59 protein-coding genes, 1 other RNA gene and 1 pseudogene (1 of these 61 cut by a window edge) are annotated in these 56,530 nt (G+C 42.6%); 25 read left to right on the forward strand and 36 right to left on the reverse strand.

The genetic code is table 11. The annotated features are described in order from the left end of the window. Positions 1 to 188 precede the first annotated feature (188 nt). A pseudogene (locus IQ246_RS01745) lies at positions 189 to 413 on the reverse strand (hypothetical protein); the annotation flags it as partial. 43 nt (positions 414 to 456) lie between these two features. Here IQ246_RS01745 and IQ246_RS01750 point away from each other — a divergent pair. Both IQ246_RS01750 and IQ246_RS01755 read left to right on the forward strand, forming a co-directional pair. Then, positions 457 to 750 carry a DUF433 domain-containing protein gene (locus IQ246_RS01750; RefSeq protein ID WP_193999536.1) on the forward strand — a complete coding sequence of 98 codons (294 nt, stop codon included), beginning with the start codon at positions 457 to 459 and terminating at the stop codon, positions 748 to 750. Beyond that, positions 747 to 1,091: a DUF5615 family PIN-like protein gene (locus tag IQ246_RS01755; protein WP_193999538.1), complete on the forward strand. Its 345-nt coding sequence runs from the start codon at positions 747 to 749 to the stop codon at positions 1,089 to 1,091. Before IQ246_RS01750 ends, IQ246_RS01755 begins: the two co-directional genes overlap by 4 nt. Before the next feature lie 85 nt (positions 1,092 to 1,176). Here IQ246_RS01755 and glgB read toward each other — a convergent pair whose 3' ends face one another. The 3 genes from glgB to IQ246_RS01770 all read right to left on the reverse strand — a co-directional run bounded on the left by glgB (position 1,177) and on the right by IQ246_RS01770 (position 5,008). Then, positions 1,177 to 3,465, reverse strand: coding sequence for a 1,4-alpha-glucan branching enzyme (glgB, locus tag IQ246_RS01760; RefSeq protein WP_193999540.1), 2,289 nt, complete (start codon positions 3,463 to 3,465; stop codon positions 1,177 to 1,179). 369 nt (positions 3,466 to 3,834) lie between these two features. Then, positions 3,835 to 4,149, reverse strand: coding sequence for a hypothetical protein (locus IQ246_RS01765; RefSeq protein ID WP_193999542.1), 315 nt, complete (start codon positions 4,147 to 4,149; stop codon positions 3,835 to 3,837). A gap of 649 nt (positions 4,150 to 4,798) precedes the next feature. Beyond that, a complete protein-coding gene (locus IQ246_RS01770; RefSeq protein ID WP_193999544.1) occupies positions 4,799 to 5,008 on the reverse strand; it encodes a hypothetical protein in 210 nt (69 codons plus the stop codon). 425 nt (positions 5,009 to 5,433) lie between these two features. Here IQ246_RS01770 and IQ246_RS01775 point away from each other — a divergent pair, with 425 nt between their 5' ends. The 5 genes from IQ246_RS01775 to IQ246_RS01795 all read left to right on the forward strand — a co-directional run bounded on the left by IQ246_RS01775 (position 5,434) and on the right by IQ246_RS01795 (position 10,358). After that, on the forward strand, positions 5,434 to 6,126 hold the full coding sequence (locus IQ246_RS01775; protein WP_193999546.1) for a hypothetical protein: 693 nt from the start codon (positions 5,434 to 5,436) through the stop codon (positions 6,124 to 6,126). A 55-nt stretch (positions 6,127 to 6,181) separates the two neighbouring features. Further along, positions 6,182 to 7,978, forward strand: a complete 1,797-nt coding sequence (locus IQ246_RS01780; RefSeq protein WP_193999547.1) for a penicillin-binding protein 2 — start codon at positions 6,182 to 6,184, stop codon at positions 7,976 to 7,978. 2 nt (positions 7,979 to 7,980) lie between these two features. Then, a complete protein-coding gene (locus IQ246_RS01785) occupies positions 7,981 to 8,145 on the forward strand; it encodes a hypothetical protein (protein ID WP_193999549.1) in 165 nt (54 codons plus the stop codon). A gap of 179 nt (positions 8,146 to 8,324) precedes the next feature. Then, positions 8,325 to 9,431, forward strand: coding sequence for an iron-containing redox enzyme family protein (locus tag IQ246_RS01790; RefSeq protein ID WP_193999551.1), 1,107 nt, complete (start codon positions 8,325 to 8,327; stop codon positions 9,429 to 9,431). A gap of 231 nt (positions 9,432 to 9,662) precedes the next feature. Further along, a complete protein-coding gene (locus IQ246_RS01795; RefSeq protein WP_193999553.1) occupies positions 9,663 to 10,358 on the forward strand; it encodes an SAM-dependent methyltransferase in 696 nt (231 codons plus the stop codon). Between the two features lie 139 nt (positions 10,359 to 10,497). On the opposite strand, the gene IQ246_RS01800 is transcribed toward IQ246_RS01795, so the two are convergent. Both IQ246_RS01800 and IQ246_RS01805 read right to left on the reverse strand, forming a co-directional pair. Next, the gene (locus tag IQ246_RS01800; RefSeq protein WP_193999555.1) at positions 10,498 to 10,644 is read right to left on the reverse strand and encodes a hypothetical protein; all 147 of its coding nucleotides are present in this window, start codon (positions 10,642 to 10,644) and stop codon (positions 10,498 to 10,500) included. Between the two features lie 13 nt (positions 10,645 to 10,657). Then, positions 10,658 to 11,758, reverse strand: a complete 1,101-nt coding sequence (locus IQ246_RS01805; protein WP_193999557.1) for a glutamate-cysteine ligase family protein — start codon at positions 11,756 to 11,758, stop codon at positions 10,658 to 10,660. 278 nt (positions 11,759 to 12,036) lie between these two features. Between IQ246_RS01805 and IQ246_RS01810 the strand changes: the two genes are divergently transcribed. Continuing rightward, positions 12,037 to 12,705 (forward strand): Mo-dependent nitrogenase C-terminal domain-containing protein, encoded by a 669-nt coding sequence (locus tag IQ246_RS01810; protein ID WP_193999559.1) that lies wholly within the window; start codon positions 12,037 to 12,039, stop codon positions 12,703 to 12,705. Between the two features lie 131 nt (positions 12,706 to 12,836). On the opposite strand, the gene IQ246_RS01815 is transcribed toward IQ246_RS01810, so the two are convergent. Further along, on the reverse strand, positions 12,837 to 13,025 hold the full coding sequence (locus tag IQ246_RS01815; RefSeq protein ID WP_193999561.1) for a hypothetical protein: 189 nt from the start codon (positions 13,023 to 13,025) through the stop codon (positions 12,837 to 12,839). Between the two features lie 24 nt (positions 13,026 to 13,049). Between IQ246_RS01815 and obgE the strand changes: the two genes are divergently transcribed. Further along, on the forward strand, positions 13,050 to 14,078 hold the full coding sequence (gene obgE / locus IQ246_RS01820) for a GTPase ObgE (RefSeq protein ID WP_193999563.1): 1,029 nt from the start codon (positions 13,050 to 13,052) through the stop codon (positions 14,076 to 14,078). A gap of 353 nt (positions 14,079 to 14,431) precedes the next feature. Here obgE and IQ246_RS01825 read toward each other — a convergent pair whose 3' ends face one another. Further along, positions 14,432 to 15,559 carry an acyltransferase family protein gene (locus IQ246_RS01825; protein WP_193999565.1) on the reverse strand — a complete coding sequence of 376 codons (1,128 nt, stop codon included), beginning with the start codon at positions 15,557 to 15,559 and terminating at the stop codon, positions 14,432 to 14,434. Positions 15,560 to 15,706: 147 nt separating this feature from the next. Between IQ246_RS01825 and IQ246_RS01830 the strand changes: the two genes are divergently transcribed. After that, complete coding sequence (locus IQ246_RS01830; RefSeq protein ID WP_193999567.1) at positions 15,707 to 15,913, forward strand: hypothetical protein; 207 nt, start codon at positions 15,707 to 15,709, stop codon at positions 15,911 to 15,913. 7 nt (positions 15,914 to 15,920) lie between these two features. Next, positions 15,921 to 16,739, forward strand: coding sequence for a Uma2 family endonuclease (locus tag IQ246_RS01835; RefSeq protein WP_193999569.1), 819 nt, complete (start codon positions 15,921 to 15,923; stop codon positions 16,737 to 16,739). Positions 16,740 to 16,749: 10 nt separating this feature from the next. Here IQ246_RS01835 and IQ246_RS01840 read toward each other — a convergent pair whose 3' ends face one another. Beyond that, a complete protein-coding gene (locus IQ246_RS01840; protein WP_193999571.1) occupies positions 16,750 to 17,637 on the reverse strand; it encodes an alpha/beta fold hydrolase in 888 nt (295 codons plus the stop codon). A 112-nt stretch (positions 17,638 to 17,749) separates the two neighbouring features. Continuing rightward, the gene (locus IQ246_RS01845) at positions 17,750 to 18,259 is read right to left on the reverse strand and encodes a HugZ family protein (protein ID WP_193999573.1); all 510 of its coding nucleotides are present in this window, start codon (positions 18,257 to 18,259) and stop codon (positions 17,750 to 17,752) included. Positions 18,260 to 18,702: 443 nt separating this feature from the next. Here IQ246_RS01845 and IQ246_RS01850 point away from each other — a divergent pair, with 443 nt between their 5' ends. From IQ246_RS01850 to IQ246_RS01860, 3 genes are all read left to right on the forward strand, one after another. Beyond that, positions 18,703 to 20,187, forward strand: coding sequence for a CIA30 family protein (locus IQ246_RS01850; protein ID WP_193999574.1), 1,485 nt, complete (start codon positions 18,703 to 18,705; stop codon positions 20,185 to 20,187). Between the two features lie 83 nt (positions 20,188 to 20,270). Continuing rightward, the gene (locus IQ246_RS01855; RefSeq protein ID WP_193999688.1) at positions 20,271 to 20,618 is read left to right on the forward strand and encodes a hypothetical protein; all 348 of its coding nucleotides are present in this window, start codon (positions 20,271 to 20,273) and stop codon (positions 20,616 to 20,618) included. 126 nt (positions 20,619 to 20,744) lie between these two features. Beyond that, the gene (locus tag IQ246_RS01860; RefSeq protein ID WP_193999576.1) at positions 20,745 to 21,137 is read left to right on the forward strand and encodes a GFA family protein; all 393 of its coding nucleotides are present in this window, start codon (positions 20,745 to 20,747) and stop codon (positions 21,135 to 21,137) included. 25 nt (positions 21,138 to 21,162) lie between these two features. Here IQ246_RS01860 and IQ246_RS01865 read toward each other — a convergent pair whose 3' ends face one another. Continuing rightward, positions 21,163 to 21,378 (reverse strand): hypothetical protein, encoded by a 216-nt coding sequence (locus IQ246_RS01865; RefSeq protein WP_193999578.1) that lies wholly within the window; start codon positions 21,376 to 21,378, stop codon positions 21,163 to 21,165. Between the two features lie 211 nt (positions 21,379 to 21,589). On the opposite strand from IQ246_RS01865, the gene IQ246_RS01870 reads away from it, so the two are divergent. After that, the gene (locus IQ246_RS01870) at positions 21,590 to 23,083 is read left to right on the forward strand and encodes a PLP-dependent aminotransferase family protein (RefSeq protein WP_193999581.1); all 1,494 of its coding nucleotides are present in this window, start codon (positions 21,590 to 21,592) and stop codon (positions 23,081 to 23,083) included. A 57-nt stretch (positions 23,084 to 23,140) separates the two neighbouring features. Here IQ246_RS01870 and IQ246_RS30100 read toward each other — a convergent pair whose 3' ends face one another. The 3 genes from IQ246_RS30100 to IQ246_RS01885 form a co-directional block, all read right to left on the reverse strand. After that, the gene (locus IQ246_RS30100) at positions 23,141 to 23,332 is read right to left on the reverse strand and encodes a type II toxin-antitoxin system mRNA interferase toxin, RelE/StbE family (RefSeq protein WP_339379274.1); all 192 of its coding nucleotides are present in this window, start codon (positions 23,330 to 23,332) and stop codon (positions 23,141 to 23,143) included. A gap of 88 nt (positions 23,333 to 23,420) precedes the next feature. Then, on the reverse strand, positions 23,421 to 23,642 hold the full coding sequence (locus IQ246_RS01880) for a hypothetical protein (RefSeq protein ID WP_193999583.1): 222 nt from the start codon (positions 23,640 to 23,642) through the stop codon (positions 23,421 to 23,423). A 280-nt stretch (positions 23,643 to 23,922) separates the two neighbouring features. Then, positions 23,923 to 24,579 carry a DUF3386 domain-containing protein gene (locus IQ246_RS01885; protein ID WP_193999584.1) on the reverse strand — a complete coding sequence of 219 codons (657 nt, stop codon included), beginning with the start codon at positions 24,577 to 24,579 and terminating at the stop codon, positions 23,923 to 23,925. Positions 24,580 to 24,678: 99 nt separating this feature from the next. On the opposite strand from IQ246_RS01885, the gene IQ246_RS01890 reads away from it, so the two are divergent. Further along, on the forward strand, positions 24,679 to 25,368 hold the full coding sequence (locus tag IQ246_RS01890) for a LuxR C-terminal-related transcriptional regulator (RefSeq protein WP_193999585.1): 690 nt from the start codon (positions 24,679 to 24,681) through the stop codon (positions 25,366 to 25,368). A gap of 188 nt (positions 25,369 to 25,556) precedes the next feature. Here the strand turns inward: IQ246_RS01890 and ssrS are convergent. The 5 genes from ssrS to ruvC form a co-directional block, all read right to left on the reverse strand. Then, positions 25,557 to 25,740, reverse strand: a non-coding RNA gene (gene ssrS, locus IQ246_RS01895) — 6S RNA. 60 nt (positions 25,741 to 25,800) lie between these two features. Continuing rightward, positions 25,801 to 27,003 carry a 5-(carboxyamino)imidazole ribonucleotide synthase gene (locus tag IQ246_RS01900; protein ID WP_193999587.1) on the reverse strand — a complete coding sequence of 401 codons (1,203 nt, stop codon included), beginning with the start codon at positions 27,001 to 27,003 and terminating at the stop codon, positions 25,801 to 25,803. Then, positions 27,000 to 27,491 carry a pentapeptide repeat-containing protein gene (locus tag IQ246_RS01905; protein ID WP_193999690.1) on the reverse strand — a complete coding sequence of 164 codons (492 nt, stop codon included), beginning with the start codon at positions 27,489 to 27,491 and terminating at the stop codon, positions 27,000 to 27,002. The genes IQ246_RS01900 and IQ246_RS01905 overlap by 4 nt, the downstream gene beginning before the upstream one ends. Before the next feature lie 400 nt (positions 27,492 to 27,891). Beyond that, positions 27,892 to 29,193, reverse strand: a complete 1,302-nt coding sequence (gene argJ, locus IQ246_RS01910; protein WP_193999589.1) for a bifunctional glutamate N-acetyltransferase/amino-acid acetyltransferase ArgJ — start codon at positions 29,191 to 29,193, stop codon at positions 27,892 to 27,894. Between the two features lie 104 nt (positions 29,194 to 29,297). Then, positions 29,298 to 29,789: a crossover junction endodeoxyribonuclease RuvC gene (ruvC, locus tag IQ246_RS01915; protein ID WP_193999591.1), complete on the reverse strand. Its 492-nt coding sequence runs from the start codon at positions 29,787 to 29,789 to the stop codon at positions 29,298 to 29,300. A 173-nt stretch (positions 29,790 to 29,962) separates the two neighbouring features. On the opposite strand from ruvC, the gene yvcK reads away from it, so the two are divergent. Together yvcK and tsaE are read left to right on the forward strand one after the other, a co-directional pair. Continuing rightward, positions 29,963 to 31,333 carry a gluconeogenesis factor YvcK family protein gene (yvcK, locus tag IQ246_RS01920; protein WP_193999593.1) on the forward strand — a complete coding sequence of 457 codons (1,371 nt, stop codon included), beginning with the start codon at positions 29,963 to 29,965 and terminating at the stop codon, positions 31,331 to 31,333. Between the two features lie 169 nt (positions 31,334 to 31,502). Next, positions 31,503 to 31,958, forward strand: coding sequence for a tRNA (adenosine(37)-N6)-threonylcarbamoyltransferase complex ATPase subunit type 1 TsaE (gene tsaE / locus IQ246_RS01925; RefSeq protein ID WP_193999595.1), 456 nt, complete (start codon positions 31,503 to 31,505; stop codon positions 31,956 to 31,958). A gap of 657 nt (positions 31,959 to 32,615) precedes the next feature. Here the strand turns inward: tsaE and IQ246_RS01930 are convergent. Continuing rightward, entirely contained in the window at positions 32,616 to 33,938 is a 1,323-nt protein-coding gene (locus tag IQ246_RS01930) for a dihydroorotase (protein WP_193999597.1), read from the reverse strand. Positions 33,939 to 34,187: 249 nt separating this feature from the next. Here IQ246_RS01930 and lepB point away from each other — a divergent pair, with 249 nt between their 5' ends. Then, positions 34,188 to 34,829, forward strand: a complete 642-nt coding sequence (gene lepB / locus IQ246_RS01935; protein ID WP_193999600.1) for a signal peptidase I — start codon at positions 34,188 to 34,190, stop codon at positions 34,827 to 34,829. A gap of 63 nt (positions 34,830 to 34,892) precedes the next feature. Beyond that, a complete protein-coding gene (locus IQ246_RS01940) occupies positions 34,893 to 35,171 on the forward strand; it encodes a hypothetical protein (protein WP_193999602.1) in 279 nt (92 codons plus the stop codon). Between the two features lie 47 nt (positions 35,172 to 35,218). On the opposite strand, the gene mnmE is transcribed toward IQ246_RS01940, so the two are convergent. Continuing rightward, positions 35,219 to 36,610, reverse strand: coding sequence for a tRNA uridine-5-carboxymethylaminomethyl(34) synthesis GTPase MnmE (gene mnmE, locus IQ246_RS01945; protein WP_193999604.1), 1,392 nt, complete (start codon positions 36,608 to 36,610; stop codon positions 35,219 to 35,221). A 369-nt stretch (positions 36,611 to 36,979) separates the two neighbouring features. On the opposite strand from mnmE, the gene IQ246_RS01950 reads away from it, so the two are divergent. After that, the gene (locus tag IQ246_RS01950) at positions 36,980 to 37,180 is read left to right on the forward strand and encodes a hypothetical protein (protein WP_193999606.1); all 201 of its coding nucleotides are present in this window, start codon (positions 36,980 to 36,982) and stop codon (positions 37,178 to 37,180) included. 39 nt (positions 37,181 to 37,219) lie between these two features. On the opposite strand, the gene IQ246_RS01955 is transcribed toward IQ246_RS01950, so the two are convergent. The 10 genes from IQ246_RS01955 to IQ246_RS02000 form a co-directional block, all read right to left on the reverse strand. Beyond that, entirely contained in the window at positions 37,220 to 37,930 is a 711-nt protein-coding gene (locus tag IQ246_RS01955; RefSeq protein WP_193999608.1) for a Uma2 family endonuclease, read from the reverse strand. A 58-nt stretch (positions 37,931 to 37,988) separates the two neighbouring features. Then, complete coding sequence (locus IQ246_RS01960) at positions 37,989 to 38,489, reverse strand: GNAT family N-acetyltransferase (protein ID WP_193999610.1); 501 nt, start codon at positions 38,487 to 38,489, stop codon at positions 37,989 to 37,991. Positions 38,490 to 38,589: 100 nt separating this feature from the next. Beyond that, entirely contained in the window at positions 38,590 to 40,212 is a 1,623-nt protein-coding gene (locus tag IQ246_RS01965) for a mucoidy inhibitor MuiA family protein (protein WP_193999612.1), read from the reverse strand. Positions 40,213 to 40,383: 171 nt separating this feature from the next. Then, positions 40,384 to 41,331: a LysR family transcriptional regulator gene (locus IQ246_RS01970; protein ID WP_193999614.1), complete on the reverse strand. Its 948-nt coding sequence runs from the start codon at positions 41,329 to 41,331 to the stop codon at positions 40,384 to 40,386. A gap of 268 nt (positions 41,332 to 41,599) precedes the next feature. Next, positions 41,600 to 42,388, reverse strand: a complete 789-nt coding sequence (locus IQ246_RS01975; protein ID WP_193999616.1) for a BMC domain-containing protein — start codon at positions 42,386 to 42,388, stop codon at positions 41,600 to 41,602. A 47-nt stretch (positions 42,389 to 42,435) separates the two neighbouring features. Continuing rightward, positions 42,436 to 43,257: a transferase gene (locus IQ246_RS01980; protein WP_193999618.1), complete on the reverse strand. Its 822-nt coding sequence runs from the start codon at positions 43,255 to 43,257 to the stop codon at positions 42,436 to 42,438. Positions 43,258 to 43,444: 187 nt separating this feature from the next. Beyond that, the gene (locus tag IQ246_RS01985) at positions 43,445 to 45,103 is read right to left on the reverse strand and encodes a ribulose bisphosphate carboxylase small subunit (RefSeq protein ID WP_193999620.1); all 1,659 of its coding nucleotides are present in this window, start codon (positions 45,101 to 45,103) and stop codon (positions 43,445 to 43,447) included. Between the two features lie 152 nt (positions 45,104 to 45,255). Next, entirely contained in the window at positions 45,256 to 45,558 is a 303-nt protein-coding gene (locus IQ246_RS01990) for a EutN/CcmL family microcompartment protein (RefSeq protein WP_193999622.1), read from the reverse strand. Positions 45,559 to 45,564: 6 nt separating this feature from the next. Further along, on the reverse strand, positions 45,565 to 45,909 hold the full coding sequence (locus IQ246_RS01995) for a carbon dioxide-concentrating mechanism protein CcmK (RefSeq protein ID WP_010995041.1): 345 nt from the start codon (positions 45,907 to 45,909) through the stop codon (positions 45,565 to 45,567). A gap of 90 nt (positions 45,910 to 45,999) precedes the next feature. Beyond that, entirely contained in the window at positions 46,000 to 46,308 is a 309-nt protein-coding gene (locus IQ246_RS02000) for a carbon dioxide-concentrating mechanism protein CcmK (RefSeq protein WP_015209255.1), read from the reverse strand. A 653-nt stretch (positions 46,309 to 46,961) separates the two neighbouring features. On the opposite strand from IQ246_RS02000, the gene IQ246_RS02005 reads away from it, so the two are divergent. From IQ246_RS02005 to IQ246_RS02015, 3 genes are all read left to right on the forward strand, one after another. Next, positions 46,962 to 48,818, forward strand: coding sequence for an NAD(P)H-quinone oxidoreductase subunit F (locus IQ246_RS02005; protein WP_193999624.1), 1,857 nt, complete (start codon positions 46,962 to 46,964; stop codon positions 48,816 to 48,818). A 153-nt stretch (positions 48,819 to 48,971) separates the two neighbouring features. Beyond that, positions 48,972 to 50,474, forward strand: coding sequence for an NADH-quinone oxidoreductase subunit M (locus IQ246_RS02010; protein WP_193999626.1), 1,503 nt, complete (start codon positions 48,972 to 48,974; stop codon positions 50,472 to 50,474). Between the two features lie 129 nt (positions 50,475 to 50,603). Continuing rightward, entirely contained in the window at positions 50,604 to 51,734 is a 1,131-nt protein-coding gene (locus tag IQ246_RS02015) for a CO2 hydration protein (protein ID WP_193999628.1), read from the forward strand. Here the strand turns inward: IQ246_RS02015 and IQ246_RS02020 are convergent. The 3 genes from IQ246_RS02020 to IQ246_RS02030 are packed head-to-tail and all read right to left on the reverse strand — an operon-like array spanning position 51,731 to position 53,753. Continuing rightward, positions 51,731 to 52,435, reverse strand: a complete 705-nt coding sequence (locus IQ246_RS02020) for a carbonic anhydrase (RefSeq protein WP_193999630.1) — start codon at positions 52,433 to 52,435, stop codon at positions 51,731 to 51,733. The genes IQ246_RS02015 and IQ246_RS02020 overlap by 4 nt on opposite strands. A gap of 45 nt (positions 52,436 to 52,480) precedes the next feature. After that, positions 52,481 to 52,777: a P-II family nitrogen regulator gene (locus tag IQ246_RS02025; protein ID WP_193999632.1), complete on the reverse strand. Its 297-nt coding sequence runs from the start codon at positions 52,775 to 52,777 to the stop codon at positions 52,481 to 52,483. 4 nt (positions 52,778 to 52,781) lie between these two features. Continuing rightward, positions 52,782 to 53,753 (reverse strand): sodium-dependent bicarbonate transport family permease, encoded by a 972-nt coding sequence (locus tag IQ246_RS02030; RefSeq protein WP_193999634.1) that lies wholly within the window; start codon positions 53,751 to 53,753, stop codon positions 52,782 to 52,784. Between the two features lie 223 nt (positions 53,754 to 53,976). On the opposite strand from IQ246_RS02030, the gene IQ246_RS02035 reads away from it, so the two are divergent. Then, complete coding sequence (locus IQ246_RS02035; RefSeq protein WP_193999636.1) at positions 53,977 to 54,573, forward strand: GNAT family N-acetyltransferase; 597 nt, start codon at positions 53,977 to 53,979, stop codon at positions 54,571 to 54,573. A 130-nt stretch (positions 54,574 to 54,703) separates the two neighbouring features. Here IQ246_RS02035 and IQ246_RS02040 read toward each other — a convergent pair whose 3' ends face one another. Continuing rightward, entirely contained in the window at positions 54,704 to 55,981 is a 1,278-nt protein-coding gene (locus IQ246_RS02040; protein WP_193999638.1) for a tetratricopeptide repeat protein, read from the reverse strand. Then, positions 55,981 to 56,530, reverse strand: partial view of an ATP-binding protein gene (locus IQ246_RS02045; RefSeq protein ID WP_193999640.1) — the 3' end only. It continues 794 nt past the right edge of the window; 550 of the gene's 1,344 nt are visible here — the last part of the coding sequence; the start codon falls outside the window, past its right edge; the stop codon is at positions 55,981 to 55,983. The genes IQ246_RS02040 and IQ246_RS02045 overlap by 1 nt, the downstream gene beginning before the upstream one ends.

The following is a 56,530-nucleotide window of genomic DNA, read 5'->3' on the forward strand; positions in this document are numbered from 1 at the left end:
GTCTGCTCAGTCCGCACCTTGGGGCAAATCGTGCCCAATTCACGATCGCGTTTGAGTAAATTTTGCACAAAACTTAGGGTGACACCAAAGTTTTTCGCCAGTTTTCGTTGGGAAATATCACCGCAGGCATAAGCATCAACAATTTTCTGGCGCAAGTCGAGAGAGTAGGGTTTCATACCGACCAGTTATCAGTACAATTGCTCTCTCCTAGTGTACTGCACTGGACTGATAACCGCTATACGGATGCGATCGCTTTTACGAACACCACCCGCCATTTGATATTCACGGCTGTCTTTGCCGTATTTAAAAGCAACTCCAATGAGCATTTTCTCCGTGAGATCATTTAAGATTTTGTCCAATTCTTCCATCTCGGTTTTAGAAGAGTCAATCACAGCTAGAGCAGTTTGTTTTGCAACTGTGCTAGTTTAAGAAAAATACTGCAAAAACTCAATCAGTATGACCAGTACAACGACCTCTCGCTACGTGACTCGGCAACCTGAAATTTTGTCTGGTGAGCCAATTATTGCTAACACAAGAACACCTGTCAGAGCGATTGTAGAAAATTGGCGTTTAGGAATTAGACCAGAAGAAATTCCGCTACACTTGCCTCACTTAACTTTAGCCCAAGTCTTTGATGCTCTAAGTTTCTATTTAGATAATCAAGCAGAAATCAATGAATTTATTGAGCGCAATCATGTTCCTAATGAATTAGTCCATCCAGCTATCAAAGCCAGACTAAATCAAAAATGACGATTTTTGCTCAAGTTTATGTTGATGAAGATGTAGATGTTCTAGTTGCCACCCTACTATTAGCACGAGGTATTAATACAACAACAGCACGAGAACAGCAAATGTTAGGAGAATCAGATCAAAAACAACTCGCTTTTGCTGTATCTGTTGAACGTTGTATATTAACCCACAACCGACTTGATTTTGAGAAATTACATACAAACTATTTAATGAATCATCAATCCCATGCAGGTATTTTGATTGCTAAACGCAGAAATCCCTATGAAATTACTGAAAGGGTGGCAATTCTTCTCGATACTTTGACAGCAGACGAAATTTCCAATCAGTTACTTTATATATAGCAATAAAAAACAATTAGCTCATCAGTAAACAATATCTGGCAAATGCCTTGCACTAGGGTGGGACGATGCCCACCCTTAATTGTTATTACATCACCTCAGCAGTCTTCTTCTTATCCAACTTGAGAATCAACACACCCAAAGGCGGTAAACATAAATCCAGTGAATAAGGACGACTATGCAAAGACCAATCATCCGTCCACTTACCACCTAAGTTGCCCATATTGCTGCCACCATACTGACGCGCATCGCTATTGAACAACTCGGTATAAAATCCTGGTTCTGATACACCTATACGGTAGTGAGAATGAGGTTGGGGTGTGAAGTTACAAACCACCACAACAAAATCATCAGAATCCTTGTCGCGACGCATGAACGAAACCACACTATGGCGGTTGTCGCTACAATCAATCCACTCAAACCCTGGCTCAGCAAAATCCTGGGTGTACAAAGCCGGTTCAGAACGGTAGAGATTATTTAGCTCCTGGAAAAACGTTCTCAGCTTTTGGTGCGGCTCATGCTGCAATAAATGCCACTCCAAGTCTGCCCAAACATTCCACTCACTCCACTGCCCAAACTCCATGCTCATAAACATGGTTTTCTTGCCTGGGTGAGCGAACATATAGGAAAACAAACAACGCACATTAGCTAATTTCTGCCATGTATCCCCCGGCATTTTACCGATGATATTGCTCTTACCATGCACCACTTCATCGTGGGATAGAGCCAGCATGAAGTTCTCGCTGTGGTTATACCACATACTAAAGGTGATATTGTTTTGGTGGAACTGGCGAAACCAGGGATCCATGCTGAAGTAGTCCAGCATATCGTGCATCCAGCCCATATTCCACTTCAAGTTAAAACCCAATCCACCTGTGTAGGTAGGCCAAGACACCATTGGCCAGGAAGTAGATTCTTCGGCAATTGAAAGAACACCAGGGAAATAGCTGAAGATGATGTGATTTACCTGACGCAGAAAATCTGCTGCTTCTAAATTTTCTCTGCCGCCGTACTGGTTGGGTAGCCATTCTCCTGGTTCGCGACAATAGTCATTGTAGAGCATTGAGGCAACAGCATCGACACGAATTCCGTCAATGTGATACTTGTCAAACCAAAAGAGGGCATTTGCTGCTAGGAAATTACTGACCTCGTGGCGATTGTAGTTGAACACCAGAGTACCCCATTCTTTATGTTCACCTTTGCGGGGATCAGCGTGTTCGTACAGGTGGCTACCATCGAAAAAAGCTAAGCCATGTCCATCTTTGGGGAAGTGACCGGGAACCCAATCCACAATCACACCAATACCGTTTTCATGACATTTGTCAACAAAATACATGAAATCTTCAGTGCTCCCAAAACGGGAGGTGGGGGCATAGTACCCAGTAACTTGATAACCCCAAGAGCCATCAAAAGGGTGCTCTGCAATTGGCAACAGTTCTAAATGGGTGTACCCCAATTCTTTAGCATAAGGAATGAGTCTGTCTGCTAGTTCCCGGTAAGTAAGGAAGCGTGCGCCTGGTTTCAGTTCGGAGACGGTAATTACGGGTGCGATTTCACCATTGGGTAGTTTGGCTGGTTCTGCACTAGAAGCGTGTAACCAAGAGCCTAAATGAACTTCATAAACTGACACTGGTTGAGTAAGTGGATCGGTGTGACGCCGCTTTTCCATCCACTCTTGGTCACTCCAACTGTAAGCATTTAAATCAGTGACAATAGATGCTGTTTTTGGGCGAGGCTCCTGCTGGAAACCGTAGGGATCAGATTTTTCGTAAATGTGTCCTTCAAAATTTTTGATTTCATATTTGTAATGCTCCCCTACTCCTATTTCGGGAATGAATAATTCCCAAACCCCAGTGGGGCCTTTCCGCATCTGGTTTTTGCGTCCGTCCCAGAGGTTAAAATCTCCCAATAATGAAACATTACGAGCATTGGGTGCCCAAACGGCAAAATAAACACCTTTAATACCCTCTATTTCCGTGGGGTGTGCTCCCAGTTTTTCGTAAATCCGGTGATGATTACCTTCACTAAATAAATGCAAGTCAAACTCTGTCAGGCGGGGAGAACGGAAAGCGTAAGGGTCATAAGTGACGCGCTCATGTTCCCCTTCTTGAATGCGTAACTGGTAGTTTGCCAGTTCTGCTGTTTCAATCGTGCATTCAAAAAAGTGGGGATTATGCACTGTTTGCATTGGGTATTCTTTGCGTTGTTCAGGAAAAACTACCCATGCTGCACTTGCATTTGGTAGGTAGGCTCGCACAGCCCAGACAGTTTTGCCATTTTGTTCTATGGGGTGAGAACCTAGTATTTCAAACGGATCGTGATGCTGATTCCAAACGATACGGTTAACCTGTTCAGGGGCGATCGTGGTCATGGACATGAAGCTACCTACATGAAATAACGTGATTGACTAAATGTGCTTTTTTAATCAGAATTTACGCAAAATTATTCAAAAATGATCCGCATATACACGGTGCGCTTACTTTACGAGAACGCCAATTGCCAACCCATAGGGTTAAGAATAGGAGTTTTAGAAAGTTCTTGCGTAAGTCCTATTAATATCTATATATATTCTTTACATTTATTTGCAATTTTGTCGTCACCGTTATCCTACCTCAGAATGAGTGTTGATTCCCTTCGCATGGGAGTGGAGGAGTGGGGAGTGGGGGAGCAGAGAAAATAATTATTAACCTCTGTCTTTTAACTCCTGTCTCATAACTCCTGCTTAAGTTATCAAACCCAGTCCCTTTTACAAATTTAAAAATGGAAAAAGCTGAAGTAACGTTTTACGTATGCGGAGTAAGAAAACCTGTTCCCGGATTTTGGTAGTTAGTTGTGGTGGCGGAGCCTTTTGTAGCTGCGCTTGTAATTCTGCGTATTCGGCAGCAGTGAGGGGTTTACCATCAATGGGCGATCGCGCTTCTATAATAATTTGTGTCCGCAATATTTCTTCTGGCGTATCCTCTGGTGGCGGTAATGCCATTCCCGCTACTTCCCAATGGCTACTTAACAGTATCAAGGTAATAACGCTCACTGTTACCAAAAATCTCATGGACTTTCTCATCACTCTTTGTATCTCCCTCTCTTAACACTCAGAGTTCGGTGATTCAGCCATCCAACCAATCCTCTAAGATCTACACGATAAGACTTTTGGTTGTTCCTCGATTTTGGGCAACAAAACTGACAAATTCAAAGATACATCATAAGGGCACGGCGTCAGTAAGATTGTCCGCTGATGGACAAAATTTTGGATGCCGTGCCCTTACTACACATTTATCTAATAAAAATCTGGCAAGTCAATCAACATTACCAAGCCGCTTAATCCCAATATGGAATGGACTACAGCCAATGATTAAGAGCAATTGCCAGCGATCGCGATTAATTTTCTTGCACTCTCGAAACTAAGTAGTCTAAACCCACTGAAATACTTTGCCCACCAAGTGGGTGATATTTCTCGGACTCAACTTTTGTGATCTGGGAAAAAGGCTCTGTCAGGCGAGAATTTTCAGACGGACACTTGGTTACGGTAGAAACTTTCCTCACCAGTGTCCTTTACTTGCTGTCCTACTTAAACTTACATTTCAGCAAGCTCCAGACTTTCATCCACCAACACAGGAAAAATACTGATATTTTCGCCTGACCCTAATTCATATTAAGCCATGTAATAAGCAGCGCCGTTACTAAACTATGGCGTGCATCTGATTTGGACTAGATTAAGGTGTTTTAGTAGGCGTGGCCAGGGGTGTAGCCAGGGGTGTAGCAAGGGGCTTAGTGGTAACGCCAGGGGTAGACCCGGTATCTGCTGGCTCACCTGGAGCTGCTGGAGTGGTAGTAGTTCCGGCAGGTTCATTAGCGCCTTCACAGGCTCCGAGAATTGCAGCCAGACTTAACATTAGAGCAAAACCAAAGATTTTTGTTTTCATAACTCCTCTTTCACCAATTGTGGCTAGAACAATTTTTCACCTTTTGAATACGATACCGTATTTATTGCTTTTTTTTAAATGCTGTCAGATTACACTCACGAGCAAGATAACTTAATCAGCGAACCGAAAGTACTAAATTTGCTAGCAAGCCGAGCCACCATATCAAAAATTTTTATTTTTTCCCCGAGTCTTGCACCTTCTTACCCCACATTGCCATACTTTAGATGCAATACATCTGTCCGATTGTTGCTCGCTAATTGCAACGCTTGCAATTAGCGAGGATGCAAAGATTGGTGCAGCTACCTATCAAAACACATAAAAGGGTGTAGGGTGTAATGTGTGCTTATTGCACAGAAGACAATACTAAACCTTAGCAAGAACAAACAAATAATCCCAAATACAGTATTTCCAATCTGAAAAAAGTTATGGTTGTTGCTCGTAAATCAGATGTTTCTGCAAAGGGTACTTGGTTCCAGCGACATTTTACCCTCCCTTTCAGGAGGCGAAGCTCCGCGCGTCTAGGGTCGGCGACGCGGAGCGCTTCTATTGCTGCTCAAGCTGTACCAGTAGCCTCTAAGCAACGGCGTTCTTCAAAAAATTTATCTGTTTCTTCTAAAAATGAAGTGGTGACACCCACGTCGGTGAAACAGTTAAGCAGACAACAAGTATCAAATCTTAACGCACAGCCAAATCCAACGCCCAAAAGTCTGAGAGAGGATTTTCTTGGCGTTCCCGTAATGCCTAGTTCTAAATCAGCACCTTTATGGTTGCTGCGCTTGTACACCTTACATCGTTATTCGTCAGTTGTAGCGTTTTTGTTCGTGGCGGCCACACTCGTAGTTTATGGCTGGACGGAATATAATCGAGAGCTTTGGAGTCAGGCATCCCGCAGAGTGGAAAAACTACAACGTGATGAGCGGCTCCTGACCAAAACCAACGCGACGCTGACAAACAAAATGGCTGACGAAGCAGAACGACCAACAGCAGGACTAGTATCACCAACTCCTGAAGGGACTATTTTCTTGTCTCCAACACCTCTAAGTCCTAACCCAGCATCATCTACCACAACACCAAATTCCGCAACACAACAGCAAAGCCTTTCGCCCCTGGGATACTAAGGTCAATTACTCTGAACTTTGGACTCTATAAAGCAATTTGCTACTGAGTAGGGTAATGCAGAAAAATTTACGGAATCTAACACATACGAAGCGGCAGAAGCGTTCTAGACGGGGGTTATCGGAGAAACCTGCCTCTAATACTCAAGACCAAACACCCAACACTAAGTCCCGGCTGCTAATCGTCTGGGGCCTATTAATGGCAGCGGGCTTGGGGTTAGCAATCAACTTGTATCAGTTACAAATTGTCCGTGGGCCGAAATTAACTCAGAAGGCGCGAAACCAGCAAATGGTAAATTTGCGACCTTTTATGCCACGTCGTCCCGTGGTCGATCGCAGTAACAATGTGTTGGCGATTGATCGTCCAGTGTATACTTTGTACGCCCATCCCAAGCTGTTTAGTAAATCTAATGAAGCAATAGCAGAGCGACTTGCCCCTATTTTAAATAAAGACGCTGCTGAATTGGTGAAAACCTTTCAAAGCAAAAAAAGCGGAATTGTACTTGCTTCGGCGCTACCTGAAGAAATTATTGATCGCATCACCTCTTTGCAATTCAATGGCTTGGAGTTGATTCAAAAATACTCCCGCTTTTACCCACCAGACGATTTAGTTGCTGACGTGGTGGGTTACGTAAATATTGACCGTCGCGGTCAAGCGGGTGTGGAATACTCTCAAGAAAAGTTATTAGAACGTCCTGTACAAACAGTGCAGCTTAGCCGTTCAGGTAATGGGGCGCTGATGCCGGATCATGCTCCTGAAGGTTTTTTGCATTTTGATGACTTGCGACTGCAACTTACTATCGATAGCCGTTTGCAGCGAGCTGCTCGCACTGCCCTTAAACAACAGATGGAGAAGTTTGACGCCAAACGTGGGGCGGTAATTGTGATGGATGCGTCCGATGGTTCTTTACTAGCCCTGGTTTGTCAGCCCACTTATAATCCCAATAAATATTCTACATCTGATATTTCACTGTTCAAAAACTGGACGGTGGCAGATCTTTATGAACCAGGATCGACTTTTAAGCCTTTAAATGTGGCGATCGCACTGGAAAATAGTGTCATCAAACCAAATGATGTATTTAATGACCCCGGTTTCATTAAAGTGACTGACCGCACGATCAAAAATGCTCTGAACAATAGTTATGGGCGAATTAACATCGCTCAAATTCTGCAACATTCGAGCAACATTGGTATGGTGCAAATTATCCAACGATTGCAGCCTTCAGTTTATTACAACTGGCTGGAACGCTTGGGGCTAGGACAAAAAGTTGATACAGATTTACCTTTTGAAGTTAGTGGTCGGCTCAAGAGTCAAGAACAATTTATCGCCTCGCCAATAGAACCAGCTACAACCTCCTTCGGTCAAGGCTTGTCTCTAACACCATTACAACTAGTGCAAATGCACGGGGCTTTAGCCAATGGTGGCAAATTAGTCACACCCCACGTCGTACGAGGACTGATTGATAGCAAAGGGCAGATGCATTATTCGCCCAATCGCACCACACCACGCCAAATTTTCTCAGCCACCACAGTTAACACAGTAGTAAAAATGATGGAAAGTGTCGTCTTAGAAGGCTCTGGCAAGGTTTCACAAATTCCAGGATATCGCATTGCTGGTAAAACTGGGACAGCCCAAAAAGCTAGCCCCTCTGGAGGCTACATTCGTGGTGCTAGGATAACTAGCTTTGTAGCCATTTTGCCAGTAGCATCTCCTCGCTATGTGGTGTTGGCATTGGTGGATGAGCCAAAAGGAGAAAATGCTTACGGTTCCACTGTCGCCGCACCCATTGTTAAATCAGTCATGGAAGCACTAATTCCTATTGAAGAGATTCCACCAAGTCAGGCTGGGGATTAGGATTGGGGATTGGCATTGGGCATTGGGCATGGGGCATTGGGGATTGGGCATTGGGCATTGGGCATTGGGGATTGGGCATTGGGCATTGGGGATTGGGCATTGGGCATTGGGGATTGGGCATTGGGGATTGGGCATTGGGCATTGGGCATTGGGGGAATAAATACTGACCCTTGACTCTTGACCCTTGACCCTTGACTCTTGACTTTTGACCCTTGACTCTTGACTCCTTCTAAATTTAATCTTTGCTTTATAACCAGGGAAAGAGGTAGAGAAAGCTACGAGTATGGATATATAGGTATTAGGGGTGGAACTCGTTTCACACCTTTGCAAAGCTACCCAAGATTCCATGCAAAGCAATTTAGTTATGTTCCCCAATGCTGGGGCTACGGGAAAGAGTACGCAAACAGAGGAAAGAACGGCAACCAAGTACAACCGTGCTGAACAGCAATTTATTGAACTGCTGGCAACGGAGGATTTGGACAATAAACTAGATGTAGAAGTTGCGAAAGTCAATGAGTTTGAACGTGTACTGTCAATGGCAATTCGCGCTGCTTATCAAAACGGCTATGGTGATGAGCAGGCTCACCGTTTCCTCCAGCGCATACTTTATCGGATTAATCGACTAAAGCTGTTTTGGTATGACGATTTGCGGCACTACACCAATGAGCGATCGCTTTACTTGCACTCATGTCGTGACCAAATCGAGGCGGCTTGGCAAGAGTGGGAACTAGCACAAATTGATGTGACAGCACTGCAACAACTGCAACAAGTGGATATAAAACAAGCGCTGATTGAGCGTGCGTCTGCCGATTTAGATCCGCCGTTGTCAGAAGATAGCCGCTATATCCGGGAGAAAATGACCGAGGCTGGCTATCGTCATTTGCTGGCGATCGCTTCTTTTGATGGTTTGGTCGAAGGTAGTCGTCTTTCCCGTATTTTGGGTGGTACTGCTAATGAAGTGCAATGTACGCTTGTACGTGTACTACTAGAAGAATACGGTAATGGCCGTTTAGCTCGCAAGCACTCTACATTTTTTGCCCAAATGCTAACTGAGTTTGGGATGAACACTGAACCCGAGGGATACTTTGATTTAGTACCCTGGGAAGTCATAGCTTGTGGCAATCATAACTTTCTGGTAACTGAGCGCAAGCGCTATTTTCTGCGTTACAGTGGAGGACTGACATATTTTGAGGTAGCTGGGCCAGCGGCTTACAGAAATTATTTGGCGGCGGCGCAGCGATTAGGACTCTCAGATGCAGCGATGGGTTATTGGGAATTGCACATCAGGGAAGATGAGCGCCACGGACGTTGGATGTTAGATGATGTGGCTTTACCTTTAGTAGAAAGGTATCCCAATGAAGCGTGGGAATTGTTGCTTGGATATGACCAAGAAAAACTAATGGGCGATCGCGCAGCTAAAGCTGTAGTGCGCTCAATACGTGAATCCGAATAATCCACTTTGATCATCTGAAGAAATGCAAAAAATTAGTAACTAAGAATGGCAGGTTTCCCCCGGCATTCTTAAGTTTGGCATTTCTAAATCATTCTATTGCTAATCAGTCGGCAATCCAATTTCTTTAGTAATTACTTGCTTACTAAATAAAAAATTATTTATTGCCTGAATTAAAGGTAGTAAATAACCTCTTATTGCATTGATTATACAATACCATTGAAGCACAGTAAAATGAAAGATATCTTTTTTTGTCCGGATGAATCTATTTTTTACTCCAACTGCTTAGAAAACCTTGTTCTAAGAAATTGTAAAACTTCTGAGTCTGTAGTTGAGTTTGGTTCGGGAGATGGCAGTCCCGTAATCAATACATTATTAAGAAATAAGTTTGATGGTATAATCCGTGGTTTTGAATTAAATACTTCTGCATGGAAAGTTGCAAATTCAACAATCGATGAATATAATCTCACTAATAAATACATAATCCATAATTCATGTTTGTTTAAATCTTATAAACCCAAAGCCAAGTATCTTGTAGCAAATCCGCCGTATTTACCTGCACCAGATCAAGATATTTATATGCCGCTATTATTCGGAGGCATAGATGGGGCAACAGTTACCAATAATCTTTTATCGTTAGGTTACGAAAATGTTTTAGTTTTGATATCGAGCTTTTCTAATCCTAAAGGTACACTCAAACAAGCAAAAAACAATGGCTATTGTGTGAGTAATTTTCTAGTTTTACCTTTGGAATTTGGATACTATAGCTCGGAGCCAAAAGTCAAGAAACATATAGAAAGCTTACGAAAAAACAAAATGGCATTTTATTCTGGTGATTATTACTTTTTGGCTGGTGTTTTATTTAAAAAGCAGCAAGAACCTGCAATTGATTTATCGAATGAATTAGCTCAAGTAATGACAAGTTTATAACCTATAGCGGTTCTTGAGTGTGTGCAATGCTCTCTTGCTGGAAGAGTCATAAACCATTCATCAGCTAAAACACATTTAAATTGCACAATCATTCATGAAAGCTGTCCTTTGTCCTTTGTCCTTTGTCATTAGTCATTAGTCAAAAGTATTTACAAAGGACGCATGACAAATGATTAATGACGGTCTTAGCCAGTAAATATGCAACTTGGACGCACATTAGCTTAGAGAATAATTGATACCCAATGCCCAATGCCCAATGCCCAATGCCCAATGCCCCATGCCCCATGCCCAATCCCCATTTAAACTTGATAAGTCTGCCTGAGTACGTCTTCTATTGAACCTACACATTTCAACGCTTCAATTAGTTCATGAGATTTTGTTTTTCGCTTCGCTAACATAACTTTTAATGGCGTTAAAAACTCAACATCTGGATCTTCGCCAAGGGCAATTTCAGCTGCTTGCAAAATATTTGTTACATTTACAAAAATATCTTCGTTATTAAACCCTTCTTTTGCAGAGAGTTGGTGTAAAGCTGCGTCAGGTATAGTTGCTCTATCCAGTAAGGATTCATCTAAAACCAGACCTTTCAATAATGCCAATAACGCAGCATAGATAGAAAAATCATCACAACTATCGCAAGCCTTAAATTCAATGCGACCTACTTCAGCCGGGATGCGGGCAATTTTTGTTAATGACGGGACGCTGTTAATGAGTTGTTCATCTTTTTCGACAAAAACTAAGGCTGCTGGTCTTTTTCCTGTTCTCACAAACGTGCGTACCGAGAAACCCTCCCACAAACTGCCATGATAAAAAGGCGAGCTATAACTAAAAGGAACAATATAGGGACTGTAATAAGTTAACTTTCTGCCAATATCAATTACATGTTCAATAGGCAAATCTGAAACGGAAATATTTAAGTCTGGCCCATAAGTAAGCATATGAATATGGGCAGTTTGTTTTTCAGGAGAAGCTTGTCTTCGTCTTATTTCATAATCATTTAATAGAGGTTGAGGCTCAAAAATAGTCTTGCAAGGATTAAAACTGGTTAAAACCGATGAGAAACCAAAGTCAGCAGCAACCTCACGTAGCAAGCGAAAACTTTCTGACAATTCACTAATAGCGCCTTGAATATTAGAGTGTATAGTTGTTCTAATTTCGATGCCTTTAGGTAGACAATCAATCACCTTGTCAGAATCCGCAAACCTTTCAAAACCCTCAATGTACCATCTCTTTTGCTTAATACCAGCGTCCCCGACGCGCAGTTGAGGATAGTCACTGAGGTATGTAGGTAACTTTTCGATAATTTGATTGAACTCAGCAAATTTCGTACAGGAAAAATCAGCAAACTTTCCTTCTTTGTTAAGGAAAGCAACTTCATGCTCAATGCCAAAACAAAACATTTTGTATACCTTGATTACAATTACTTTGGGTTAATCTAATTGAACTAATAGTAATCGAAATGCAAGCAGTAGTATATCTAAGACTCTTTATTTTTCAAGACAGACGTCACTTCACTGTCAAAAGTCACAGGGAAAGACAGGGAACTGTAAACTGTTAATTTTTCCCTTTATCTTTCAATAAAAAACAAATCTTCAGAGCGTTTAAGTTAACTGTGTAACAGTTTATCAACCTTAAAGGTAGCTTAGTATTGATTGAGGAAAGCTTGAGACGTGAGTTTATGATAAGTGCCGTTCAATCCCCCTACAGCAGCGAACAAATTGCCGCTTGGTTGCGTGGACTGCTCACCATTGCTTGGGCTGATGGTAATTTCGACGCCCAAGAACAAGAACTAATTGCCAGCATCACCGAGGATGAATTAGCTCCTGGGATTAACTTCGAGTCACTAGAGATAATCACATCAGAGGAATTAGCCGCAGTCTTAGGTAAAGGTACGCCAGCAGCGGAAAATTTCTTACGTACAGCCGTGATGGTAGCGATCGCAGATGGTACTTATTCTCCCAGTGAAGACAAGGTTTTACAACAATTGTGCCAAGCCTTGGAACAGCCAGAGAATATACTCGAAGCCCTTCGCCACACCCTGGAACATCCACAGCAAATTACTCCCACAGCCGGGCTGACAAAACGACAAATTAATGCGCTACACCCTCTGCGTCAATGGCTGGACGGGCTAGATATCCAAGATCCAAGAGTAGCCCGCTTTTTGTGCAAAATGATTCCTTCCCAGTGTCCCTTTGAGCGGGATGTTAAACTGTTTGGACGTAAGATTGTTCATATTCCGCCAATGTGTAAAATTAACCCGCTGTATGAACAACTAGTGAGCTTACGTTTCCGCGCCCTCTCATATCTAGCAGATGAATGCGGTGAGGATATTTCACCATATATTTGAGGCTGAGTAGAGACGGCTCTTAGCATCTCCCCTTAGGAGAAGACTGCGACCCTTTCATCGCTCTTTGAGCGTCTACGCGTCTGTACAAGTGAGTGCTGAGTGAGGAGTTAGAATTTCTCTCCCCTGCCCCCCTACCTTGAAAAAATGCTGAGTTTTGAGTGAGGAGTTACAAGTAAAGAGTGAGGAATAAAAACTCCACCCACAAGGGGATGGAGTTTTTGGGCATGGGGCATGGGGAAGAAGTTACCAATGCCCAATGCCCAATGCCCAATGCCCAATACCCAATGCCCAATGCCCAATGCCCAATACCCAATGCCCAATGCCCTACTCAGGACTCTAAAAATATGCAATTTATCGACCAAGCACAAATTCAAGTTGAAGCTGGCAAAGGTGGCGATGGTATTGTCGCCTTCCGGCGCGAGAAGTATGTCCCCGCTGGCGGCCCCTCCGGTGGTAATGGGGGACGAGGCGGCTCAGTAATTTTCGTTGCTGAAGAAAACCTGCAAACTTTGCTGGACTTCAGATATAATCACCGCTTTCAGGCACAAAACGGTGCTCGTGGTGGGCCCAATAACTGCACCGGAGCAGCAGGAAAGGATTTAATTATCGAAGTTCCCTGTGGTACAACTTTTTATGATGCCGAAACAGGTGAACTGCTAGGGGACTTAATTGAGCCTAAGCAGATTTTGCGTATTGCCCAAGGTGGTAAAGGCGGACTGGGAAATCAGCATTTTTTGAGCAACCGTAACCGCGCCCCAGAATATGCCCTCCCAGGACTACCAGGCGAAATAAAGCAACTACGCTTGGAATTAAAACTCTTAGCAGAAGTGGGAATCATTGGTTTACCAAATGCAGGGAAATCCACTTTAATTTCATCTTTGTCAGCTGCACGACCAAAAATCGCTGATTACCCCTTCACTACCCTCATACCGAATTTGGGTGTCGTGCGGAAACCTACCGGAGATGGTACAGTTTTCGCCGATATTCCCGGATTGATTGAGGGAGCATCTCAAGGGGCTGGGCTGGGACACGATTTCTTGCGCCACATCGAGCGCACGCGGGTGCTGCTGCACCTAATTGACGCCACTAGTGATGATGTAGTCAGAGACTACAATACAATCCTTCAAGAATTGCAAGCTTATGGACGGGGTTTAGCAAAGCGTCCCCAAATTTTGGCGCTGAACAAAATTGACGCAGTTGATAAAGAAACAGTGGATTTAGAGGCGCTAGCCACTCAACTTAATCAACTTTCCTACGCCCCAGTTTTTATAATTTCAGCAGTGACGCACACTGGCTTAGAGCCTATGTTACAGGAACTTTGGCGAATTCTTGACGAACTCAATGCTGTTAAAGAAGTAGAGGTGTTGGGCTGATTTACTAAAGTAACAAAAATAAGTTGACTGGCTCAAACTGGAAGGCTGGATTTTATACTAATTCAGCTATCTAGCTTGAAAGTTCCAGAAATACTGGAACTTCTCGCCGTTAATCTAGTTGAATAAAAAATAACTTCCAGGCTTGGGTATTAATTCCCTGGATGAATAAGCAAACTTAGAGGATGTTTGTAAAGTCTAATTTATCACTTGCCCAGGCGATTAGAAATCGCGCGCCACTTGCTACAAGTCGGCATAGCCGCCCAACGCAGCGGCTTGGCCACACAGACGAAACCTGCGGAGGCAGGTTTAAAACCTGAATAAATTTTATCGCAGAGGCGCACCAGACGCAGAGGTTAGACTTTGATAAACCAGCGTTGGCGATACATTAAGATGCCCATTGCAAACCAGAATAATACAGTGATGAGGGCAAACAATAAAGAACCATTGAGCGCACCCGCCCAAGAGGCAAAAAGATTCTGGTAAATCCAATTGTAGGTGCTGGGAGCGTTTTCTCCAGAGCCAATATGGGTTTTGACTAATATTTTAATTAATAAAACGGATGCAACAAAAAGTGCGATCGCATTTAAGCCTATCATTTCAAAGGCTTTACTCCAGCGACGTATCAGCCGCACTTCGATGAGTTCATAGCAGGCTGCTAGCAAAAGTAATGCCCAACCGCTAGTAAAGACAACGTATGAACTCGTCCACAGCTTTTTATTGATGGGAAATGTCCACCCCCACGCCCAACCAATAATTAAGCAACCAATGCCAAATAATACTAAACCTATACTTATACGTGATTGCACGTATTGAGTGCGTATCCATTGCCCAGTAAAATAACCAGTTAGGACGTTGACAATAGCAGGAATAGTGCTGAAAAATCCTTCTGGATCTCCCAAATTTTTGAATCCATCACCTGCGTACAGATGCATTTTTGGTATAATTTGGCGGTCGATGTAAGCGGCGAAGTTGCCTGTCCGCGTGAGAATGCCAGCGCCATAATCGGGTACTGGTATATACATCATCGTCAACCAGTAGCCGATGAGTAGTGCTGCTGCAAGTATCCATTGCCCTTTACGCGGCAAGTTGAGCACTATCAGAGAGGCTAGGAGGTAAGTAAGACTGATGCGCTGCAACACTCCCATAATGCGGATGCTACTCAAGTCGAAAGTCCAAACACCCTTATTCCAAAAGCCATTTAGCAACAACCCCAAGGCAAAGAGAATGGCGGCGCGGCGCAAGATGCGCCAGTAAACTGCTGAAGTCGGTTTGTTGGCTTCGGTGTACTTTGACAAAGAGAAACTCATTGCCACCCCGACAATAAACAAAAAGAAGGGAAATACTAAATCTGTTGGTGTACATCCGTTCCAGTCGGCGTGAGCTAACAGAGGATATACGTCATCTGCAACTCCCATCATATTGACGAGAATCATGCCAGCGATGGTAATGCCACGAAAAACATCAAGTGAGGTCAGACGCATAGACGAAATTTTTTCTTCGAGAATCTTACACTACCCCCTCATATAAAAGTAATCAAGCAAAATTTATAAACTTGGATGCAAGTTTAAATTTTGTTAAAGTGAAGTGCGGAATGTGGGTAGAAACATCAATCTTCTCAATTGGTTGTAGTGTCAGACATTCAGGCTATGGTTGGCTGCTGGTTCGGTAATGTAAAAGATGACAGTGCTATCTGGTTAAGGTTTGATCACCAAGCAGATAATTTGGTACTATTACCGGAAGAAGCAGAACGACAACGGACTGATGCACAACAACGTACAGAGGAATTAGCGGCTCGGTTACGGAAATGGGCAGAAGCTCCACCAGATCAGCTTTAAGAAAACTATGTCAGAAACTACCCTTGCTGCACCAGACATAACACTCCCACCTACCCAGGCGGAACTACCCTACGATGACGGTATCCCAATGGAAAGTCAACGACATAAAATCCAAATGGAGTTGTTAATTGATGTCGTAGAGACTTGGTTGGAACAACGGGAGGATGGATACGCAAGCGGCAATATGTTCGTCTATTTCAGCCTGGCTCAGGTGAAAAACCAAGATTTTAGAGGCCCCGACTTTTTTGCTGTACTGGGAGTCCCGAAAGTAGAACGCCGCAGTTGGGTTGTTTGGGAAGAAGGTAAAGGCCCTGATGTCGTAATTGAATTGCTTTCGCCGGGTACAGCAGCAACCGATAAGAATGAGAAAAAGCTGATTTATCAAAATCAAATGCGCGTTCCAGAATATTTCTGGTTTGATCCTTTCAACCCTGATGACTGGGCTGGTTTTTCTCTTGGTAGTGGAGTGTATCAATCAATAACACCTAATGCGGAAAATCAATTGGTGAGTCAAGCATTAGGTTTAGTATTGCTACGTTGGCAAGGTACCTACAAAGGTATTAATACAACTTGGTTGCGTTGGGCAAAAATAGATGGAGAATTGTTGCCAACAGCAGAAGAAAAGCAACGTCAACGAGCAGATCAGGAACAACAACGAGCAGATCAGGAACAACAACGAGCAGATCAGGAACAACAACGAGCAGATCAGGTGAATTTGCAGTTGCAACAAACAGCACGAAAACTACTTCAATTAGGGATGTCGGTAAAACAGGTAGCACAGTTAACAGATTTGCCGGAATCTGTGGTTGAGGAACTAAGTATTTAAGATTAATGTGTTACTTTAAATACCGCTGCAATAGACCAACTACAACTTCTGGTATTTCTAGATGGGGTAGTATTCCTGCATCTGCGATCGCATAAAAATCTCGAATTGCACTTGTATTTAAATTTGCCAAGCGTCGCCCCAGTTTGATACTGGTAAATTGTGCTTTTTCACCCCAACAAATGACTGTGGGAATTATTAGTTGCTGAATATACAAACTTAGATCAAAGTAAAGGTCTCCTCGTAAAAATGACAAAGCGGCAAACTTAGCATTAGGCTGTTGTGCAGAGGTTAAATAAGCCTCTACCATTTCCTGAGATACTCGTTGGGCTTTAGCAAAGAGAAAACTTTGTAAAAAGTTTCGCACTGCAATTTCATTTTCAGCACCAAGATTATAAATTAAGCTGTCCAACAGGGGTGTATTAATTACCGAAAGTGGAAGTCTGCGTCCAGCACCTTGGCCAAAGTCATCAAATCCAGAAGGGCAAACCAAAAACAGTGTTTTGAATAAGTTGGGTTGGACAATAGCCAGGCGGATAGCGAAAGCAGCTGTCAAAGACGAGGCTACCACTGTCACAGGCTGACGACAAGTTTGGATGATAAACTCTGCGATCGTGCTCAGATAATCCCTAATTTGATAATCTCGGACTGGATGAGCCGACTCTCCCCAACCAATTAAGTCGGGAGCTAAAACATGGTAAGTGGAGGCAAAAGCCGGGTAAACTTTAGACCATTCATAAGCAGAGGCTCCACCACCAAAGTTGTGGAGAAACAGTAATGGGGGTAAATCTTCAGTATCAGCAAACGCCCAAGGTGCATTCGTTTGCGTATAATAAGCCATTGCCCCCAAGGATGTATGGATGACTTTATGTCCAAAGCCAGGAGGTTGAAACTGAAGCATAAAATTAAAAATTTTAGTTTAATTGCACTTAGCTTGACGCCAAAAGTATAGAGGAAAGCTTACCGATAAATCCGGGAGCTAGGATACTATTTGTTTGCTATTACTTCATTTTTTACCCTGGTTTTTGGTTACTATCTCCTGTAAGTTGAACTAGTTGATGGAGGTTGTCGCCACTAATATGATAAGCTGCTCCAAAACCAATTACAAAACGACCTTCACTAGGAGTTAGCTGGAAAATCCGAAAGTCAGCCAAACCGCGCAAAACCTCAATAATTTGACCAAACCGCCCTTGAAATTGCTCAACAATTTGATTCCACTTGTCAGTTTCACGCTCTATTAAAGTTGCTGTGCAATCAAAGCTTAAACGGCGACGGGCAAAAATCTGGTTAGTCTGAGCTTCATCCTCAATAAACAAGACACTAACATCAGGGTTGACATTAAGGTTTTTGGTGTGGGTAGCCAGACCGCTGACGTAGATGTAAATATTCTTAGCATCATCCATCACATAGGGAGCGTAACTAGAGTTGGGTATTCCCTGTGTATTAACAGTGCTAATGATTACACTTTGAAATTCTTCAGGAAATTTTTCGTACTCTGATTGAATTTTTTCTAGCTGACTCATAACAATTTCTGTAGACTAAGTACAGCTTTGCATAAAATCGTGGCGATTGAGGGTTGAAATTTAAACGCATAGGGGCGCAGAGAATTCGCTACGAACTAATGAAATGTTGTACTAAGTAATAACTTATATCAATATTTTTAAGTTATACCAAATGGCTTAATTGTAGCCATTCCCAAGCTGGAGGATGTACGTGCGTTTTCCTGCTAGATGGTAGCAGATATTCGATATTACATACAGAAAAATTCCGAAACGGGCGAAGTCGTATGGTATAACCAAACACGGGTTTCCCCTATACGGGCAGATTTGTTGTGAAAGATGGTACGTTATCACTATTGCGATCGCCATCAGTCTGCCACAGAAGTGCTACAAAATTTCCGAAAATTACTGAGCTTTTTCTTACTTCTGCTTAAGCTAGACTTAAGAAAAGTTGCGAGGACGCGATTGTGAATGACAAAAATCGTTCTCAATGGGACTTAGGCAGGTTTATCGAAACCCTGACTTACTTTGAGGTAATTCCTTTCCTTAACTGGGTACAAGAGTTAATCCAAGGTCGTCCTAAGGATAATCAAAATAGACCCAACGGAGGAAGAAACATGGGTGTAATACTGGTAGCAGGCGCAACGGGTGGCGTCGGTAAAAGAGTAGTACGGCGATCGCTAGAACAGGGTTATAAAGTGCGGGCGATCGTGCGAGATATCAACAAGGCACGTTCAATTATCAGTGATGATGTTGACTTAGTAGTTGCGGATATTACTAAACCAGAAACTTTAAATTCCATAGTCATGACTGATGTCCAAGCTGTTATTTGTTGCACAGCAGTACGTGTGCAACCAGTAGAAGGAGACACAGCAGATAGAGCCAAATATAATCAAGGTGTTAAATTTTACCAGCCTGAAATTGTCGGTGACACCCCTGAAAATGTGGAATATCAAGGTGTTAAAAATTTAGTACAAGCAGCAACCAAATATCTACCCCAAGCAAGTGAAAAACTGATATTTGACTTCACAAATCCATCTATAGAATTAAAAAACATTTGGGGTGCGGTTGATGATGTTGTGATGGGTGGTGTGAGTGCAAGTAATATGCAATTTGTGGAAAATACAGCTTTGTTTGGTGGTAATGTCTCCACCGCTAACTCTGGCGGATTTGCTTCGGTAAGAACCAAAAACTTTGATCCACCCTTCAACTTATCTGATTACGAAGGTGTGAAATTGCGTGTCAAAGGCGACGGTCAGCGTTATAAAATATTTCTGCGGACAGAAGCACAATGGGACGGCGTTGGTTATGGCTATTCTTTTGATACCGTAGCAAATACTTGGATAGATGTTCACGTCCCTTTTGCAGATTTAATTCCTGTATTTCGAGCAAAAACTGTAAAAGATGCTCCGCCAATTGACTCTAGCAAAATTTGCTCATTTCAATTAATGTTGAGCAAATTTGAGTATGACAACACCTTAAATCCTAAATTTACACCTGGTGGTTTTTCTTTACAAGTAGAATCTATAAAAGCTTATGGCGGTGCAAATCTACCACAGTTCGTCCTGGTCAGTTCAGCAGGTGTAACCCGTCCTGGTCGTCCTGGCATTAATTTAGATGAAGAACCACCAGCAGTCAGGTTAAATGATCAATTAGGGGGAATTTTGACATGGAAATTAAAGGGGGAAGATAGTTTAAGAGAAAGTGGAATTCCTTACACGATTATCAGACCTTGTGCCTTAACAGAGGAACCAGGAAACAAAGAATTAATATTCGAGCAAGGTGACAACATTAGAGGTAAAATCAGCCGTGAGGATGTTGCAGAAATTTGTGTGCAAGCACTGAAACTAGCAAATGCTTGTAACATCACGCTTGAAGTTAAAGAGGCAGAAAAAACTGTCAACTCTATCGATTGGCAGAGGTTATTTGCTAACTTACAACGGGATAAATAAATGAAATGTCCTCAGACTATTGGTCTGTAGACATCCTCACAAAAGTCGCTTACAAAGGCTGTTGTAAAAAGTTAGCTATTGACATGAAAAAAATCAAGGTGCTAGTTCTCGCCGGGATTTTAGTAATGATTATCTCAATAGGATTGTGTCCTAAAACTGCCTCGTCGCAACAAGTTGAGTCCCGCCTCAACAATTTAGAAGCTGACTTTAATCGTGTTGAGTCGCGGTTAAACCAGCTAGAATCTCAACTGGATCAACCACGCCAATCTCCATCTTCAAGAACAACACTAACCCCACGACAATCAACTGGTTCTAGAGGGAACTTATCACAGCAAGACCGCATGTTTGATCGGCTAGCAACTTTGGTGGTTGAATTGAAGCAACAAATCAACAAATTAGAGGAGCGAGTTTCTAAAATAGAGTCACGCTGATTTCTATTTAAATGGCATTTTGGTATGTGCTCATTAAGTAATACTCAGTCAGATAATTTATGTTCTGGTTAGTAAGTGTGACAGGTGTAAAATATTAAAGACGAGCAATTTTTAAGCTACCTTTACATGACAACAAATATCAATGAACTAGTCGCTTACGAAGGTGGATGTCACTGCGGTGCGGTGCGTTTTCGGGTAGTGGTTGAGCAACACAAAGTCGATGATTGTAACTGTTCAATTTGCCGAAAAAAGGGCTTTTTACATTTAATTGTGCAGCAAGAGCAGTTTACCTTGTTGCAAGGTGAAGATAAGTTGACAACTTACAGATTTAATACAGGAGTTGCTCAGCATAAATTTTGCTCTATTTGTGGAATGCATCCTTTTTATGTACCACGGAGTCATCCTGATTGTATTGATGTGAATGTGCGATGTTTGGATGGGGATGTAATATCTGATTTTGAAATTGTACCTTTTGATGGGGCAAATTGGGAGCAGAATATAGACAAGCTACGAAGATAGGACACTATTTGATTAGCGATATTTGCTATCTGTAGTAACATTTATCAATCCAAATCCGCATTTCTTCCTCAGAACCAAAACAGGCAGAACGTCCTGTCATCGGATCGTAAGCGTGCCAACAATAAGTATGACCATGATGGTCTGATTCCTGCCAAACTTGCAGATCAGAACTACTATTTACCCAGATAACAAAATGCTGCCAAATTCTTGGAAAAGATAACAGAAAATTGAATTTATTCATAATCAAAGCACCTGAATAAATCTATACTTTTACTTTTATTCAAAAACTTTTAACTGAGAAGGTACAATTATAGCTAATTATAGATAGTACAGTTATCTGACATTACAACTGTTATAGTAAAAAATCCGCCAACTGTACTAGGTAAACTTAGTAAAAATCGTTTATATTGCCAGTATTGATAACTTTGCACTCTTGAAATGAGTGCGCCCAAATGAACATTTTGTTGGAACGTCAATCACGCAAACCTATTTATTTGCAGATACGCGATCGCATCAGTCGTCTCATTAAATCCGGCGCTCTGAAAAGTGGCGATCGCCTCCCCTCAATTCGCGCTCTTGCAGAAAGTTTGCAAGTTAATAAACTAACCATTATTGAAGCATATAGCGTTTTAGAAGCCGATGGTATTGTTTCTGCACGTCAGGGATCTGGATATTTTATCAACAGCGTTTCTGTTAAGAGTACCCACCTGGAATCTACATTTTCCCCAGCCCAAAATGTCACAATCCTAGAGCCAGGTAAGAGTTCTTTTTATGATATGTACACTCCCTTGGTGCAAGCAAAAACACAGCCAGGAGTAATTAATTTGGGCTATGGTTATCCTCATCCACCAACAGATATTAACCTCATTGCTAGACGAGCATTAAGACAAGAAAACCCTGATATTTTCTTTTCTCATGACATACCTCAAGGACAACTAACTTTATGCAGACAAATTGCTCAGATGTTAGTACAACAGGGATTAGAGGTTTTTCCAGAAAATTTAATTATTACTAATGGCTCTCAGCAAGGGTTGTCATTAGCTATGGACTATTATGTAAAATCTGGTGATTGGGTAATTGTGGAAGCACCCACTTATTATGGTGCAATATCTATCTTAGAAAACTTAGGAGCCAGAATTATTGGCATTCCCATGACTGCGGAGGGAATCAATCTAGAATTATTAGAGCAGTATCTATATAGTCACCGCCCTAAATTAATTTATACAATCAGCACCTTCCACAATCCCACCGGGTTGACAACAACACAAGCTCATCGCCAAGAATTACTAGCATTAGCCGAAAAATACGAGTGTCCAATTTTAGAAGATAATGCCTATGAAGGATTAGATTTTAAACCTGTACCTGCACCAATTAAAGCTTTAGATAAAAATGATTTAGTGACTTACTTAAGCACCTTTTCTAAAACATTGATGCCTGGTTTACGAGTTGGTTATATGGTAGTTACAGGCAAGCATTATCAAGCAATTCTTGAGCAGAAATTGCTTCATGATTTGCACACATCCAGTATTTCTCAAGCAATAGTGAGTGAATATCTCGCTTCAGGACATTACCGTCGTCACCTTAGCCGACTTCGTACACATAATCTGCAAAGTCGTAATACGATGCTGCAAGCTTTAGAGCGTGAATTTCCCGAAGAAGCACGGTGGACAGTTCCTACGGGAGGATTGTTTCTCTGGGTGCAGTTACCAGATAATATTCCTATTCAAGCAATTCGTAACGAAGCTTTTGCACAAAATGTCTACCTTGCTTGCAGTTCGCCGTTTTTCCCCGATAAGCAGGGTTATCCAGCCATGCGTCTGACTTTCTGTCTTCCGCAAGAAGAGATTGAGCAAGGTATTTCTATTGTAGGTAAGTTGCTCAAAAAGTACATTTCCAGAGGACATGAGCGGATATCTAATTATCAACCGCTTGCCCACAGTATTTAGTATAGAGACAATGCGATTCTCAAACTAACAATCAAGCGATCGCTTTGTATAAACTCCTCAATATACCTCGTCATGAGTACCAATATCCATAAGGACAATCATCTCTTCATTAGTATCATTATTCGTATCAAAAGTGTAGACTATACGACAATCATATTCGACCCAACACGCCCACAAACCTTCTAGCTCGCCTTTCAATTTGTGTGGCTTCAAAGATATTGTAAACGGGTCAGCTTCCAGCAATTCCAAAACTTCAAAAATTTTCCCTCTAACCGAGGATTCTTACGAACCACTCGCTTAAAAGCACGCTTAAAGCTATTATCCCAAATCAGGGTTTTCATTCTTGACTTAGCAAGTCAGCTCTTAGATCTGCAATGCTTCCACGTTTGGCTTTACCAGTCTTGATTGCTTCCAGCGTTTGTGCTGCATTGTTAGCAATTTCTTGACGCCGTTTTTCAACTCGTCTTTTCTGAATCAGTTCCAGCAGCAAGTCTTGATCTTCTGTTGAAAGAGCTTCAACGTATTCAACTAATGTCTGAAAAGATACAAGTTTGCTCATTGATAATGTTTATAGATTTTGATGCTTTATTATAATAAGATCTTGTTTCTATTTCGTTAGCAAAGCTGCTTGTCATCAGCGTCAGACATCGCCTTTTGAACTCTATACTTCACATTTAAGTATCATCCTTTCAGTTCAAAACTATAAATGTTATCAAGGCTCCAAACATTAAGCTTTTTTCTCGAAATTTCATACTTGTAACTCTGAACACCAAAAATAAAAGCGATCGCTCTGTTAACTTAAAGAGCGATCGCCTATATTTATATTCAAGACATGCAGCTTAAGCAGCAGCAGGCTCTAACAAGTTGATATCAGAGAAGACAAATTCCTGAATAGATACTTGTCCTTCTATTTCAGTGCGAATTTCTCGACGATTTAGAATGAAATAGTTACCAACCTTTTCATACTCATCTGTAAATTCGCTTCTACCACCCTTTTGTTCCCCAGTTTTGGGGTCATGATACACAGAGTCATAAGTGTGAGACAGGTAGCCTTCACCCGTGTCGTGACTGCTGAAGGTGTCAATTGTCACAAAAGTACCGTGAATGAGACGGTGAACATGACACACCTCATTATTGCGGACTTTGTATTTATCACCCTCAGCCTTCCCACCAACTAAAAGCTCAACTGCACCAGTTTCGTCAGTTTTGCCATAGCTAAACGTATTGGTGCTGTGAGTGTCTTCAAAGCTGCGGCGGATGCGGTGAATTGCTATCTCCCAGGCTTGACCGTGAATTGCCTGTTTTGCTTGCTCGTCATCTACATCCAAAACTTCTGCCTTGAGATTAGCATTGACAATAACTTTGCCTGTAAACACTTTATTGTCATGCTTATAGGTAATATTTGCAGTGTAACCGGGGAAATTCTTATCCCACGTATAGCGGTTCTCATAAGCAGCCCGGAAAAGTTCCTGAGCAGAGAGTTGTGTAACTGTCATGTGCTTCTCCTATCGCCACTGTAATTAGCGTTTTATTCTTCTTGGTATTAGCATAGAAGTAATTGTTGAGCCTTGGATAGACCCCAACTGGGTACACTTATGGCTAATTCTCTTCACGCCGTATTTCATGCGATCGCTAATGTCCGCAATGAGCAAGAATTAAAACTAGCTCTCATGGATAAAATTGGCGAGCATTTTGGCGTGCAAAATTGGGGTATCTATCTCCTAAATGAGCCGCCAACGGCTGAGATTGATGTTCAGGGCATTCCAGCGGTATGCTTAGAAAGCAATCCCGTCGGTCGCTATGTGGTTGAGCGTCACGCTCCCGCTCATGAGCAATTAATACTATCTCCAGGCGACTGGAAGCATATTTGCCCGCGCCACGACCATGAACACGTCATGACAGGGCCAATTGTTTGTGATGGTCATCTGGTAGGAACGCTGAACTTTACCCGCGACAAGGGTAATCCTGCCTTTAATGCCAACGATTTAGCCGATCTGAGTGCTTTATGCCTTCATTTATCGGCAAAAATGGCCACCCTGCGGACGAAACCAAAAATCTCCAACTCCTTTTTAATCAGTCCACTAACAGCGCGTGAGTTAGAAATTGCTGAACTAGTAGCCCAAGGGTTAACGAATGCGGAAATTGGTGAAAAACTTTGGATTACGCAAAATTCTGTCAAACAAGCTTTGAAGCGGATGTTTCGTAAACTAGAGGTTTCGGCGCGTACTGAGATGGTAGCAAAGCTGCATTCGATATCTCTTCCACAGTCCGAACAAATCAATTAAACATCAACGGGTGCGCTTATATTTGATGTATAGCTGTTGCCATAAAGGTTTGGAGTTTTGCGCTCCTGACTAGTCCAAACTCCAGATCTAATATTCTTAGTTTTTAATTTCTTATTTTTACTATAAGTAGTACTGATTTGAATGTTTAAAGCTCCCAAGTTTTAATAACTTTGGGAGCTAGAAGTTTTAAGTTCACCGCGACGCCGTTTTACCTAAGTTTATGACCTGGTTAAACCAGGTGGGAACCGAAATTTATCGTTTAAAGTTTCCGGGTACATGCCCGGTCTACTGCCACGAGAACTGCTTGACTCCCTTTTCTTTAAAGGCATAGATCAAAAAACTTGATGGCAGTCACCAACGTCGTAGTGCAACTAATTCATTATAGCCTTCCAAAAGATGTTGTGTATTCTATCTCGAAACTTTCTAGAAAATTTAACTGGGATACCAGATGGATTCTATGGTGTGGGCGATGGCTGCGCTGATACCATTGGCGATGGCTCTGCCGACGCCGTTGGCGATCGCACTTAACTTATCCTGGTGCTGATGATCGAGCAAAACAGTGACATGTCCCAGCTTTCGCCCAGGACGTGATTCAGTCTTACCGTACCAATGAACGTGTGCTTGGGGAATCTCCGCTAATTGTTGGCGCTTACTTTGGTAGTCGCTTTGAGAATTTTCGTACCCTAAAAGGTTGACCATCACAGCACCAGCGCACTGCAAACTAGGATTACCCAAAGGTAAACCACAAACTGCTCTGAGGTGCTGCTCAAACTGAGAAGTTTCACAGGCTTCAAGGGAGAAATGTCCGGAATTATGGGTGCGGGGGGCGATTTCATTTACCAGTACTTTGCCATCAGCAGTGAGAAATAGCTCAATCCCAAAAACTCCTACTACTTGTAGGTTATCTAATAAAGTGTGTGCGATCGCTTTTATTTCTGCTACTTGATTAGGCCTAATCCGGGCTGGCGCAATTACCCGCCGACAGATTTGTTGTTCTTGTTGGGTTTCTACAACTGGGTAGGTTACAATCTCTCCATCTACAGAACGTGCAGCAATTACAGCCAGTTCCCTTTCAAAGGGTACAAATTCTTCTAACAAGAAAAGTGATTGACTAGATGTCTTGTTGGTGATGCTTTCATTCGCTTTTTCTTGCAAAGTTACCAAATCTGGAATTATGAAAGTACCTTGACCGTCATATCCGTGGCGCCGGGATTTAAGGACTACTGGAAAACCTAGATATCTCATTTTTGATTTGAAATATTCTAGCTCGTCGAGAGCGAAAAACTGAGGGACAGGTAATCCCAAATCGCGCAAATAGCAACGCTGATGATATTTATCTAAAAGGGGTGACAAGGCATCTAACCGAGGGCGGAAGCAAACGCCTTTTTGTGCTAGCAAGGATAAAGCATCTAAATTAACAAATTCGTTTTCAAAGGTGATGACATCGCATTTTGTAGCTAATATTTCTGTGGCTCTGGCATCATCAACCTGGGCAAAAATGGTTTCTTGGGCAATTGAAACGGCTGGGTCATATTTACTAGGAGTTTGTACTAATAATTCCACTCCTAGCTTCTTTGCTGCGTCTCCCATCATCCAGGCAAGCTGCCCGCCACCAATTATACCAACACGCTTCATTGACATCCCAGAGAATAACTAGTTTGCACGCCAGTTTTAGAATTCACACCACTGGCTTTTCCGCACAGTTCTTTAATTTGCACTTTATCTAAAATTGCATCAGTGAAATCTGCACCATCTATGTTCACATCAGTAAAGATGGCGCGGAGCAAAAGAGCTTCTTTGAAAACTGCATCGCTCAAATCAGCTTTGGTTAAGTTTACCTGATCAACCATTGCGTTAGTTAAATCCGCTCCGTGCAGATTCGCTTGTGTCATTACCGAAGCACTCAATACTGCTCCCCGCAAGTCAGCGTCTGTAAAGTTCGCCAATTCCATATTTGCGTTAGAAAACTCCGCAGCTTGCAAGCTCTCACCAGAAAAATTATGTCTTGACAATTCTGCATTGCTAAATGACAGTGGATGAGTCCAGTCTACCGCTAGTGCGGGATGAGCCGCGCACCATACTATAATCCCCAGAAGTAACGCTAACCCTCGCCGCCAAAACATATTGCTAACCAATTTTGTATCCTATCGCTGCATTTTAGCTTATCGCATTTGAATATTACCCCTCTTGTGTCACTCTCTGAGAGGTCAATCTCTAGAAGCTTTATCAGACAATCAATACAAGCTATCCTATTATTACAAAACTTGGTTATTGTATTTGTTATTAAAAAAATCTTACGATGCCTGTGGGGGGGCGGAGCCATCGCTTCAAGTTATCAGGACTTACGCAAGTGTCATATTTTTAACGCCAGAGGTTGTCCAGAGTCAAAGGTCAAAAGTCCAAAAAACCTTGATTCTTGAACGCCACTTGCTTTAAGTCGGCAGAGCCGCAAGGGCGCAGTGGCTCCCCTTGACCCTTGACCCTTATACCAGAAGCCTTGTGTGCCAGTTGCGTAAGTCCTAGTTATGTTGTGTACTCTGCATTGATTTTAATGTAGTCATAACCTAAATCACATCCCCAGACAGTCCAAATTTCACTACCTTCACCAAGTTCAACATGAATAGCTACTTTTTTGCTTCGCTGAAGCGTTGACGATAATTTGTCAAGGTTCAAGTTTATTGCTTTACCATTTTCAAATAACCTTGTGCCAGCAATTGAAATACAAATATTTGATGGATCAATTGGAGTAGTACTGTCTTGTCCAGGCTTCCCAAGAGCCATAACAATGCGTCCCCAATTTGGATCAGATCCGAAGATTGCTGTTTTTACTAATGGAGAATTCACAATCAATTTTGCAACTTGTTTGGCATGTTGTTCGGAAGATCCTCCACTGACAGTCACTTCAACTAATTTTGTCGATCCTTCAGCCTGATATAAAATATCTTGACACAATTTTAGAGATGCTGCGGCTAAAGCAGATTCTAAGTCTTGTAACCGTTCTTCTGTAGCTTCCAACTCAGAGGTGGAGAAAAGAATTACTGAATCGCTTGTACTAGTGTCAGTATCGACACTGATGCTGTTAAAGGTTCGAGCCACAACTCTTTTAAGTATCATGCTAAGTTGTGCTGGATCTGCATTCACATTTGTGAAAAAGTAAACCAACATTGTAGCCATATTAGGTTCAATCATGCCCGCGCCCTTTGCCACACCTGCTAGAAAAACATCCCCTGCTTTTGCAGAGCAGACCTTAATCCCAAAATCAGTAGTTAAGATGGCTTCAGCTACCTCATTCGTTAGTCCTTGATTGACACGCTTAGATAATCCTTCGATCGCAGGTAGTAATCGATCCATCGGCAAAGGTACGCCAATAACCCCTGTGCATGAAATTAGTACATCATCAGCATCTATTTTGAATTCATTACTAACGCTATTTATTATTTGCAGAGCATCTTGCTCATCGGTGGGAGTAAACACATTTGCATTCTTGCTTACTACGACTAATGCCTGAGCGTATCCATTAGCAAGATTGGAGCGATCAATCTTTACGGCGGGGCTTGAACATCGGTTTTGAGTAAATACTCCAACAGTTGATCCGCGACGCGGCAACTTGACAACTGTGAAGTCAAGAACACCTGATTTTTTAACACCTGCACTTAACGCAACACTCTGAATACCACTAGGTTGATAACGCAAACTCCAACATAAGTCACACCATTTTTGATCAGCTTGTGACCAAAATTTATATGTCGTTTGCTCTGGATCACCATTGAGGGGCGCATGGATCCGGAGACTTTTTAGTCCATGAACTTGATTGGTAATATACATGAAAAATTTTGCCCTGAATTCTAGCAAAGCTTAGCTCATCGGTAGTAAATTTGAGGCTATTGTGTCATGATTCTCCGAAAAGTATTGTCTCTACGTACAATAGGCTACAGCTGATACAAAGCCGTCAAAGCCACCGCCAAAGCATCTGAAGCATCATCTGGCTTAGGAATCTCATCTAAATCTAACTCCCGTGCTACCGCCTCTTGCACTTCAGACTTATCCGCATTACCATACCCTGTTAGGGCTTGTTTAATTTGAGCAGGGGTAAACTCAACATACGGAAGACGACGCTGCCCCAATACTAAAATGAGTACACCCCGCGCCTGTGCAACAAGGATAGTACTTGACATACGATAGAAGAATAGTTTTTCAATTGCAACCAAATCTGGTTGCAACTCCTCAATCAGGGCGTGCAAATCATCAAACAAAGTACACAAACGCTGTCCCATTTCTGCATCTGCCGATGTGCGGATTACACCAAAATCCAGCATATTTACTGTAGTCTGTTGTACTTTGGTAGAACTTTGTGTGCAAGTAATTGCCCCAAACCCTAAAATCGCCAGTCCCGGATCTAATCCTAAAATTCGTTTTTCCATTAAATTCACTTTTAGCAAACCAGGCTCTTGTTTAACTAAGAAGACTGACAACTTTGACGACTTGCTCTAAGTTTAATGGAATTGAAAAATATAATAGTTCCACACTTGGTGTTTAAATCAGGTGGTATACATTTTCTGTTAATCATTGTTTGTACCATTGCTCCGAATCAGGTATGTCAATCGGTTTTCTCAGACAAGCCCTCAAAGCCCTACAAAAGCAGTCGCGTTCTCGTACTTCCCATCGAGTTAACCAATGGTTTAAGTGGTTATCCCCTGGGCTATCGATAAAACGTTGGTTGTTAATCAGTGTTGGGGGTGTACTGCTGGCAAGTCTGGGCTTGGCTATTTGGATTAAGCTAACCCCAATTTTTTGGATGATCGAGCTGCTTAGGGGTTTTCTGGGAGTAATCACCGAGGTATTACCCAACTATATCAGTGGGCCTTTAGTGTTGCTTTGCGGCTTTCTGCTGCTGCTTTGGGGGCAAACTCGCACGGTAGGCTCAATTACTAAGGTATTAAGACCAGAAGGTGAAGAGGAACTTATTGATGTTCTGCTAGCCCATCGGCGATTGTACCGAGGCCCCAAAATAGTGGTGATTGGTGGCGGTACAGGACTTTCTACATTGTTGAGGGGACTCAAAACATACAGCGCCAATATTACTGCTATTGTCACCGTAGCCGATGATGGTGGGTCTTCTGGGCGGTTGCGCCAAGAGTTTGGAGTGCTACCACCAGGGGATATTCGCAATTGTTTAGCAGCACTAGCAGATGAAGAAAAGTTATTAACAGAATTGTTTCAATACCGCTTTCGTGCTGGCGATGGATTAACGGGTCACAGTTTTGGTAATTTGTTTTTAACGGCAATGAGTGATATTACTGGAGATTTGGAACAGGCAGTTGCGGCCAGTTCCAAGGTGCTAGCGGTACGGGGACAAGTATTGCCAGCAACTCTCAGCGATGTTCGCCTCTGGGCCGAATTAGCCGATGGTCGCCGTATTGAAGGCGAGTCCAGCATTCCCAAAGCTGGAGGAAAAATTGTCAAACTTGGCTGCATTCCCGCTAATCCCCCAGCAGTACCAGCAGCTATTAAGGCACTTAAAGAAGCTGACTACATCATCATTGGCCCAGGTAGCCTTTATACCAGTTTGATTCCCAATTTATTAGTTCCAGAAATTGCCGACGCGATCGCCAAAACAGACGCCCCCCGTATTTATGTCTGCAATATTATGACTCAACCTGGAGAAACTGAAGGATACACTGTTGCTGACCACATCAGGGCAATTGATGCAGCTTGCGGGCAAAGACGGCTATTTGATGCTGTGCTAGTACACAAAAAATCCCCCTCTGACCAATCACTCATCCGCTATGCCCAACAAAATTCCCATCCCGTTTTCCTGGATAGAGAAGCTATATCTCAGCTAGGGCGGCGGATTGTCCCAGCTAATGTTTTGTATGAAGATGAAACGGGTATCGTACGTCACAACCCGCAGAAACTAGCACGAGTGTTGTTACGGTGGTACGGTGGCGCTCATCATGGGAGATAAATTAATAGTCAAGGGTCAAATGTCCAGAGTCAAATGTCCAAAGTCCAAAGTCAAATATCCAAAGTCAAATGTCCAAAGTCTACTTTCTCTTGACCCTTGACTCTTGACTCTTGACTCTTGACCCTTGACTCTTGACTCTTGACCCTTGACCCTTGACCCTTGACTAATTATGAAAATTTTTCTTGCAGATGCAGAAGCGACGCTACGCTTAGGTATTACTCTCGGTGAATCCCTGACCACGGGCAGTGTAATTTTACTAGAAGGTGATTTAGGCGCTGGAAAAACTACTCTAGTTCAAGGCATTGGCAAAGGTTTAGGAATCACTGAACTCGTTGTCAGTCCCACTTTCACGCTCATTAATGAGTACACCGAAGGACGCCTACCTCTTTACCACTTAGATTTATATCGCTTAGAACCACAAGAAGTTGTAGCTTTGAATTTAGAAACCTACTGGGAAGGTGTTGAGGTAATACCAGGAATTGTGGCAATTGAATGGGCAGAACGAATGCCTTACAAACCAGATAGTTATCTGAGCATCAATTTGACTTATGAGCATGAGGTTACTCGTCAAGCCGAAATTACGCCATTTAATTGTGCCATTAGCGAAGCGATCGCCTCTATGTAATGTTATTTCCAGTTCATAACTGTAGCCCTAACAAAAAATTATGCAACTTGTATGCAAATTAGTTGATCAAAAAACTAGAAAATTTATGCAAATAGTCGAGGGATAATTCCACACTCGTCCTATCTACCACTACCACGCTCACCATCAAAAATTGCTAACATTGTTATCTCAATTATAAAAAAAATGTTGAACAGCAGAATATATTCAGGATTGACATCTACTAGCTTTCAGCCAGCAATAATCAGTTAAAAACCTGACTTTAATGGTGTGTAAATTAAAGACTTGTAAACTGTTGTTGGGTTAAATGATAGTTCTTACAAAACTTAGCAAGTTTAATTTAATCCGAATAATTCTCTACAATTATCTAGAGAACTAATCGAAATTATTGAGCACTAAACGCTAGTAGAGAAAAGTTAAACAACAATCAAGTTCTGCATAAGTCGTTTAACCTATCCTTGTATTTAGTATTCCCCAAGATTAAGTTAATATCTATACATAAAAACACTGGTTGTTATTGATCAAATAAACTAATTTCAATAAAACTTTATTGAATCATTTTTTAGGTTTATATCTGTAGCTAACGCGGTTGTCAATATAGTTTTATTCAATTATTCCTGTATTTATACAGGAATAATTATAAAAATACGATGGTAATATTTACGAGGAAAAAGTTAAAGCTTGACCCCGTACTTCCGTATTTAACTGGCCTTTGTCATAAACAATCTCACCGCCGACAATGGTTGTTACAGCCCATCCTGTGAGGTTCCAGCCTTCAAAAGGACTCCAACGACACTTTGTTAACAATTCTTCGCGCCGGACTGGGCGGTATGTATTTAAATCTACAAGTACTAAATCAGCATCGTAACCAGGTGCGATCGCCCCTTTATTCGGAATACCATAAGCCTCAGCCACGTTCTTGGACATCCAATTAACAACTTGGGCCAAAGTACACCGCCCTTCTATCGCCGCAGTTAACATCAAAGCTAGAGAAGTTTCCACCCCTGGCATACCCGAAGGACTATTGGGATATTCTTGAGCTTTTTCAGCTAAGGTGTGCGGTGCGTGATCTGTGGCGATGAAATCAATTACGCCATCGCGCAAAGCTTGCCAGAGAACTTCGTTATCGTGGGGCGATCGCAACGGTGGATTCATCTGTGCTAAAGTGCCAATCTTCTCATACGCGCTGGTATTCAACAACAAATGCTGTGGTGTCACCTCTGCTGTTACCCAACTTGGTTTATCCTGACGCAGCAAATCTGCTTCTTCGGCTGTTGACAGATGCAGGATATGCAGACGACGCTGATATTTTTGAGAAAGTTTTAATGCTAGTTGAGTTGCCAGTAATGCTGCTTGATTATCTTGAATCTGGGAGTGAACTGCTGGATCATGAATACCAGCAAATTCTTGGCGTCGTTGATTGATTCTGGCTTGATCTTCAGCATGAACGGCAATTAAGCGATCGCCCTTAGCAAATATCGCTTCCAATACCGCCTCTCCATCGACCAACAACTGACCATGCATCGACCCCATAAAAATTTTAATTCCCGGTGTCGGCTTTGCTAAAAGCAAATCTGGTAAATTCTCTGCCGTTGCTCCAATAAAAAAGCCATAATTAACCAAGCACTTGTTGGAGGCACGTTGTAGCTTGTCGTCTAAAGCTGACTGTGTAGTTGTAAGAGGACGTGTGTTGGGCATTTCCAGAAAGGAAGTGACTCCCCCTTTGGCACAGGCACAACTAGCAGTGAACAAATCTTCCTTGTGTTCTAGTCCTGGTTCCCGGAAATGCACTTGTGGATCAATGACTCCTGGCAACAAAGTTAAACCTTGTGCGTCAATCTCTGTGGTTGGTATTGTTTGGGAGATTTTTGGTGCAACTTCGACTATTTGGCGATCGCGCGTCACCACATCCCCAATCATCAATTCACCATTGGGTAGAATCATGCGAGCGTGGCGAATCAGTAAACTTTTTGGAGATGACATGGCGTTAAAAGCGTTACAACACAGAGCTATACCTTACAGATAACTCTCCTTTTAGGTTAAGCTTGGTTGCGCTCTGAGTAGCCAATTTTTTGCTGCACGCTAAAAAAAGTTTATTTTTAATTTATGAATATCTCTGTAAACATGCCCACATGACCAGGAAATCAAAGTTATCCCTACCGTTAAGATTAACAAATAAAGTCTTCCCAGGCGAGTTAATTACCTGCATCCTTCCTTTAGTTAAGTACTTTCATGCAAAATCAAGTGTCTGATAACAATTCTAGCCAACAACCTGACAATTCCTGGATCGCAGAGCTAGGTAGAACAATTATCTTGAGCATCGTTCTAGCCCTGGGGATTCGTACCTTTGTTGCCGAAGCACGCTGGATTCCTTCTGGCTCAATGGAACCAACGCTGCATGGTACGCCCAACCAGTGGGAGGCAGACAAAATAATTGTCGATAAGTTGAAGTATAAATTTTCTGACCCACAGCGGGGAGATATTGTAGTGTTTTCCCCAACACAAGAGTTACAAAAAGAACAATACCAGGATGCTTTTATTAAACGCATAATTGCCTTACCTGGAGACAAAGTAGAACTTAGAAATGGCAATGTCTATATCAACAATAAACCTTTACAGGAGAAAAATTATCTACTTTCTACACAGCGTACAGTAATTGATGTTTGCACATCAGGACAGCAACCGCCTTTTTTAGCAAAACCCCAGACTATACCATCCGACTCATATTTAGTTCTAGGTGATAACCGTAACAGTAGCTACGACAGTCGCTGCTGGGGTGTTGTCCCTCGCAACAATATCATTGGACGTGCTGTACTTCGTTTTTGGCCACTCAATCACATTGGTGGAATTGATAAATCACCACTATATCCATAATTAGCGATTAAAGTTTTTATTAATACTTTCTGCCTCCTGCCTTTCTTTTTAATCAGATTTAGGGTGAAAGGCTTTCCAAAACGTCAATTTTTCATAGCAAGTGGGCTGAAGAATACTAAGCGCCACCGGGAGATCGTGCGGAGTCGGCGGGATGCGATCGCCACTGATATCGCTTTGCAGCGGTTTGATTCATCGCTCGACAGTTACCAATTTAGGGCATCAGCACAAGTTGCTTGTGGAGCGATCGCGTCTAGGGCGGCGAGCTGCCAATATGATTTAGGGCAACTCTGGAAACATTACACAGAGTTCCAGTCACACCAGCTAGAAAAAACAACCATATAAGCACTAACTTGTTTTTCACTGTTTTTTGTTATCTACATCTTAGTAGTTTATTTTCCAATACAAAATCGGCTAAAAATCCTGTCAAGTACTGATTCTGTAACTTCGTCTCCCGTAATTTCTCCTAATACCTGAATTGCACCGCGTAAGTCAATTGTCCAAAAATCAAGGGGTAATTGTTCAGCAATTGTTGTTTGTACCCGTTCTAATGAGATTTTAGCTTGAATTAACGCCGCTGCTTGCCTTTGATTAATGGCTAAGTCCATATCAGCAGCTTGGACTTTTCCAAATTTAACTATCTCTAAAATCGCTGTTTCTAAAGTATCAATACCTTGATTCTGTGCTGCTGCTGTGGCAACAACTTGGTGAATCGTGTTTGGATATTTTAAAGACTTAATAAATTCCGTTTCTACAAGGTCGATTTTGTTAATAACTAGAATTAATGGACGATGTTGCACTTGAGCGTAAATTTCTTGATCGCCTTGCGTCCAACCATCTGAAGCATCGATAGTCAACAGCACTAAATCGGCTGCACTGGCAGTACGCTGCGATCGCTCAACCCCAATTTTTTCTACTTGGTCTGCTGTTTCCCGAATGCCCGCCGTATCTAGTACTTGCACGGGAATTCCGCCAACCACTAGCTGAGATTCGACGACATCGCGGGTTGTTCCAGGTAAATCGGTGACAATGGCGCGATCGCTCTGGCTCCAAGCATTTAATAAGCTTGACTTACCAACGTTCGGACGCCCAACAATTGCGACTTTCAAACCTGTGCGTAGCAGTTCGCCTTTGTCTTTGGTTGCTAGTAGCCTGGTGATTTCTGCGGCAATTTTTTCGATTTCTGATATGATTGCTTTATCATGCAACGGGGGTAGATCTTCTTCAAAATCTATCCGAGCTTCGATTTCTGCCAAAATATCCAAACAGTTAGCGCGTAACTGACGGATGGGATGAGCCAATTTTCCCTGTAAACCAGCTAAAGCAGTTTGAGCAGCTTGTGGCGATCGCGCTCCCACTAAATCGGCAATGCTTTCAGCTTGCGTCAAATCCAATCGCCCATTCAAAAAGGCGCGGAGGGTAAATTCTCCCGGTTGAGCAAGTCTTGCTCCTTGTTCCAAACACAGTTGTAAAACCTGTTGCACTGCCATAATTCCCCCGTGGCAATGGAATTCCACCACATCTTCACGAGTGTAAGAACGGGGTGCTTTCATCATCAGCAACAAAGATTCATCCACCAGTTGTTGCGTTTGAGGATGGCGGATGTAACCGTAGAGAATCCGGTGAGTTTCCCAAATTTGCCGCCCAGGTGTGTGAAAAAGAGTTTGGGCGATCGCCATTGCTTGAGAACCAGATACCCGCACAATGCCAACGCTACCCTGTTGAGGAACAACAGCAGTAGCGATCGCGGCGATGGTTCCAGTAGTAGCAAAGAGTTCTGACATGAGCGCCCTTTTCAGCAAAACATTGCATATATTACGCTTAGCGTAGCAGGAGTAGAATAGACCTGACATCAAAGGTACTTTTGCATGAAGGGGGAAAAGACTTAAAGGAATTAAATTTCCTTTTTCCGAATGCCATCAGAAGTCTAAATTATCAAGGACTTTTATTTAAATGGTAAATACAGCAGATTTCAGGTATATGAAGTACATAAATAAAACCCGAAACCCTGTAGAGACGTTACATGTAACGTCTCTACATGTAACGTCTCTACGTATGATTCTGCTGTATCTAGACCAATAGGATGGCAAATGGCAAGGTAAAATTTATCTGGAGGGTAGAAAAACCTCTTAAGTAGAGAGGAGGAATTTACTGTGGAGCAGAAGATTAACTGTGCTGAAGCCTGTATTAACGGTTGCGTTTTAGGGGATAAATGCCCCAATATCGAATTTAAAGAAGCAACTGTAAAATTCGTTGAAGAAACTTCTTTAGACGAAATGCTGCGAATCGCTGAAGAACGTCTGCAAAAAAGAATAACGGAACCGCCCAAATGGGTTTTTCCTGAAGATCCATAGCATTAGCATCAACAGGTAAAAGGCAAGACATCCCAGAGGCTAAACTGTATCTGGATCTATACTTAATTCTCGCAGTTTAGCCGCCAAGCGATCGCTGCGTTGTTTCTCTTGTTCAGCCCGCTGCTTTTCTTGTTCAGCCCGCTGCGTTTCCTGTTGTGCAACTTCTTCCGGTGTCGGAACTAGTTCTGCTTCAGGAGTGAAAAAGCGTAAATTTTGTTGATAAACTCCCAAGTATAACTCTAGCTGCTGGCTCCACAACCAACCTTGAGGATTGGGTTCCAGTGGTTGATACTTACCAGCTAATAAAACAAACCCAGCAAATTCTAAATTATTAGGATCGAACCAAAAGTATTCTGGTGTGCGAAAGGTATCTTGGTAAATTTGTTTTTTCAAGCCTTTGTCAGTTGCTGCTGTGGAATCTGATAGCAGTTCTATAATCACGTTGGGATACTTACCATATTCTTCCCAGACAACCCAACTTTTGCGGGGTTGGTGTTCAGTCCCCAGCACTACAAAAAAATCTGGGCCTCGAAAATATTCTGATTTGCGCTGGCGTGGACTGTAGTAAATTGTAATATTGCCAGACGCATAAAAGTCATTACGATTTTGCCACAACCACTCAAGACATTGAATGAGCAGCGTCATTTGTAGCCGATGCAAGTCACTTTCCAAAGGCGGTTCGTCACTATATAAATCCCCTGGGGGAAATATAACATTTTCTGGGGTTTCTAAATCTTGAGCGACAGACATGGCAGCAAATGTTTCAGTGCTATTAGTTTAGCGTAGCAGTAAAGAACGTAGACGCTACTTACAAGAACCGTTCAATGATGATCTCATCCACATAAGTTTCTTTGAATTTGGCTTGTTTTTGTGCAGTCCCAATTATGCGAAAACCATGCTGGAGATAACTAGCTAATGCAGCGAAATTATCGGCGCGAACGTAAGTTAATATCTTTTCGTAACCTTTATGGCGAGCGGTTTCAAATGTAGCCTCAAACAGAATCTTGCTAATACCTTGTCGGCGGTATGAAAGATCCACGTATGTTCCGATAATCCCTACATGGTCAAACGCGTGTGTAAAATTAGCGAATGGTTCCATGCTTTGAAACCCAACAATCTTCTGATCAAAACAGCTTACAGCAACATGGAACACTCCACGCTGAGGAAAATTCAAAATATACTCCCGTTCAAACTGGACTGTTAGCGGTGTATCAAATGCAGTATACACACTGGCTTCGATGATCGGGTTCAAAACGCCAACAATTGCCGCAGCATCATTCGGTTGTGCTTCTCGAACCAGCAAATTCATTTCCTGTTGTCTCGTGAAAGCTGAGTGGTTTTGCTAGCAGTTACACTTGCAATATTTGAGAATTGTAAGAAGAGTTTGAATAATAACTTGAGCTTCGATTCTATATATCCAATCCAATCACCGTTAATTCAGGCGTATGTTCAACGGCGAACTGGTAATATATTTCTCGTCGTTCCTGTGGTGGAAGAGTTAACTCCCATTCTAAAATTCCCATTTCACCCAATTGAATTTGGGGGTTACTGCGAGTTAGACGTACTTTAATTTGCTCGGTGCGGCTAACCGGCAATTGTTCAGTGAGTTTCAGATTTGTTTCCTTGTTGAGCAAGTTAGTAATTACCAATCGATAACCATAAGTAGTCCGGCGCTGGTTGCTAATTAGTCTTTTATCTACCTGACGCTCAACTAAGTCACGCTCAATTTTCAAACCTTCGTCAATTCCTAAGTTAAGTTTAAACTCTTGTCGTGGTGCAATGTTTTCTAAGTTAGTTGTGCCGACAAAGATATTATCGCGGAAAATATTCGCTTTGCCTGGTAATAAAGTCGCACCGTTGGGGCTATTTTTCACATTAGCTTGCAGATAAGCAAAGCTTACCAAGCGTGGCATTGTAATATAATCGAAGCTACAAGGGTAATCATCGTTGAAAATTGTAGTTTTATGGGGTGTACCATCACTCGGAATGTTACCGCCACCATTCAGTTGAAAGTTAACTACACTGCCTTCTTTTGATATTTCCGCTACAACGGTTTCCGCTGGGATGACACTATCCCCTGCAATCTCGTCCTGTTCTTGCCAATTTCCTTCACCAGCAGGAGCAGCCTGAGTTGCGATGGTAGGCAATGCTGGACGGACATCATATCGTCGTGCTATTTGTGGGGTTGGAGTGCTGATATACCAGGGTTCAAGTTTGGGTGGAAGTGTACCTAATCCTGGTTTAGCGGTAGAAAGGGTGAGAGCCACGTCAATCCAATCTTCACCACTGCTTTGGGTGACTTCTGCAAGGTAACTCAGATGTACGATATCGCTACTAGTACTGAAGCGCAAGTCATAAAGAGGAGTCCAACTAGCGTGATTCACTAGGTAGGAAAGCTCTAGCTCAAATTCACCTTCACTCGCAACTTCAACCGCCACAACCAAGTTCAAACTTTCTTTAGGATGGGGTGTTTGAATTTTTTGCAACGAGCTGCGGAGTGCTTGTAATTGTTTGTCTAATTCTTGCTGTTGGGTTTTGCACTCCCCAGATGCGATCGCATACTCGCTATACTGGCTTCCGAGAAAGTTCAAGAAATCTAAAGTTTCGCTGAGGCTGAGGTTTTTTCGTGCAAGACTCTGTGAAAAGGTTTCCTCTGTCTTTTCACGCAAGCCTTCAATAAAATTAGACTGTAATACTAAAGCGTCTACTTGAGCTTGTAGGTGGCGTTTTTCTACTTCTAGTTGCTGAATTTGCCTCGTCAACTGTGCCACTCGCTCCGCTACAGGTTCGGTAGTGTAAATGCGATCGCTGCTTACTCCCAGCAAGCGTACCCCCACTGTACCATTACCGCTAACCCTGACAGAATCAGTTTCTAGAGTCACTGGCAACGGGGTAATGACTAATTCCCGTTCAAGTCCTGTTAAAGATACTACACTCCGTCGTGTAACTAGAGCTTTGTCAGCATACACTGTGACAGCTACAATCTGGCTTTGTATTACTTTGCGCCAAGATGGGATTTCCGGGTTAACCACTGCCAGTTTTTCCCAATTTTTAATGGTTATGCTGGTTAATTGTCAATGTTTCCTGGCCTAACCGTCAACCCCTGGGGGGAATTCTAAATTAAAAATTAAAAATTCAGATTTTTAATTTTTAATTTATCTATCTCCCCTTATCCGACTAATGCAAGCTAAATGCAGCTCAGCTTAGTTCATGCGTGAGTTCTGCTCTACCGCGTTACTAATAACAGGAGTCTTTAAAGCTACAATCCTCTTTGCTGCATCCAGTAGATACTCATAGTAGGTACGAGCGACGATAGATAACTGTTTGCCACCTGGGTAAACCATGAACCAATCTCGCTTGATGGGAAAGTGTTGCACATCTAAAATGCATAACTCTGTCGTATCTGGCATTAAAGTATGGCGAGACAAAACGGATATTCCTAAACCACCTGCGATCGCTTGTTTAATTGCTTCGTTACTTCCCAATTCCAGCTTCACTTTTACTGTTATCTCCTGTTCATCAAAGAGGTTTTGCACGGCCCGACGAGTTCCTGAGCCAGGTTCCCGCATAATAAAAGGTTCATTGGATAAACGTTGTATGGCAATATTTTTTTCCCTAGCTAATGGATGATTAACTGGTGCGAAAACTACCAAAGGATTTTCTAAAAATGGCTCGAAATTCAGATCTAAGTTCTCTGGAACTTGACTCATAATATACAAGTCGTCCAAATTACTGCTCATCCTTTCTAAAATTCCTTCGTGGTTTGTTACTTGCAACGAGATATCAATTCCTGGGTAAAGTTGGCAAAATGGCCCTAATAAACGTGGTATAAAATACTTTGCTGTTGTAATCACAGCCAAGCGTAATTGTCCCTGTTTTAGCCCTTTTAAATCTGCCACTTTCATTTCAAACTGGGCTATGGTGTCAAAAATTTGCCGACAAGTGGCAAATAACTCCCGTCCTGCTTCAGTCAAATACAACCGCTTCCCCACCTGCTCAAATAGTGGCAATCCTACCGATTTTGTAAGTTGCTTGATCTGCATGGAGACGGTAGGTTGTGTGAGAAACAATTCCTCAGCTGCACGAGTAAAACTACTGTGCCGTGCCGCCGCCTCGAACACCTTCAACTGGTGCAGCGTCGCTTGGTTCAAGGGTGATTCTCCTTTAATAGTTAATAGCAATTCATAGACATAAAACTAGTATTACTGAACACTTGCAATTGATACAGCGTCACTCATACGAAGTTACGAGTTTTTGTATAGATAAAACTCTATTAGTGCTATTAAAATAAAGGTATTTGACTTATGGACTGGAAAAGCTATTATCATAACAACAAGCAAAGCGTAAGATGCCTTCCAGTTAACGATGAATGTTGAATATTGAATTAAAGATTGCTTACAATTTATGATTCATAATTCATCATTCATCATTCCATAATTCTTCTTGAATTTTTGCAGGTAGCTGAGCTAAATCTGGCAAACTTAGCATCTCTCTTTCGGCAACTTGCTCTTTAATATTGATGGGCAACTTTAACGGTTGACGTTGTTCTATCCAGCAACTTGCTAATGGCAAAGTCTGCTCCATTTCATCCAGTGGTCGAGGAATCACCATCACCGCATTCAACTCCCCAATACGTTCTGCCTCGAACATCCCTGCTTCTACTGCTACCGCAACATTTGCTACCGAACCACGAATAATGGCTGTACACAAACCCCCACCAATTTTTTCATAGGCTGCCAAATGTACATCAGCAGCTTTAAGCATGGCATCACATGCACCGACCATTGCCGGAAATCCCCGGGTTTCCACTAAACCAATTGCTTGATGGCTCAGACGGCTGTAATTGCCCTCCCGCATTAATTGAGTGAGGCGGTTGGTAATTGGCAACACCACCTCTAAGTTGGGATAAGGACGGGGAATCACCAAGCTAGAGACTAATTGACCAAACTGTTCAGCAGTTTGAACACCAGATTCTACCGCAAGCCGCACATCAGCAATTCCACCCCGGACGATCGCAGTACAATGACCGCCACCTATCTTTTCATATCCAACTAGGTGAACTCCAGCTGATTTCAGCATCATGTCCGCTGTCCCAACTATTGCCGGAAAACTGAGGGTAGAAACTAAACCCAAAGCAGTATCCTCGAAGGTTTCGTAACTAGGCGCTGCCTGGATGCTACTCATAGACCGTTGATTAGATGTTTCCATGTGAACTTTCCAAGATACGGAAAAAGCTGACAACTTACAATTAACACTTACTCAGACTGATCGTCAGAGTTTGGGTTGCTCAAGGATTGTCTATGGGGAAACAATGTGGTCAACAGTCTTTGTATACTCCCTTGCCCATAAATTTGATTACCGAAACTCTCAGGGGATACTGTGGCTGGCTGACTAGGATCTGAGCCATTACTCACCGAACTTTTAATCGGTGGTGAAGGTTGCTCAGAGTTATCGCTGAGTGGTGTAGATGCTTGAGCGCTAGGAGGATCTTTACCATTGTTGGGTTCTTCGACCGGAGGAGCCTGGGTTGCCGGAGTGGTGGAAGATTTAAAGAAGGAGATTGACTTGTGTTTTAAATCCACAAAAGCCGATGCTGAGAAATTAGTTGAGGAAATCACCTTATCCTCTCCTATTCCTAAGCTATTGTCTTCTTCCTTTTGCTGTAATTCACTTGTAGAAGCAGGATTAATTGTAGGTGATTCCGGTTGTTTGATTTCACCAATCTGCCGACTGGTATCTCCCAAAATGGAACCAGCTGGAACTACTTGTGCAGGTTCAACTGAACAATTGAAAACTGTTGTCGCTGAACCAATACAAGCATTTGCTCCAATTTTACCTTTGCCAACCATTAAAAAACCGGCTCCTAAGTTTGCTCCTGCTTCTACCTCTAAGGTTCCTTCATGGACTTGGAGAATTGATCCCATTCCAATACAGACCCCTGGGCCAATGATAATCTTGCTGTTTGTAGCCGCTTGGAGTATCACTCCAGGTGCCAATACTGCACTCGGATGAATAGTCACCTCGCCACTAATATAGGAGTCAAATTTGTCGCTGAGGCGCAGTGGCGGCACAGACATGGGAATTATCACCTCGGAAGCCGGAACTAAAGTACTGAGTTACTGAGCTTCTAAGCGGCGGCTTTTGCCGCTCAGAGTTCTCGCTGAGTAAATTCTATATCACAAGGAAAGTTAGCTTTTGATGCTAGTACTAATGTCCTGAGTCGAAAATACACACTCAGTACTCAGCACTTTTAACTCAGAACTGCTATGGACGTTGGATAATGGTTTCCAATACCCGGCGCTTGGCTTTAGGCTCAATACCAATTAAGCGCACATATTCTCCTTGGTATTCGGCAAGGTGTCCTTCTAGTGCTGCGATCGCTTCTCTTTCAGAGGATGCTTGAATTTGACCACTACTAGTCCAGGAACCTGTACGGAACCGTCGTTGATCTACGTGTTCAACACTGATTTTATACCCCCCAGCCAATAGCTGCCGTAATTGTTCCACTACTTCAGAACTTAAGCGGGTATTCGTAGCCGTTGCTGTTGCAGATGACGCACTAGCGAATGATTTTTGACTTTGGCTACCAGAAGGGCTAGCTTGACCATTAGGTCGTTGAATAATACTTTCTAACACCCGCCGTTTGGCTTTGGTGTCAATGCCAATCAAACGCACATATTCGCCTTGGTGATTGGTTATACAGTCTTCTAAGGCAGCAATCACTTCATTTGTAGAATTAGAGTTGATTGGCTCACAACTTTGCCATGAACCAGTCCGGAATCGGCGCTCATCTACGTGCTCAGTGCCAATTTTGTAACCACCAGCCAAGAGTTGGCGGATTTGCTCTACAGTGTCGCCACTGAGTTGGCCACTGCCAGAACCGTTCCCCTTACCGTTACCATTACTTTGGTAGCTGCCATTGCCATGACTTGCAGGAGCTTTAAAGCTGGTAGACGCTTGGACTATACCATCTGGACGTTGGATGATGGTTTCTAACACACGCCGTTTACCTTTAGGGTCAATGCCAAATAGCCGGACATACTCGCCGCTGTGGTCTCTCAGACAGGTTTCCAATGCGGCGATCGCTTCACCGATTGATCTGGTTTCAATCGGTCTGCAACTCGTCCAACAACCCGTGCGGAACCGTCTTTGATCCACATGTTCCGAGCCAATTTTATACCCTTGCTCTAATAGATAGCGCACCTGCTCTATGGTTTCTGCACCCAAGCTATTGCTCGACACTTTACTACTCCTTTCCAACTCTAAAACAGTAATACCATTACTTGTATAAGATTTAGCCATTTCATCCCGAATGGGTGCTATACACTTGCTATCCGCAGCACAGAGATAACCAGCTCGCAGTGCCTGATTAATCCCAACTACATGATGAGCGAATTCCTGATCTTGAGCTTGCACATCTGGCAAGCGGTCAGCTTGCTGCTGATTAGTAATTATCGCTCCCGAAGGTACATACTTCCCTGGGGGAATTTCTACGTCTTGAATCAAAGTGTGCATCATTACGATGCAACCTGCACCTACTCTGGCATTAAACACCGTAGAGCGAAAGCCAATGAAGGAATTATCCCCAACATAAGCTGGCCCGTGAATTAGAGCCATGTGGGTAATACAAGTATTTTTGCCAATCCATACCGAGTATTGTTTTTGGTCGTCGCCAATTACTCGACCTTGCTCCAACCCATGAATCACTACACCATCTTGAACATTAGTGTTTTCACCAAGATAAAAAGGTGTGCCTTCATCCGCTCTAATCGTAGTCCCTGGAGCAACGATTACATTGGCACCTATCTTTACATCCCCAATCAGATTGGAGAATGAATGTACAAAGGCAGTTTCATGGATTTGGGCTTCAGCTAAATTCCTTGACCATGGGGTTGGGGGTGCCGCCGTGCTGCGGACTGCCATCGCGAGATTCCTCCTGAATTAAGCTTTCCGTCATTAGTCAATAGTCCACAGTCAACAGTCTATAGATTTTTGACTCTTGAGAGAAGTCTGAGCGCCGTCTTGCGGCGCTCAGAACTTCGGTGCTTTTGACTTTTGACCATTGACTAAATGACTTATCTATACTGGTCTTTTTTGCTGTAAATAAGCCGATCTTCAACGTGAATGGTATCTATTATCGCCACCACCACTGCATCCAATGGACGCTGTTCATTACCAAGAACTTGACGAGCGGCACTGCCACAACTGACAAGTACCCACTCATCTACTCCTGCACCAACACTATCTGCTGCTACCTCGTATTTGGGCAGGATGTTTCCATCTTCATCTACTAATTGCAACAACAGTAGTTTGACACCTCTGAGACTTGGATCCTTCTGTGTGCTAACTACTGTGCCACGAACTTTAGCAACTTGCATTACAGATTACGGTCTTCTGCCGAAAGGACGAATTGCGTTGACGTTTTCACGGAACTGCTCTACATCTTCGGTATAACGAATTGGTAGGACATATTCTAAGTTCTCGTGAGGACGGGCAATGATGTGGGTAGACAGCACTTGTCCGCCGTTGACTCGCTTCACTGATTCAACTCCAGCAGCTACTGAAGCTTGTACTTCTGAAACGTCTCCTCTGACGATCACTGTAACCCGACCACTGCCGATTTTTTCGTAGCCTACCAAGGTAACGCGGGCAGCTTTCACCATCGCATCAGCAGCTTCCACTACCGCTGGAAAGCCTAGCGTTTCAACCATTCCCACTGCGATTGACATTAGTTTTAATCCCTTATTAAAGTTTTTAGCTCTGGAAAAAAGTAACCCTCAACAAGGCAGAGAGTGTTAATTACTTTGTTTAACCAGTTCTTAAGTACGGAATTGTTCCACAGCTTCTGTGTAACGAATCGGCAAAACGTATTCCAGGTTCTCGTGGGGACGGGCAATGATGTGAGTAGATAACACTTCACCACCATTTACTCTTCTTGCCGCTTCAACCCCAGCCGCAACTGAGGCCTGAACTTCAGACACATCTCCCCGAACAATCACGGTGACGCGAGCGCTACCAATTTTTTCGTACCCTACCAAAGTTACACGTGCGGCTTTCACCATCGCATCAGCAGCTTCCACTACTGCCGGAAAGCCCTTAGTTTCAATCATTCCAACTGCAATTGGCATCGCAGAACTCCTACAAAATTAATCCAATCAGTACTGTGGTTTGAAAATTGTGACGAGGAAGTTCATCTTGAGCTACAAAAATACTTCCAAATTAAGCATAGGAAAGCTTGGCGTTCCTGGCAATATAAATCAGTATAATAGTTTATAATAAAAAAGTTTAAAAAAACTTAACAAAAATTTATATCGGGGTTCTGGTTAATCGAAGTTCAACAATTCCTAGAGCAGTCGCTTATGCTTTATAATTTCTTTATTACATTTACAAAACGACATTCATAACCAAGACTAATCTTGTCTGTAGAGGGGCGACTAAGGACTGTATATCATGCTATCTCTGTCTTTCCCCTATTTTCCATTTTGAACAAGGACTTCGTGAAAAACACATAATTTTTTCAAATATATCGTATAAAGTTCTTTGCTCAAAGTAAAAATATAAATTTACAAACAGCAATGATGTAAGAAAAGTGAATGCTTTTAATTATGTAAAGTTATATTTAATTAAACCTTAATAGGGTAAGTTGAAGTAAAAATACTTATTCAAGTTTAGGTTAAAAATAGTTAATAAAACATAGATTTCCAGTAATTTACTTTTTTAGTAAAAGATTATTTTAAAGATGTTAAAAAAAATCAAAGGTGAGTCGTCAAAGGAAATTTAAATGAATCAGTTTCTATTTTTAACAAGTTGGTGGGTGCCTTTTTATAGCTTGATAGGCGCATTTTTGACCTTGCCGTGGGGAATGGGAATAATTCAGCGGACAGGGCCAAGACCTGCGGTCTATTTCAACTTGTTGACGACTCTTTTGGCTTTTGCTCATAGCTCGTTGGTATTTAGAAATATCTGGGACAGAGAGCCAGAAAAGTTGCTTATTAGCTGGTTTAAAGCGGCAGACTTAGACTTATCCTTTTCCTTAGAACTATCGCCAGTCAGTATTGGAGCAACTGTTTTAATCACGGGGCTAAGTCTGTTAGCACAAGTCTATGCCTTGGGTTACATGGAAAAAGACTGGTCATTGGCGCGTTTTTTTGCGCTGTTCGGGCTTTTTGAAGCGGCCTTAAGTGGTTTAGCGATTAGTGACTCCTTGTTTCTCAGCTATACCTTTTTGGAAGTTTTGACGCTTTCGACTTACCTACTTGTGGGATTCTGGTATGCTCAACCGCTAGTGGTAACGGCAGCGCGGGATGCGTTTTTAACCAAGCGGGTAGGAGACTTGTTGTTGCTAATGGGTGTAGTGACTCTTTCCAGCATGGCAGGTAGTTTGAACTTCTCTGACTTATATGAGTGGGCGCAAACAGCTAACTTAAGCCCAGTGACATCAACATTATTGGGATTAGCGTTGATCGCGGGGCCTGCCGGTAAATGTGCCCAATTCCCCCTACACTTGTGGCTAGACGAGGCGATGGAAGGCCCCAACCCTGCATCAGTACTGCGAAACTCACTGGTAGTAGCTGGTGGTGCTTATTTACTGTATAAGCTTCAACCAATCTTAGTTCTCTCGCCAGTTGCCTTGAATGCCTTGGTAGTCATGGGTACAGTGACAGCAATTGGTGCAACATTAGTATCCATAGCTCAAATTGACATTAAGCGATCGCTATCTCATTCCACCAGTGCATATATGGGCTTAATATTTCTGGCAGTGGGATTGCAGCAGGGGGGTGTTGCTCTAATGTTGTTATTAACCCACGCGATCGCCAAAGCACTATTATTTATGAGTTCAGGGTCAGTAATATTCACTACCCACAGCCAAGACTTAACAGAAATGGGCGGTTTGTGGTCGCGGATGCCAGCCACCACAACTGCTTTTGTTGTAGGTTCAGCGGGGATGGTAACACTGCTACCACTGGGAAGCTTCTGGGCAATGCTAGCGTGGGCTGACGGTTTTGTAAATATCAGCCCTTGGGTGATCGGGGTTTTAATACTGGTCAATGGCTTGACAGCATTAAACTTGACCAGAGTATTTAGATTAGTCTTCTGGGGTAAACCGCAACAGAAAACCCGTCGCACCCCAGAAGTTGGTTGGCAGATGGCATTACCAATGGTATCTCTAACAGTGTTGACTCTACTATTGCCCCTAATGCTACAGCAATGGTACTTGTTACCCGATTGGGAAAGTATTAATTGGTATGTGGTATCAGTATTGTTTTCTTCTACCGTCCTAGGCGTAGGCATAGGGGCTACAGTTTATCTGCACAAAGCCTGGTCAAGATCTAGGATACTGGCATGGAGATTTGTGCAAGACTTATTGGGTTACGATTTTTATATTGACCGAGTTTATCGAGTGACTGTAGTGAGTATAGTAGCCCTGCTTTCTAAGATTTCAGCTTGGAGCGATCGCTACTTGGTTGATGGTCTAGTAAACTTGGTTGGTTTTGCAACAATTTTCAGTGGACAAAGTTTAAAATACAGCATTTCTGGTCAATCCCAGGGGTATATATTGACTATCTTAGCGGTCGTCAGCGTCTTGGGTTTTTTCATCAGCTGGTCTTTGGGTTTACTAGATAAATTGCCTTTTTAATAGTGCAAAGTCGGGAGACAGGAGTCAAAAGTAGAGACGTGATTAATTGTGTCTCTACAGAATTCAGCAGACAGGAGTAATGGATTTTGCTCCCCCTGCTCCCCCTGCTCCCCCTGCTTCCTCTACCCCCTCTCTTCCTACGTAGTTCTGCTTATGCTTAGTGCTTTGATTTTGCTGCCATTGTTAGGTGCAGCTTTAGTTGGTTTCTGGCCCTCTGACATCAGTGGTAAATTCGCCCGTGGCTTGTCTTTGGCCTTTGCTAGCATCAGTTTCTTGTGGACAGTTGTAATCGCAACTCAATTCCATCCAGGAGAGGTCACTCAACAGTTTGCCGAGTCTGTGCCCTGGATCGACGTCTTAGGCTTGAATTATAATCTGGGAGTAGATGGCTTATCTTTGCCATTGCTGGTTTTGAATGGACTATTGACTTGTATTGCCATCTACAGTAGTGATGAATCTATTGGGCGTCCTAGGTTTTATTACTCTTTGATATTACTGTTAAGTGTTGGGGTAACTGGAGCTTTTCTAGCACAGGATTTACTGCTATTCTTCCTGTTTTACGAACTGGAACTGATACCGCTGTATCTGTTGATAGCCATTTGGGGTGGCGCAAAGCGGGGTTATGCCGCTACGAAATTTCTGATTTACACTGCCATTTCGGGAATCCTGATTTTAGCAAGTTTCCTAGGTATAGTTTGGCTGAGTGGTGGTTCTAACTTTGCACTAGCAAGCTTGAATACTAAGACTCTACCTTTAGCCACACAGCTTTTGCTGTTAGGGGGGATTTTAGTAGGCTTTGGGATTAAGATTCCTTTAGTTCCCTTTCATACTTGGTTGCCAGATGCTCACGTCGAAGCTTCCACACCGATTTCTGTACTGTTGGCTGGGATATTATTGAAGTTGGGAACCTACGGCTTACTGCGATTTGGCATGAATTTATTGCCAGAAGCTTGGGCTTATCTGGCTCCTTGGTTGGCGACTTGGGCGGTGGTAAGTGTGCTATACGGTGCATCCTGTGCGATCGCTCAAACCGATATGAAAAAGATGGTGGCATATAGTTCCATTGGACACATGGGCTACGTGCTTTTAGCCGCAGCAGCAGCTACCCCTTTAAGTGTTTTGGGTACTGTCATGCAAATGATTAGCCACGGCTTGATTTCCGCAATGCTGTTTTTGCTGGTGGGGGTTGTGTATAAAAAAGCCGGTAGCCGGGATTTAGATGTTGTCCGGGGACTGCTGAACCCAGAACGGGGTTTACCTGTAATTGGTAGCTTAATGATTGTGGGAGTTATGGCCAGTGCTGGTATACCAGGAATGGTCGGGTTTATTTCCGAATTTATCATTTTTCGGGGTAGTTTCCCGGTTTTTCCAGTGCAAACTCTGCTGTCAATGATTGGTACTGGCTTAACTGCGGTTTACTTTTTACTCCTTGTCAACCGCGCATTTTTTGGACGCTTATCTGCACAGGTTACAAACTTACCACGCGTGTATTGGAGCGATCGCGCCCCATCTCTAGTTTTAGCTGTGGTGATTGTAATTTTTGGCATCCAACCCACTTGGTTATCGCGCTGGACTGAACCAACAATCACAGCAATGGTAAACACACAAAACGTAATCGCAACTGTGTCCTTAGATAAGGTAAAGAGCAAAAGTTAAAAGATGGGTATTGAGGACTGGGTACTGGGGAACTCAAAGCCCTCTGTGACAAGAAGGGACAATAGATACTGAGAAAAAACTCTGATCTACACCTAATCCCCAATTCCGATACTTTTTGGAGAACTGGCAATGGTAAATGTTAAAAAGAAGCCTACTAATAATCCCTTAGCAGAGTATATTGAACGCCTACAAAAAGGAGGGGCATTAGTTCCCGATAGTCCAGAAAATGTATTGGAAGTAGTTGGTATTCTTAAAAGTTATGGCATAGTTTTAGATGCGTACTCCAAAAATCTTATTTACATTGCTGAACACCAATTTTTAATATTTTTTCCATTCTTTAAATACTTTAATGGAGAATTTTCTTTTCAAAAACTATTCCGCCACTGGTGGCATAACCGCATTAATTTTGAGTATGCCGAGTATTGCATGAAATCAATGATGTGGCATGGTGGCGGTGGACTGGATACATATTTGGATACACAAGAATTCCAAGAAAGAGCGCAAGCAGTTATTGATGCTAAATTTCCAAATAATCCCTTAATTCTGAGCGTTAACCAACTTTTTCCAGATTTTTTAACTGAACAGTTACGCGTCTCTACTTACTACACTGGATTAGGTCAATTCTGGCGAGTTATGGCTGATATTTTCCTTACCCTATCAGACCACTACGACCAAGGCAAAATTAAATCGATTTCCGAAGTTGTAGAACACATTAAAACAGGGTTGGTGACTAGTGCATCAAATCCAATTACTTACACCGTTAAAATTCGAGATAAAGCCTATGAAATCATTCCCAAAAGTGTTGGTTTAACCTTTTTAGCAGATACAGCAATACCTTATGTAGAAGCAGTTTTCTTCCGAGGAACTCCTTTCCATGGCACAGTTTCATACAATGCCCAAGCATATCAAATCTCTCCAGATCAAAGTAGATTTCAGTATGGTGCATTGTATGCTGATCCTTTACCTATTGGTGGTGCAGGTATTCCTCCCACTTTGTTGATGCAAGATATGCGTCATTATCTTCCAGAATATTTGCATGACATTTATCGTCGCGGTCTTCGAGGTGAAGATGATTTGCGGGTAAAAATTTGCATGAGTTTCCAAAAATCGATGTTTTGTGTGACAACGGCGACGATTTTAGGACTGATGCCTTATTCTATGGATACGAAAGATCCATCTGAGCAAAATGCTAACCGAGTCTATTTAGAAAAGTGGATGAATCGGTTAGTAACTTCGCGCTTGAAGGAAGTTAACGATTAAACGATAGTTAGTTTCCCAGTATCAAGATCGTAACGTCCTCCTACAATTTTCAGTTTGCCTGTCTGCATCAGTTTAACTAAAAGCGCTGAATTTTCCTGCAATCTTTCAACTTGATATTTAACATTCGCTACGACTGCATTCTCAACCGGATCACCCGGTTTGTCTTTTACCTTAGCTATTGCTGGTTTGATGGCATTTACAAAAGTGCCAATTTGACCAGGCAGTGATTCGCCTTTTACAGATGCTGTGACTGCACCACATCTTTCATGACCTAGCACCATAATTAGGGGAGTGCCTAATAATACTGCCGCATATTCAATGCTACCAAGCACTTCCGGGATCACGATATTCCCAGCGATGCGAATATCGAACAAATCCCCAATCCCTTGGTCAAAGAGGATTTCCGCAGATACCCGCGAATCAGCACAACTAAGTATAGTTGCAAACGGATGCTGCGCTTGGGCAACTTCTCGCAAACGTGTTTGTGTTTGGTGTGGATACTTACGCTTTTGCTGCACAAACCGCCGATTCCCATCCAGCAATCTTTTCAGGGCTGCATCAGGACTAACAGGCTCAGTGTTTTGTTGTGCAACCGCAGCGATGGTTGGCTTAGTTATAGCATTAGCTGCGATCGCCACTCCACTAAAGCCTGCTAACTTTAAGAGTTTGCGGCGACCAATAAATTCATTAATTCGACTCATAAATACTTTCCTGCAAGCTCAATCAATGATCACAGTGATACATCATCAAAGAGACGCAACACACCGCACAGATCTAATCTCTATCGCATCAGAGAGATAACATGTACCCCCAAACTTATTAAGAATAGGTCTGAGGATTTCCAAAACAGGTTTGGCTTGATCTGGTAGGCAGAAAGCGATTACATATACATTGTCAAGCTCTGTAGTTTCTCCATGGGGACTTCTACCTGCCACATTCCGAATTACAGTATGCCCATGCACACCTGCTTTATCTAAGCCGTCTAATATCTTTCCCAATTCAACGGCATTGGCGATAACTTCTATTCTTTTTACTGAGTGCATAATATCATCTCCACAGTGCATTGATGCCGTAAAAGTATAAAGGAATACCGATAATAATATTAAAGGGAAAGGTAATTGCTAAGGCGCTAGTTACGTACAAACTAGGATTAGCTTCAGGAAGTGTTAACCTCATAGCAGCGGGAACAGCTATGTAAGAGGCACTAGCACACAAAACTGAAAATAAAAGCGCATTTCCCTGCGGCATCCCGATTAGTCTTGCTAGAAGTATCCCGATTGTTGCATTTAAAATCGGGATCAAGATAGAAAAAGAGATCAAAAACCAACCGGCTTTACCAAGATCTTTGATTTTTCCGGCAGCTACCAGTCCCATATCTAGTAAAAAGAAGGTTAAAACTCCATAAAATATTTCTTGGGTAAAAGGCGCTTCCAACTTCCAGCCTTTTTCCCCTGACAGCACACCGATTAATAGGCTTCCAACCAAGAGATAAACAGAACTGTTAAGGAAAGCTTCTTTGAGAACTTCCGACCAAGAAAAGTCACCATCTTCCTTGTCTATGTCATATATTCTTACCAGCAGGAGTCCCACAATGATGGCTGGAGATTCCATTAAGGCTAAAGCCGCTACCATGTAGCCACTAAACTCAATGCCAAGTTCACTGAGAAAAGACCCAGCAGTAATAAATGTGACTGCACTGATAGAACCATAAGTGGCGGCGATCGCAGCTGAATTGTATAAATCAAGTCTGATTCTTAGAATGAAAAATGTGTATATTGGAACAATGGTAGCCATCATGATGGCTGCAAATAGCGTCAGTACGACTTCTTGACTAATTCCACTCCTAACAAGTTCAGCACCTCCCTTGAACCCAATAGCAAGTAGAAGATAAAGAGAGAAGAGTTTGGGTAAAGGTTGAGGAATTTCCAAATCCGACTTGAATATAACAGCCGACATTCCGAGAAAGAAAAAAAGAATTGGTGGGCTTAGGATGTTAGACATGATTAGGCTTGCATTCATCCCCACCTCTCCTTATATTTGCGTAAACAGAAGCAAAAATTTTGATCATTAATAGTCACTATGTGCTAACTATAAACAAGTATGCCAATCTTATGTCGGCACTCAAATAAGCATAAGTAACTATGCTTTTTGGATGACTATGATGCATAGTTTATCAGAATAAGCATAGCCTTCATAACTTTTTAACTCAGGCTGCTTCGCTTGGTGAAGTCAAGGGTCAAGAATGGTTAAATTAATCGCACCCGAACAAATTATCGAGACGTCACGGTTATTACTTGAGCCGCTTGTACCAGATCATGCCTCGGCTATTTACAAGCAACTGCTGGATCATAGGCTTTACCAGTTCATTCCACAGTCGCCGCCCATGTCGCTACAGACTGTAGAAACTCGATACCTTACTTTATCCTCAAGACTTTCGCCAGACAAACAAGAGGCTTGGTTAAACTGGGTAATCCGTTTTCGAGAGTTTAGGGAATATGTTGGGATATTAGAAGCAACAGTACATACTAACCGTACCGCAGCAATTGCTTACACAATTTTCCCACTGTTTTGGCGCCAGGGCTATGCAAAAGAGGGATGTTCGCGTGTACTTGAATACCTTTTTAAGGAATATAAAGTAAGTGTTGTCACAGCAGATATAGATACACGTAACATTGCCTCCATTAGCCTTGTTGAGGCGCTTGGTATGAAGCTGACTTCTACACGAACAAATGCCGACTTTTTCAAAGGATCTGTCAGCGATGAGTATCGATATGAGATGGTGTCGCCTCTTACTCCACTCTCTGGTTCAGTAGATAAAAAACCTTTTTTGGCTCGGTGATGCGATTGCGAACTGTATCTGATGAAATATCACCTCAGATATACTTAGCCGAAAATTTTGCTGTATAAAAATTATAGCCTTAGCGTAGAATTTTACGGTTTTGGCACGGTGATGCCTAAGTCCTAATATTCTAACGTTTCGGCATAATTCCTGTGAGTAGAGTTGCAACCCAAGTAGAAACAAGTGCGCCAGGAAAGAATAATATCATCGGCAGAAACCACAACCATTCAATCTGGTAAAAAGCGAGGCTGGCAATTGACAGAATTACCGTGCTGATACCTAAAACTGCCAAACTGATTGTGTAAATTGCCATTGCCCTTCTCGTCCAACCTTGCTCACAGTTAAACGTCGCCGCGACTGGAATCATCAACAAGCCAAAAACGATCGCACTGATTAAAGCACTAAGATTCTTGGTACAAAACCATAAAATACAGGATGCGATCGCACTCAAAAAACAAGCACCCCACCAATTAGATTGCTGGATTTCCTCTGGTGAAAGTGCCAAGCGTCCGAATTGATCAAACCGCAACATCAGGGTAAACAACGGATCAGCAATCCAACTGAAGATAACGAATAGCAAATAAGCGATCGCCACCACCGCCACCAAGGGTGTCAACCCAGCATTTGCAAAACTGGCAACCAACATCCGCATGGAGAAAAATAAGCCAATAGTGAACACCCAACGCGTGCGATGATTTAGCCGACTACCCCACAAGAAATAACGCAGCATTAATCGATAAATGGGGTTTTTTGCTTTTAGTGCCTCGACAGCTCCTTGACGTGCCCATTCTAAATTAGGGTTGAGGTGCAACGCTTGACGAAAATATTCCAAAGCTTTCTGTTGACTACCACCGTGGGACAACAAAATCCAACCGCTGCTGGCGTAAGAAGCAGCATCCTGGGGAGAAGTAGCGATCGCTCCTTTGACTGCGGCGATCGCTTCTTTTCCCCGTCCCAATTGCGATAGTGATAGGGCCCGGTAATTCAAACACTCTACATCTTCCGGGTCTAGTGATAACCCTTTAGTTGCTGCTTCTAAACTTGCTTGCCACTGCTTTTGCTGATAAAGGCATCGTGCCAGGAGGGCAAAGTGAGAGGCTTGATAAGGGTTGATCTGAATTGCTTCTCGAATCGCTTTTTGTGCCGCTGCAAGTTGCTGACGTTCGCAGAGAATATATCCCAGTATATAGTGAGGAAATGGCGAATCAGGAGCGATGGCGATCGCAACTTCTGCCTCCAGTGTCGCTTCCTGATATCGCTGCTGACAACTCAAACACAACCCCAAAACCGCATGAATTCCCGCATCATTTGGAGACTCAGCTACAGCTTGTCGCAGTTCCTCCTCCGCCATTTGATAGCGGGATTGCTCTAATAACAGCTTTGCCCGCTCAAAGTGTACAACACCCATTACATTTTTAAATATTTCAAAATATCATCGTATAAACCGCCCTCATTCGCATATAGCGCGTAGTTGCGAGCTGTGGCAAACCACTCTTTGGTAGAAGATTTGACGTTTGCTGCTGCTAAAACCAAATCCTTTGTCACTAGCGGCTTGGGAAAACCAGTTTTCATCGCTTCTTGCAGTTTTTTTTCCACTGCTAAATCGATCACAGCTTTTAAGTCAGCCCCGGAAAAATGCTCTGTCTTTTTGCTAACTTGCTCGTAATCAATTTTATCTACAGGCTTACCACGACACAGCAACTGTAAAATAGCTGCCCTAGCAGAAGCGTCTGGTGGTGGGATAAAGAGAATGCGATCAAAGCGTCCAGGACGCCGAAACGCGGCATCCAAATGCCAAGGAGCATTAGTCGCCGCCAAAATTAACACCCCTTCATTAGAACTCTTGACTCCATCTAGTTCTGAGAGAAACTGGTTAATCACCATGCGACTGGAACTTTGACGCAAATCGGTACGGTTGGCAGCCAAAGCATCGACTTCATCGAAAAAAACTACACAA

The sequence above is a fragment of the aff. Roholtiella sp. LEGE 12411 genome, assembly GCF_015206995.1.
In the GTDB taxonomy this organism is placed as follows: Bacteria; Cyanobacteriota; Cyanobacteriia; order Cyanobacteriales; family Nostocaceae; genus Komarekiella.

What these genes read in the sequence shown, in the direction of transcription:
- IQ246_RS01870 (WP_193999581.1), top strand. Translation starts at nt 21,590, where the DNA reads ATGAACATTTTGTTGGAACGTCAATCACGCAAACCTATTTATTTGCAG.
- IQ246_RS01775 (WP_193999546.1), top strand. Translation starts at nt 5,434, where the DNA reads ATGGTTGTTGCTCGTAAATCAGATGTTTCTGCAAAGGGTACTTGGTTC.
- IQ246_RS01975 (WP_193999616.1), bottom strand. Translation starts at nt 42,388, where the DNA reads ATGGAAACATCTAATCAACGGTCTATGAGTAGCATCCAGGCAGCGCCT.
- tsaE (WP_193999595.1), top strand. Translation starts at nt 31,503, where the DNA reads ATGAAAATTTTTCTTGCAGATGCAGAAGCGACGCTACGCTTAGGTATT.
- IQ246_RS02025 (WP_193999632.1), bottom strand. Translation starts at nt 52,777, where the DNA reads ATGCACTCAGTAAAAAGAATAGAAGTTATCGCCAATGCCGTTGAATTG.
- IQ246_RS01750 (WP_193999536.1), top strand. Translation starts at nt 457, where the DNA reads ATGACCAGTACAACGACCTCTCGCTACGTGACTCGGCAACCTGAAATT.
- argJ (WP_193999589.1), bottom strand. Translation starts at nt 29,193, where the DNA reads ATGTATATTACCAATCAAGTTCATGGACTAAAAAGTCTCCGGATCCAT.
- IQ246_RS01800 (WP_193999555.1), bottom strand. Translation starts at nt 10,644, where the DNA reads ATGGGGCATGGGGCATTGGGCATTGGGCATTGGGCATTGGGCATTGGG.
- IQ246_RS02005 (WP_193999624.1), top strand. Translation starts at nt 46,962, where the DNA reads ATGAATCAGTTTCTATTTTTAACAAGTTGGTGGGTGCCTTTTTATAGC.
- IQ246_RS01985 (WP_193999620.1), bottom strand. Translation starts at nt 45,103, where the DNA reads ATGGCAGTCCGCAGCACGGCGGCACCCCCAACCCCATGGTCAAGGAAT.
- IQ246_RS01825 (WP_193999565.1), bottom strand. Translation starts at nt 15,559, where the DNA reads ATGCGTCTGACCTCACTTGATGTTTTTCGTGGCATTACCATCGCTGGC.
- IQ246_RS02030 (WP_193999634.1), bottom strand. Translation starts at nt 53,753, where the DNA reads ATGAATGCAAGCCTAATCATGTCTAACATCCTAAGCCCACCAATTCTT.
- IQ246_RS01960 (WP_193999610.1), bottom strand. Translation starts at nt 38,489, where the DNA reads ATGAATTTGCTGGTTCGAGAAGCACAACCGAATGATGCTGCGGCAATT.
- IQ246_RS01980 (WP_193999618.1), bottom strand. Translation starts at nt 43,257, where the DNA reads ATGTCTGTGCCGCCACTGCGCCTCAGCGACAAATTTGACTCCTATATT.
- lepB (WP_193999600.1), top strand. Translation starts at nt 34,188, where the DNA reads ATGCAAAATCAAGTGTCTGATAACAATTCTAGCCAACAACCTGACAAT.
- IQ246_RS01930 (WP_193999597.1), bottom strand. Translation starts at nt 33,938, where the DNA reads ATGTCATCTCCAAAAAGTTTACTGATTCGCCACGCTCGCATGATTCTA.
- IQ246_RS01880 (WP_193999583.1), bottom strand. Translation starts at nt 23,642, where the DNA reads ATGAGCAAACTTGTATCTTTTCAGACATTAGTTGAATACGTTGAAGCT.
- IQ246_RS01995 (WP_010995041.1), bottom strand. Translation starts at nt 45,909, where the DNA reads ATGTCAATCGCAGTGGGAATGGTTGAAACGCTAGGCTTTCCAGCGGTA.
- IQ246_RS01795 (WP_193999553.1), top strand. Translation starts at nt 9,663, where the DNA reads ATGAAAGATATCTTTTTTTGTCCGGATGAATCTATTTTTTACTCCAAC.
- IQ246_RS01755 (WP_193999538.1), top strand. Translation starts at nt 747, where the DNA reads ATGACGATTTTTGCTCAAGTTTATGTTGATGAAGATGTAGATGTTCTA.
- IQ246_RS01835 (WP_193999569.1), top strand. Translation starts at nt 15,921, where the DNA reads ATGTCAGAAACTACCCTTGCTGCACCAGACATAACACTCCCACCTACC.
- mnmE (WP_193999604.1), bottom strand. Translation starts at nt 36,610, where the DNA reads ATGTCAGAACTCTTTGCTACTACTGGAACCATCGCCGCGATCGCTACT.
- IQ246_RS01955 (WP_193999608.1), bottom strand. Translation starts at nt 37,930, where the DNA reads ATGTCTGTCGCTCAAGATTTAGAAACCCCAGAAAATGTTATATTTCCC.
- IQ246_RS02010 (WP_193999626.1), top strand. Translation starts at nt 48,972, where the DNA reads ATGCTTAGTGCTTTGATTTTGCTGCCATTGTTAGGTGCAGCTTTAGTT.
- IQ246_RS01890 (WP_193999585.1), top strand. Translation starts at nt 24,679, where the DNA reads ATGGCTAATTCTCTTCACGCCGTATTTCATGCGATCGCTAATGTCCGC.
- IQ246_RS02035 (WP_193999636.1), top strand. Translation starts at nt 53,977, where the DNA reads ATGGTTAAATTAATCGCACCCGAACAAATTATCGAGACGTCACGGTTA.
- IQ246_RS01860 (WP_193999576.1), top strand. Translation starts at nt 20,745, where the DNA reads ATGACAACAAATATCAATGAACTAGTCGCTTACGAAGGTGGATGTCAC.
- ruvC (WP_193999591.1), bottom strand. Translation starts at nt 29,789, where the DNA reads ATGGAAAAACGAATTTTAGGATTAGATCCGGGACTGGCGATTTTAGGG.
- IQ246_RS02000 (WP_015209255.1), bottom strand. Translation starts at nt 46,308, where the DNA reads ATGCCAATTGCAGTTGGAATGATTGAAACTAAGGGCTTTCCGGCAGTA.
- IQ246_RS01845 (WP_193999573.1), bottom strand. Translation starts at nt 18,259, where the DNA reads ATGAGTCAGCTAGAAAAAATTCAATCAGAGTACGAAAAATTTCCTGAA.
- IQ246_RS02040 (WP_193999638.1), bottom strand. Translation starts at nt 55,981, where the DNA reads ATGGGTGTTGTACACTTTGAGCGGGCAAAGCTGTTATTAGAGCAATCC.
- IQ246_RS01770 (WP_193999544.1), bottom strand. Translation starts at nt 5,008, where the DNA reads ATGAAAACAAAAATCTTTGGTTTTGCTCTAATGTTAAGTCTGGCTGCA.
- IQ246_RS01805 (WP_193999557.1), bottom strand. Translation starts at nt 11,758, where the DNA reads ATGTTTTGTTTTGGCATTGAGCATGAAGTTGCTTTCCTTAACAAAGAA.
- IQ246_RS01765 (WP_193999542.1), bottom strand. Translation starts at nt 4,149, where the DNA reads ATGAGAAAGTCCATGAGATTTTTGGTAACAGTGAGCGTTATTACCTTG.
- IQ246_RS01905 (WP_193999690.1), bottom strand. Translation starts at nt 27,491, where the DNA reads ATGTTTTGGCGGCGAGGGTTAGCGTTACTTCTGGGGATTATAGTATGG.
- yvcK (WP_193999593.1), top strand. Translation starts at nt 29,963, where the DNA reads ATGTCAATCGGTTTTCTCAGACAAGCCCTCAAAGCCCTACAAAAGCAG.
- IQ246_RS01855 (WP_193999688.1), top strand. Translation starts at nt 20,271, where the DNA reads ATGAAAAAAATCAAGGTGCTAGTTCTCGCCGGGATTTTAGTAATGATT.
- obgE (WP_193999563.1), top strand. Translation starts at nt 13,050, where the DNA reads ATGCAATTTATCGACCAAGCACAAATTCAAGTTGAAGCTGGCAAAGGT.
- IQ246_RS01990 (WP_193999622.1), bottom strand. Translation starts at nt 45,558, where the DNA reads ATGCAAGTTGCTAAAGTTCGTGGCACAGTAGTTAGCACACAGAAGGAT.
- IQ246_RS01790 (WP_193999551.1), top strand. Translation starts at nt 8,325, where the DNA reads ATGCAAAGCAATTTAGTTATGTTCCCCAATGCTGGGGCTACGGGAAAG.
- IQ246_RS01885 (WP_193999584.1), bottom strand. Translation starts at nt 24,579, where the DNA reads ATGACAGTTACACAACTCTCTGCTCAGGAACTTTTCCGGGCTGCTTAT.
- IQ246_RS01780 (WP_193999547.1), top strand. Translation starts at nt 6,182, where the DNA reads ATGCAGAAAAATTTACGGAATCTAACACATACGAAGCGGCAGAAGCGT.
- IQ246_RS02020 (WP_193999630.1), bottom strand. Translation starts at nt 52,435, where the DNA reads ATGAGTCGAATTAATGAATTTATTGGTCGCCGCAAACTCTTAAAGTTA.
- IQ246_RS01840 (WP_193999571.1), bottom strand. Translation starts at nt 17,637, where the DNA reads ATGCTTCAGTTTCAACCTCCTGGCTTTGGACATAAAGTCATCCATACA.
- IQ246_RS02015 (WP_193999628.1), top strand. Translation starts at nt 50,604, where the DNA reads ATGGTAAATGTTAAAAAGAAGCCTACTAATAATCCCTTAGCAGAGTAT.
- glgB (WP_193999540.1), bottom strand. Translation starts at nt 3,465, where the DNA reads ATGTCCATGACCACGATCGCCCCTGAACAGGTTAACCGTATCGTTTGG.
- IQ246_RS01810 (WP_193999559.1), top strand. Translation starts at nt 12,037, where the DNA reads ATGATAAGTGCCGTTCAATCCCCCTACAGCAGCGAACAAATTGCCGCT.
- IQ246_RS01900 (WP_193999587.1), bottom strand. Translation starts at nt 27,003, where the DNA reads ATGAAGCGTGTTGGTATAATTGGTGGCGGGCAGCTTGCCTGGATGATG.
- IQ246_RS01865 (WP_193999578.1), bottom strand. Translation starts at nt 21,378, where the DNA reads ATGAATAAATTCAATTTTCTGTTATCTTTTCCAAGAATTTGGCAGCAT.